General features: G+C 62.8%; 65 protein-coding genes (2 of these 65 running past the window's edge). 33 read left to right on the forward strand and 32 right to left on the reverse strand.

Going from position 1 to position 53408, the window contains the following annotated elements:
• A protein-coding gene (locus AC1DX6_RS22705; RefSeq protein ID WP_477317459.1) for an RNB domain-containing ribonuclease crosses the window boundary here: on the reverse strand, positions 1-629 show its start. Its footprint begins 754 nt before the window's first position; 629 of the gene's 1383 nt are visible here — the first part of the coding sequence; its start codon is at positions 627-629; its stop codon lies off the left edge, out of view.
• Positions 630-764: 135 nt separating this feature from the next.
• Between AC1DX6_RS22705 and AC1DX6_RS22710 the strand changes: the two genes are divergently transcribed.
• Positions 765-953 (forward strand): DUF3008 family protein, encoded by a 189-nt coding sequence (locus AC1DX6_RS22710; protein ID WP_477317461.1) that lies wholly within the window; start codon positions 765-767, stop codon positions 951-953.
• Positions 954-1064: 111 nt separating this feature from the next.
• On the opposite strand, the gene AC1DX6_RS22715 is transcribed toward AC1DX6_RS22710, so the two are convergent.
• On the reverse strand, positions 1065-1274 hold the full coding sequence (locus AC1DX6_RS22715) for a hypothetical protein (RefSeq protein ID WP_477317463.1): 210 nt from the start codon (positions 1272-1274) through the stop codon (positions 1065-1067).
• A 387-nt stretch (positions 1275-1661) separates the two neighbouring features.
• Here AC1DX6_RS22715 and rpsD point away from each other — a divergent pair, with 387 nt between their 5' ends.
• From rpsD to AC1DX6_RS22730, 3 genes are all read left to right on the forward strand, one after another.
• The gene (gene rpsD / locus AC1DX6_RS22720) at positions 1662-2279 is read left to right on the forward strand and encodes a 30S ribosomal protein S4 (RefSeq protein WP_006332867.1); all 618 of its coding nucleotides are present in this window, start codon (positions 1662-1664) and stop codon (positions 2277-2279) included.
• A gap of 109 nt (positions 2280-2388) precedes the next feature.
• Positions 2389-3282: a tRNA 2-thiocytidine(32) synthetase TtcA gene (ttcA, locus tag AC1DX6_RS22725; RefSeq protein ID WP_477317465.1), complete on the forward strand. Its 894-nt coding sequence runs from the start codon at positions 2389-2391 to the stop codon at positions 3280-3282.
• Positions 3272-4099 carry an inositol monophosphatase family protein gene (locus AC1DX6_RS22730; protein ID WP_477317467.1) on the forward strand — a complete coding sequence of 276 codons (828 nt, stop codon included), beginning with the start codon at positions 3272-3274 and terminating at the stop codon, positions 4097-4099. The genes ttcA and AC1DX6_RS22730 overlap by 11 nt, the downstream gene beginning before the upstream one ends.
• A 36-nt stretch (positions 4100-4135) precedes the next feature.
• On the opposite strand, the gene AC1DX6_RS22735 is transcribed toward AC1DX6_RS22730, so the two are convergent.
• The gene (locus AC1DX6_RS22735; RefSeq protein ID WP_477317469.1) at positions 4136-5380 is read right to left on the reverse strand and encodes a multidrug effflux MFS transporter; all 1245 of its coding nucleotides are present in this window, start codon (positions 5378-5380) and stop codon (positions 4136-4138) included.
• A 175-nt stretch (positions 5381-5555) separates the two neighbouring features.
• On the reverse strand, positions 5556-5891 hold the full coding sequence (gene grxD / locus AC1DX6_RS22740; RefSeq protein WP_111542518.1) for a Grx4 family monothiol glutaredoxin: 336 nt from the start codon (positions 5889-5891) through the stop codon (positions 5556-5558).
• Between the two features lie 151 nt (positions 5892-6042).
• Here grxD and AC1DX6_RS22745 point away from each other — a divergent pair, with 151 nt between their 5' ends.
• Positions 6043-6840 (forward strand): phosphodiester glycosidase family protein, encoded by a 798-nt coding sequence (locus AC1DX6_RS22745; RefSeq protein WP_477317471.1) that lies wholly within the window; start codon positions 6043-6045, stop codon positions 6838-6840.
• Between the two features lie 24 nt (positions 6841-6864).
• On the opposite strand, the gene AC1DX6_RS22750 is transcribed toward AC1DX6_RS22745, so the two are convergent.
• The 4 genes from AC1DX6_RS22750 to AC1DX6_RS22765 form a co-directional block, all read right to left on the reverse strand.
• Complete coding sequence (locus tag AC1DX6_RS22750) at positions 6865-7098, reverse strand: BolA/IbaG family iron-sulfur metabolism protein (protein ID WP_023798252.1); 234 nt, start codon at positions 7096-7098, stop codon at positions 6865-6867.
• A gap of 111 nt (positions 7099-7209) precedes the next feature.
• Positions 7210-7734: a hypothetical protein gene (locus AC1DX6_RS22755; RefSeq protein WP_477317473.1), complete on the reverse strand. Its 525-nt coding sequence runs from the start codon at positions 7732-7734 to the stop codon at positions 7210-7212.
• Positions 7731-9962, reverse strand: coding sequence for a phosphoribosylformylglycinamidine synthase subunit PurL (gene purL, locus AC1DX6_RS22760; RefSeq protein WP_477317475.1), 2232 nt, complete (start codon positions 9960-9962; stop codon positions 7731-7733). The genes AC1DX6_RS22755 and purL overlap by 4 nt, the downstream gene beginning before the upstream one ends.
• A 141-nt stretch (positions 9963-10103) precedes the next feature.
• Positions 10104-11516 (reverse strand): aminotransferase-like domain-containing protein, encoded by a 1413-nt coding sequence (locus AC1DX6_RS22765; RefSeq protein WP_477317477.1) that lies wholly within the window; start codon positions 11514-11516, stop codon positions 10104-10106.
• Positions 11517-11607: 91 nt separating this feature from the next.
• On the opposite strand from AC1DX6_RS22765, the gene AC1DX6_RS22770 reads away from it, so the two are divergent.
• A complete protein-coding gene (locus AC1DX6_RS22770; protein ID WP_477317479.1) occupies positions 11608-11844 on the forward strand; it encodes a DUF1127 domain-containing protein in 237 nt (78 codons plus the stop codon).
• Positions 11845-11929: 85 nt separating this feature from the next.
• Here the strand turns inward: AC1DX6_RS22770 and AC1DX6_RS22775 are convergent, their stop codons facing one another.
• From AC1DX6_RS22775 to purC, 6 genes are all read right to left on the reverse strand, one after another.
• Entirely contained in the window at positions 11930-12571 is a 642-nt protein-coding gene (locus AC1DX6_RS22775) for a Pr6Pr family membrane protein (protein WP_477317481.1), read from the reverse strand.
• A gap of 4 nt (positions 12572-12575) precedes the next feature.
• On the reverse strand, positions 12576-12986 hold the full coding sequence (locus AC1DX6_RS22780) for a hypothetical protein (protein WP_477317483.1): 411 nt from the start codon (positions 12984-12986) through the stop codon (positions 12576-12578).
• A 2-nt stretch (positions 12987-12988) separates the two neighbouring features.
• On the reverse strand, positions 12989-13654 hold the full coding sequence (locus AC1DX6_RS22785; protein WP_477317485.1) for a glutathione S-transferase family protein: 666 nt from the start codon (positions 13652-13654) through the stop codon (positions 12989-12991).
• Positions 13655-13715: 61 nt separating this feature from the next.
• Complete coding sequence (gene purQ, locus AC1DX6_RS22790; protein ID WP_477317487.1) at positions 13716-14384, reverse strand: phosphoribosylformylglycinamidine synthase subunit PurQ; 669 nt, start codon at positions 14382-14384, stop codon at positions 13716-13718.
• 1 nt (position 14385) lies between these two features.
• Positions 14386-14628 carry a phosphoribosylformylglycinamidine synthase subunit PurS gene (gene purS / locus AC1DX6_RS22795; protein ID WP_477317745.1) on the reverse strand — a complete coding sequence of 81 codons (243 nt, stop codon included), beginning with the start codon at positions 14626-14628 and terminating at the stop codon, positions 14386-14388.
• Between the two features lie 39 nt (positions 14629-14667).
• Positions 14668-15462 (reverse strand): phosphoribosylaminoimidazolesuccinocarboxamide synthase, encoded by a 795-nt coding sequence (gene purC / locus AC1DX6_RS22800; protein WP_477317489.1) that lies wholly within the window; start codon positions 15460-15462, stop codon positions 14668-14670.
• 272 nt (positions 15463-15734) lie between these two features.
• On the opposite strand from purC, the gene AC1DX6_RS22805 reads away from it, so the two are divergent.
• Both AC1DX6_RS22805 and AC1DX6_RS22810 read left to right on the forward strand, forming a co-directional pair.
• On the forward strand, positions 15735-16055 hold the full coding sequence (locus tag AC1DX6_RS22805; RefSeq protein WP_477317491.1) for a DUF1476 domain-containing protein: 321 nt from the start codon (positions 15735-15737) through the stop codon (positions 16053-16055).
• Between the two features lie 167 nt (positions 16056-16222).
• Positions 16223-16996 carry an HpcH/HpaI aldolase family protein gene (locus tag AC1DX6_RS22810; protein WP_477317493.1) on the forward strand — a complete coding sequence of 258 codons (774 nt, stop codon included), beginning with the start codon at positions 16223-16225 and terminating at the stop codon, positions 16994-16996.
• Positions 16997-17022: 26 nt separating this feature from the next.
• Here the strand turns inward: AC1DX6_RS22810 and AC1DX6_RS22815 are convergent, their stop codons facing one another.
• Positions 17023-17577 carry an RBBP9/YdeN family alpha/beta hydrolase gene (locus AC1DX6_RS22815; protein ID WP_477317495.1) on the reverse strand — a complete coding sequence of 185 codons (555 nt, stop codon included), beginning with the start codon at positions 17575-17577 and terminating at the stop codon, positions 17023-17025.
• A gap of 213 nt (positions 17578-17790) precedes the next feature.
• Here AC1DX6_RS22815 and AC1DX6_RS22820 point away from each other — a divergent pair, with 213 nt between their 5' ends.
• On the forward strand, positions 17791-18603 hold the full coding sequence (locus AC1DX6_RS22820; protein ID WP_477317497.1) for a VOC family protein: 813 nt from the start codon (positions 17791-17793) through the stop codon (positions 18601-18603).
• Between the two features lie 183 nt (positions 18604-18786).
• Here AC1DX6_RS22820 and purB read toward each other — a convergent pair whose 3' ends face one another.
• The 3 genes from purB to AC1DX6_RS22835 form a co-directional block, all read right to left on the reverse strand.
• Entirely contained in the window at positions 18787-20088 is a 1302-nt protein-coding gene (purB, locus tag AC1DX6_RS22825; RefSeq protein ID WP_477317499.1) for an adenylosuccinate lyase, read from the reverse strand.
• 60 nt (positions 20089-20148) lie between these two features.
• Positions 20149-20562, reverse strand: a complete 414-nt coding sequence (locus tag AC1DX6_RS22830; protein WP_477317501.1) for a hypothetical protein — start codon at positions 20560-20562, stop codon at positions 20149-20151.
• Positions 20563-20657: 95 nt separating this feature from the next.
• Positions 20658-21383 (reverse strand): DUF2259 domain-containing protein, encoded by a 726-nt coding sequence (locus AC1DX6_RS22835; RefSeq protein WP_477317503.1) that lies wholly within the window; start codon positions 21381-21383, stop codon positions 20658-20660.
• A 133-nt stretch (positions 21384-21516) separates the two neighbouring features.
• Here AC1DX6_RS22835 and AC1DX6_RS22840 point away from each other — a divergent pair, with 133 nt between their 5' ends.
• Positions 21517-21771: a DUF2171 domain-containing protein gene (locus AC1DX6_RS22840; RefSeq protein ID WP_477317505.1), complete on the forward strand. Its 255-nt coding sequence runs from the start codon at positions 21517-21519 to the stop codon at positions 21769-21771.
• A 17-nt stretch (positions 21772-21788) separates the two neighbouring features.
• Here the strand turns inward: AC1DX6_RS22840 and AC1DX6_RS22845 are convergent, their stop codons facing one another.
• On the reverse strand, positions 21789-22802 hold the full coding sequence (locus AC1DX6_RS22845; RefSeq protein ID WP_477317507.1) for a P1 family peptidase: 1014 nt from the start codon (positions 22800-22802) through the stop codon (positions 21789-21791).
• Positions 22802-23875, reverse strand: a complete 1074-nt coding sequence (locus AC1DX6_RS22850; RefSeq protein ID WP_477317509.1) for a branched-chain amino acid ABC transporter substrate-binding protein — start codon at positions 23873-23875, stop codon at positions 22802-22804. Before AC1DX6_RS22850 ends, AC1DX6_RS22845 begins: the two co-directional genes overlap by 1 nt.
• A 181-nt stretch (positions 23876-24056) precedes the next feature.
• Here AC1DX6_RS22850 and AC1DX6_RS22855 point away from each other — a divergent pair, with 181 nt between their 5' ends.
• The 8 genes from AC1DX6_RS22855 to AC1DX6_RS22890 all read left to right on the forward strand — a co-directional run bounded on the left by AC1DX6_RS22855 (position 24057) and on the right by AC1DX6_RS22890 (position 30868).
• Positions 24057-24551: a flavin reductase gene (locus AC1DX6_RS22855; protein ID WP_477317511.1), complete on the forward strand. Its 495-nt coding sequence runs from the start codon at positions 24057-24059 to the stop codon at positions 24549-24551.
• 29 nt (positions 24552-24580) lie between these two features.
• Positions 24581-25510, forward strand: coding sequence for an AAA family ATPase (locus tag AC1DX6_RS22860; protein ID WP_477242965.1), 930 nt, complete (start codon positions 24581-24583; stop codon positions 25508-25510).
• A gap of 5 nt (positions 25511-25515) precedes the next feature.
• The gene (locus AC1DX6_RS22865; protein WP_477317513.1) at positions 25516-26760 is read left to right on the forward strand and encodes a vWA domain-containing protein; all 1245 of its coding nucleotides are present in this window, start codon (positions 25516-25518) and stop codon (positions 26758-26760) included.
• 69 nt (positions 26761-26829) lie between these two features.
• A complete protein-coding gene (locus tag AC1DX6_RS22870; protein ID WP_477317515.1) occupies positions 26830-27225 on the forward strand; it encodes a RidA family protein in 396 nt (131 codons plus the stop codon).
• Between the two features lie 64 nt (positions 27226-27289).
• Complete coding sequence (locus AC1DX6_RS22875; protein ID WP_287205644.1) at positions 27290-27628, forward strand: XdhC family protein; 339 nt, start codon at positions 27290-27292, stop codon at positions 27626-27628.
• A gap of 2 nt (positions 27629-27630) precedes the next feature.
• Complete coding sequence (locus AC1DX6_RS22880) at positions 27631-28335, forward strand: XdhC family protein (RefSeq protein WP_477317517.1); 705 nt, start codon at positions 27631-27633, stop codon at positions 28333-28335.
• Positions 28332-29942 (forward strand): NTP transferase domain-containing protein, encoded by a 1611-nt coding sequence (locus AC1DX6_RS22885; protein ID WP_477317519.1) that lies wholly within the window; start codon positions 28332-28334, stop codon positions 29940-29942. Before AC1DX6_RS22880 ends, AC1DX6_RS22885 begins: the two co-directional genes overlap by 4 nt.
• Before the next feature lie 32 nt (positions 29943-29974).
• On the forward strand, positions 29975-30868 hold the full coding sequence (locus AC1DX6_RS22890; protein ID WP_477317521.1) for an alpha/beta hydrolase family protein: 894 nt from the start codon (positions 29975-29977) through the stop codon (positions 30866-30868).
• Positions 30869-30877: 9 nt separating this feature from the next.
• Here the strand turns inward: AC1DX6_RS22890 and AC1DX6_RS22895 are convergent, their stop codons facing one another.
• On the reverse strand, positions 30878-31918 hold the full coding sequence (locus AC1DX6_RS22895; protein ID WP_477317523.1) for a DUF1176 domain-containing protein: 1041 nt from the start codon (positions 31916-31918) through the stop codon (positions 30878-30880).
• Positions 31919-32042: 124 nt separating this feature from the next.
• Here AC1DX6_RS22895 and AC1DX6_RS22900 point away from each other — a divergent pair, with 124 nt between their 5' ends.
• Positions 32043-32546, forward strand: coding sequence for a DUF1993 domain-containing protein (locus AC1DX6_RS22900; RefSeq protein WP_477317525.1), 504 nt, complete (start codon positions 32043-32045; stop codon positions 32544-32546).
• A gap of 50 nt (positions 32547-32596) precedes the next feature.
• On the opposite strand, the gene AC1DX6_RS22905 is transcribed toward AC1DX6_RS22900, so the two are convergent.
• Positions 32597-32950: a hypothetical protein gene (locus AC1DX6_RS22905; protein WP_477317755.1), complete on the reverse strand. Its 354-nt coding sequence runs from the start codon at positions 32948-32950 to the stop codon at positions 32597-32599.
• Positions 32951-33139: 189 nt separating this feature from the next.
• On the opposite strand from AC1DX6_RS22905, the gene AC1DX6_RS22910 reads away from it, so the two are divergent.
• The 3 genes from AC1DX6_RS22910 (at position 33140) to AC1DX6_RS22920 (ending at position 36093) form a co-directional block, all read left to right on the forward strand.
• Complete coding sequence (locus AC1DX6_RS22910; protein WP_477317527.1) at positions 33140-33595, forward strand: hypothetical protein; 456 nt, start codon at positions 33140-33142, stop codon at positions 33593-33595.
• A gap of 121 nt (positions 33596-33716) precedes the next feature.
• Positions 33717-34784 carry an aldo/keto reductase gene (locus AC1DX6_RS22915; RefSeq protein WP_477317529.1) on the forward strand — a complete coding sequence of 356 codons (1068 nt, stop codon included), beginning with the start codon at positions 33717-33719 and terminating at the stop codon, positions 34782-34784.
• Positions 34785-34827: 43 nt separating this feature from the next.
• Positions 34828-36093: a cysteine desulfurase-like protein gene (locus AC1DX6_RS22920; RefSeq protein WP_477317531.1), complete on the forward strand. Its 1266-nt coding sequence runs from the start codon at positions 34828-34830 to the stop codon at positions 36091-36093.
• A gap of 10 nt (positions 36094-36103) precedes the next feature.
• On the opposite strand, the gene AC1DX6_RS22925 is transcribed toward AC1DX6_RS22920, so the two are convergent.
• The 6 genes from AC1DX6_RS22925 to AC1DX6_RS22950 form a co-directional block, all read right to left on the reverse strand.
• On the reverse strand, positions 36104-37132 hold the full coding sequence (locus tag AC1DX6_RS22925) for a histone deacetylase family protein (RefSeq protein WP_477317533.1): 1029 nt from the start codon (positions 37130-37132) through the stop codon (positions 36104-36106).
• A complete protein-coding gene (locus AC1DX6_RS22930) occupies positions 37129-37656 on the reverse strand; it encodes an N-acetyltransferase family protein (protein WP_477317535.1) in 528 nt (175 codons plus the stop codon). The genes AC1DX6_RS22925 and AC1DX6_RS22930 overlap by 4 nt, the downstream gene beginning before the upstream one ends.
• A 2-nt stretch (positions 37657-37658) precedes the next feature.
• Positions 37659-38168, reverse strand: coding sequence for a 2-thiouracil desulfurase family protein (locus AC1DX6_RS22935; RefSeq protein ID WP_477317537.1), 510 nt, complete (start codon positions 38166-38168; stop codon positions 37659-37661).
• 39 nt (positions 38169-38207) lie between these two features.
• Entirely contained in the window at positions 38208-39134 is a 927-nt protein-coding gene (kce, locus tag AC1DX6_RS22940; RefSeq protein ID WP_477317539.1) for a 3,5-dioxohexanoate:acetyl-CoA acetone transferase, read from the reverse strand.
• Positions 39135-39142: 8 nt separating this feature from the next.
• Positions 39143-40438, reverse strand: a complete 1296-nt coding sequence (locus AC1DX6_RS22945) for an aminotransferase family protein (RefSeq protein ID WP_477317540.1) — start codon at positions 40436-40438, stop codon at positions 39143-39145.
• 77 nt (positions 40439-40515) lie between these two features.
• Positions 40516-42186, reverse strand: coding sequence for a N,N-dimethylformamidase beta subunit family domain-containing protein (locus AC1DX6_RS22950; protein WP_477317542.1), 1671 nt, complete (start codon positions 42184-42186; stop codon positions 40516-40518).
• A 127-nt stretch (positions 42187-42313) separates the two neighbouring features.
• On the opposite strand from AC1DX6_RS22950, the gene AC1DX6_RS22955 reads away from it, so the two are divergent.
• From AC1DX6_RS22955 to AC1DX6_RS22965, 3 genes are all read left to right on the forward strand, one after another.
• Positions 42314-42562: a ParB N-terminal domain-containing protein gene (locus AC1DX6_RS22955; protein ID WP_008875526.1), complete on the forward strand. Its 249-nt coding sequence runs from the start codon at positions 42314-42316 to the stop codon at positions 42560-42562.
• A gap of 111 nt (positions 42563-42673) precedes the next feature.
• The gene (locus AC1DX6_RS22960) at positions 42674-43159 is read left to right on the forward strand and encodes an SRPBCC family protein (protein WP_477317544.1); all 486 of its coding nucleotides are present in this window, start codon (positions 42674-42676) and stop codon (positions 43157-43159) included.
• A gap of 26 nt (positions 43160-43185) precedes the next feature.
• On the forward strand, positions 43186-44136 hold the full coding sequence (locus AC1DX6_RS22965; protein WP_477317546.1) for an alpha/beta fold hydrolase: 951 nt from the start codon (positions 43186-43188) through the stop codon (positions 44134-44136).
• A gap of 53 nt (positions 44137-44189) precedes the next feature.
• Here the strand turns inward: AC1DX6_RS22965 and AC1DX6_RS22970 are convergent, their stop codons facing one another.
• On the reverse strand, positions 44190-45227 hold the full coding sequence (locus AC1DX6_RS22970) for an isopenicillin N synthase family dioxygenase (RefSeq protein WP_477317548.1): 1038 nt from the start codon (positions 45225-45227) through the stop codon (positions 44190-44192).
• A 191-nt stretch (positions 45228-45418) separates the two neighbouring features.
• Between AC1DX6_RS22970 and AC1DX6_RS22975 the strand changes: the two genes are divergently transcribed.
• Both AC1DX6_RS22975 and AC1DX6_RS22980 read left to right on the forward strand, forming a co-directional pair.
• Positions 45419-45817 (forward strand): GFA family protein, encoded by a 399-nt coding sequence (locus AC1DX6_RS22975; RefSeq protein WP_477317550.1) that lies wholly within the window; start codon positions 45419-45421, stop codon positions 45815-45817.
• 116 nt (positions 45818-45933) lie between these two features.
• Positions 45934-46131 carry a hypothetical protein gene (locus tag AC1DX6_RS22980; protein ID WP_477317552.1) on the forward strand — a complete coding sequence of 66 codons (198 nt, stop codon included), beginning with the start codon at positions 45934-45936 and terminating at the stop codon, positions 46129-46131.
• Between the two features lies 1 nt (position 46132).
• Here AC1DX6_RS22980 and AC1DX6_RS22985 read toward each other — a convergent pair whose 3' ends face one another.
• Complete coding sequence (locus AC1DX6_RS22985; RefSeq protein ID WP_477317554.1) at positions 46133-47047, reverse strand: hypothetical protein; 915 nt, start codon at positions 47045-47047, stop codon at positions 46133-46135.
• A 309-nt stretch (positions 47048-47356) separates the two neighbouring features.
• On the opposite strand from AC1DX6_RS22985, the gene AC1DX6_RS22990 reads away from it, so the two are divergent.
• Entirely contained in the window at positions 47357-48415 is a 1059-nt protein-coding gene (locus AC1DX6_RS22990) for a glycoside hydrolase family 25 protein (RefSeq protein ID WP_477317556.1), read from the forward strand.
• 156 nt (positions 48416-48571) lie between these two features.
• On the forward strand, positions 48572-49075 hold the full coding sequence (locus AC1DX6_RS22995; RefSeq protein WP_477317558.1) for a DUF2314 domain-containing protein: 504 nt from the start codon (positions 48572-48574) through the stop codon (positions 49073-49075).
• Positions 49076-49100: 25 nt separating this feature from the next.
• Here AC1DX6_RS22995 and AC1DX6_RS23000 read toward each other — a convergent pair whose 3' ends face one another.
• Positions 49101-50015 (reverse strand): LysR substrate-binding domain-containing protein, encoded by a 915-nt coding sequence (locus AC1DX6_RS23000; protein ID WP_477317560.1) that lies wholly within the window; start codon positions 50013-50015, stop codon positions 49101-49103.
• 104 nt (positions 50016-50119) lie between these two features.
• On the opposite strand from AC1DX6_RS23000, the gene AC1DX6_RS23005 reads away from it, so the two are divergent.
• From AC1DX6_RS23005 to AC1DX6_RS23020, 4 genes are all read left to right on the forward strand, one after another.
• Complete coding sequence (locus tag AC1DX6_RS23005) at positions 50120-50290, forward strand: hypothetical protein (RefSeq protein ID WP_477317562.1); 171 nt, start codon at positions 50120-50122, stop codon at positions 50288-50290.
• Between the two features lie 42 nt (positions 50291-50332).
• Positions 50333-50935 (forward strand): class I SAM-dependent methyltransferase, encoded by a 603-nt coding sequence (locus AC1DX6_RS23010; protein WP_477317564.1) that lies wholly within the window; start codon positions 50333-50335, stop codon positions 50933-50935.
• Positions 50936-51040: 105 nt separating this feature from the next.
• Entirely contained in the window at positions 51041-51478 is a 438-nt protein-coding gene (locus AC1DX6_RS23015; RefSeq protein WP_477317747.1) for a VOC family protein, read from the forward strand.
• Positions 51479-51619: 141 nt separating this feature from the next.
• Positions 51620-52585 (forward strand): DUF3592 domain-containing protein, encoded by a 966-nt coding sequence (locus AC1DX6_RS23020; RefSeq protein ID WP_477317566.1) that lies wholly within the window; start codon positions 51620-51622, stop codon positions 52583-52585.
• 287 nt (positions 52586-52872) lie between these two features.
• On the opposite strand, the gene AC1DX6_RS23025 is transcribed toward AC1DX6_RS23020, so the two are convergent.
• On the reverse strand, positions 52873-53408 hold the 3' end of the coding sequence (locus tag AC1DX6_RS23025; RefSeq protein WP_477317568.1) for a vitamin B12-dependent ribonucleotide reductase. Its footprint extends 3283 nt past the window's final position; the window shows 536 of its 3819 coding nt (coding positions 3284-3819); the start codon falls outside the window, past its right edge — the gene reads right to left on this strand; the stop codon is at positions 52873-52875.

Here is a 53408-nt window from a genome sequence, read left to right on the forward strand (position 1 = left end):
AGCTGTTCTACTTCCTGCTCGGGCGGGTCGACGCGGGAAGCGCCGCGGCGCTCTTCGGCTGCCGCCATGCGCCGCGCAATTTCGGCGAAGCCGGTCGGAACGTCGGAGGCTTGGACGCTGTCATAGGCGAGCTTGGCGCGGCTTTGAATGATTGCCCGCTCTGCGCCGTCCAGCTTTACCGCTCCGTCCTCGGCGATCCGAACCGTGAAGATAACGGCCGGGCGCGGTCCGCTGGGCAATAAGCTCGCCGCACCCTCGGCAATCACCGGGGGATAGAGCCCGGCCTTGCCGTCCGGCAAATACAGGGTCTCGCCCCGCGCCCAGGCTTCGATATCCACCGCGTCGCCGTCCTCGACGAACCAGGCCACGTCGGCGATCGCATAGTGCAGCAGAAGGTCGCTGCCGCTGGCCTCAATCGAAAACGCCTGATCAAGATCTGTGGAAGTCGCCGGATCGAGTGTCACGAAGGGCATCGCCGTGCGGTCGGCATGCTGGTCGGGCACGCGCTTGGCCGCAGACTGTGCCAGGGCCATTACATCAGCGGGAAATCCGACCGGCACATGGAACTCGCTGCGGATTTTCGCGAGGCCGGTAGCGAGTGCTTGCGAGGGATCGGTCAACGATTTCATCACGCCGTCCTACACTGGCGTTCCGGACACGGGAAGGCCGCTCTGCTGGCGGGGTAGACACGAAATCGAACCGCTGGCACTGGAACCGTCGCCGAAGCGAGACGTTTCTTCTGGTAGCAAAAGGAGGAGCCGATCATGCCAGCCACATCGAAAGCCCAGCAGATGGCCGCCGGCGCGGCACTGTCCGCCAAACGCGGCGAGACAAAAAAGAGCGAACTCCAAGGCGCGTCGAAGGAAATGTACGAATCCATGAGTGAAAAACAGCTCGAGGATTTTGCGGAGACCAAGCGCAAGGGCCTGCCCGAGAAGAAGTCGAAGCATTGAAGGAAATCAGACAAAAGAACGCCGCGCCCGCGATGTTCCATCAAAAAGCCCGCGGCTAGACCGCGGGCTTCAATTGATGGGGCTGTCAGCCTTCGGAGGCCGAGGCCGGACTTACCAGCGCCACCAGCAGCGCCGCACCGTGTAGCGGATCACGCGCTTGTGGCCATGCCGCCACACCACCTTCTTCTTGACCACGATGCGGCATACCTCATGATGCCGATGGCCATGCCAATGCCGGGCCATTGCCGGCTCCGGCACCGCAACGGACATCGATGCTGCCAGTACCGCCGCACCTGCCAACGAAAGGAAGAATTTCTTCATCAGAATCGGGCTCCTCTAGCTTCAGTCCCTTCCTGATGCCGTTGGCGCAACAACCTCCCGCCACAGCCGGCACCGTATTCAACACGGAAAATGCTATACGGTCGGGACGCCCGGCGCCATTCACAAGCTTGACACCGGTTAAATGTCCGTTTAACCACCGCGCCAACACCGGGCAGCAATGTCCGGTGGTTTCTTTGTATACGCAAGACCTCTTGGGAAACCGGTTGGTAGTCTCCCGGTCTTGTTTGAACTGACGTGTCCCGTGGGTTTTCCGCCGCGTTGCGTGGGAAAACCCTGTCAGGCCTCGAAAACGGAGGCCAGAGGAGGGCGCGTTTCCTTCACCCGGACCATGAGGTTCCGGGTGTGTTTGTTTTGAAAGGGAATGCGATGAGCAAGCGCGAATCCGCAAAGTACAAGATCGACCGCCGTCTCGGCGAAAACATCTGGGGCCGCCCGAAGTCCCCGGTTAACAAGCGTGAATACGGCCCCGGCCAGCACGGCCAGCGCCGCAAGGGCAAGCTTTCCGACTTCGGCCTGCAGCTGCGCGCCAAGCAGAAGCTGAAGGGTCACTATGGCGACGTTTCGGAAAAGCAGTTCCGCAAGGTCTATGAAGAGGCCGATCGCCGCAAGGGCGACACCTCGGAGAACCTGATCGGCCTGCTCGAGTCGCGTCTCGACGCGGTCGTCTACCGCGCCAAGTTCGTGCCGACCATTTTCGCCGCCCGTCAGTTCGTCAACCACGGCCACGTCAATGTGAACGGCAAGCGCGTCAACATCGGCTCGTACCGCTGCAAGCCGGGCGACGTCGTCGAAGTGCGCGAGAAGTCGAAGCAGCTGGTCATCGTCCTGGAATCGGTCGGTCTCGCAGAACGCGACGTGCCGGATTACATCGATGCCGATCACAACAAGATGGTCGCCACCTTCGCGCGTATCCCCGGCCTGGCCGACGTTCCCTTCGCCGTGCAGATGGAACCGAACCTGGTCGTCGAATTCTATTCGCGCTGATCGACTCCATTTTACGACACCATCGAAGGCCGCCCGTCGAGGCGGCCTTTTCTTTGTCCGCCACCTCCGCTAATCCGGACGGCAACAGAGACTTCGAGGCCGACGCGCCATGAACATGCTGCCAGACGTCGAATCATTGTCGCCGATCGCCAACATCGAAGGCGGCTTTCATCCGTTGTTTGCCGATGTGCCGTCTTCCGTCGAGTTCAACAAGCTGCGCAAGCGGCTGCTGCGTCTTACCCGTCAGGCAATCGAGGATTTCGCGATGGTGAGGCCCGGCGACCGCTGGCTGGTGGCCTTGTCCGGCGGCAAGGATTCTTACGCCCTGCTCGCCGTGCTGCTCGATCTCAAATGGCGCGGTCTGCTGCCGGTCGAATTGCTGGCCTGCAATCTCGACCAGGGCCAGCCGAACTTTCCAAAGCACATCCTGCCCGACTATCTCGACAGATATGGCATTGCCCACCGCATCGAGTACCAGGACACCTATTCGGTGGTCACCGACAAGCTGCCGCAGGGCAGCACCTATTGTTCGCTGTGCTCGCGGCTGAGGCGCGGCCATCTCTACCGTATTGCGCGCGAGGAAGGCTGTTCGGCGCTGGTGCTCGGCCACCATCGCGAGGACATTCTGGAAACCTTCTTCATGAACCTGTTCCATGGCGGCCGGCTTGCCGCCATGCCGCCAAAACTGCTCAACGACGAAGGCGACGTCATGGTGCTCAGGCCGCTCAGCTTTTGCGCTGAGCCCGATCTCGAAAAATTCGCCGGCGCCATGAAGTTTCCGATCATCCCGTGCGACCTCTGCGGCAGCCAGGAGGGCTTGCAGCGCAATGCCATGAAGGCGATGCTCGACGACATGGAAAAGCGCATGCCCGGCCGCAAGGACACGATGCTTCGCGCGCTGTCCAACACCAGGCCGTCACATCTGCTCGACCGCAAACTGTTCGACTTTGCCGCGCTCAATGGCGACCTCAGCACAGGACCAGACCTTTCCGATGACATTTGACGACCATGCAATCGATTGGCTTGCTGAGCTTCTCGCCGATGCAGCCAGCGCCGAGATCATGCCGCGCTTTCGCCGGCTGGGTGAGGGCGACATCCGCCAGAAGACTTCGGCCGCCGATCTGGTGACCGAGGCCGACGTCAATGCCGAGCGGCTGATCACCGCCAGGCTGCGTCAGCGCTATCCCCAGGCGATGATCGTTGGCGAGGAAGCCTGCTCGGACGATCCGGCGCTGCTGCACGGCCTTGGCGATGCCGAACTCGCCTTCGTCATCGATCCGGTCGACGGCACCTTCAACTTCGCTTCCGGCGTGCCGCTGTTCGGCGTCATGCTGGGCGTCGTGGTCAAGGGCGAGACGGTCGCCGGCATCATTCACGATCCCGTCGGCAAGGACTGGCTGATCGGCGCCAAGGGAGCTGGCAGCCACATCAGGCACGCGCATGGCAGCCTGGAGAAGGTGCGTGTCACCGGGCCGGTGCCGATATCGGAAATGACCGGCGCAGTCTCCTGGCAGTATATGCCGGAGCCGGAGCGCTCGCGGCTGGCGCGCAACCAGACCAAGACCTTGTCGCAAATCGGCTATCGCTGCGCGGCGCACGAATACCGCCTGCTGGCCTGCGGCCACGCCCATTTCGTCGTCTACAACAAGCTGATGCCGTGGGACCATCTGGCCGGCATGCTGATCCATGCCGAGGCCGGCGGTTATACGCGGCGCTTCGACGGCAGCGCCTATCTGCCGTCGCATGTCGACGGCGGCATTCTCGTTGCGCCGGACGAGGAAAGCTGGCGCGAAATCCGCCGCGAACTCTGGGCGCAATAGCCGGCTTCCTCGCTTCACCGCAGCGAGTGAGGCGCATTAAACCGGTTTGTTGTGCGGTTGGAACATCTTGCCGCGCTCGGCGATGAAGATCATCAGCAATGCCGCAACCGACACGCTGCAGAAGCCGGCGGCCAGCGGCGTCACCGTGCCATTGAAAGCCTGACCGATCAGCGTGCCGAGGATGCCGCCCAAGAAGGTCTGCATAAAGCCGAGGATCGACGACGCCGTGCCGGCCAGCTGCCCGAGCGGTTCCATGGCGAGGGCGTTGAAATTGGCGCCGAGCGCGCCGAACGGCACCATGGCGCAAGCGAAGAAGGTGACGAACAGCCAGAGCGGCATCTTCATCTCCAGTGAGACGACCAGCCAGGCAAGGCTGATGACCAGAAACAACAGCAGCGCGCCTTGCGACAGGCGGCGCATGCCGATGCGGCCGACCAGGCGTGAGTTCAAATAGTTAGAGAAGGCGAGCACGCCCGCCACCCCGGCGAAGATGACAGGGAACAGTTCGCCGACATTGAACACGTCAACATAGATCTGCTGCGCCGACGCGATGAAGCCGAACATCGCCCCGAAGACGAAGGTGCTGGCGAAGGCATAGCAGAGCGCGATGCGGTTGGTGAGCACGATGCGGAAACCGCCGATGACGGACGAGACCGTCAGCGGCCGGCGATATTCGGGATGCAGCGTCTCGGGCAGGCGCAGCAGCGACCACGCCGACACGATCAGCGCACCGACCGCCATAGTGACGAAGATCCAGTGCCAGGTGGCAAACAGCATGATGAACTGGCCGATCCCGGGGGCAACGACCGGGATGGCCATGAACACCATGAAGATCAGCGACATGACCTCGGCCATGCGCCGGCCGTCAAAGGTGTCGCGCACGATCGACACGGCGATGACGCGTGTCGCGGCCGCGCCAAGGCCTTGCACGGCCCGGCATAAGAGAAGCGTTTCAAAGCTTGGTGCAATCGCGGCCGCGGCAGCCGCCGCCACATAGATGATCAGGCCGGCGACAAGCGGCGCACGGCGGCCAAAACGATCCGAGATCGGCCCGAAGAAAAGCTGGCCGCCGCCAAAACCGAGAATATAGGCGGTGATCACATACTGGCGGTGGTTTTCATTTTCGACGCCCAGCGACGCGCCGATCTGCTGGAGCGCCGGCAACATGATGTCGATGGCAAGCGAGTTCAGCGCCATCAGCGCCGCGCACAACGCGATAAATTCCCAGCGCGGAATGGGCAGCTTGAATGCCCGTTGCGGCGCGTCGGTCTGGTTGTCCACGGCAAGTCCGATCTTTCAAACGAATATGCGCCGGAAGGCCGGCGCATGAATTCGTCTTTTGCCCCGCTAACGGGGAGCGACAGTCTGCCGAGGTGGGGGCACCCCCGACGTTTTCAGTGCATGTCGCCCAAAAGTGTACAGCGGTTTTGGGACAACGACATGCACAAAACGGAAGTCAGGCGGCGCCTTTGACGCTGACGCCCTTTTCGACGAGGAACGTCTGCAGTTCGCCCGCCTGAAACATTTCGCGGATGATGTCGCAGCCGCCGACGAACTCACCCTTGACGTAGAGCTGCGGGATCGTTGGCCAGTTGGAATATTCCTTGATGCCCTGCCGCAACTCGGCCGAGGTCAGCACGTCGACGCCCTTGTAGTCGGCGCCGATGTAATCGAGGATCTGCACGACCTGGCCGGAAAATCCGCATTGCGGGAAACCGGGCGTGCCCTTCATGAAAAGGACGACGTCGTTGCCCTTCACTTCGTTGTCGATGTAGTCGTTGATACCGCTCATGGACGATCCTTTCACGCCTGTGGGAGTCAGGCTGGAAACATAGCCATCAAATAAACCCATAGGTTGCCCGAAACAAGATGTTTGCCGCACCGCCATGCAAATGGCGCAAAACATCGCGTGATGTTGGGCCAAACGCATCGGCCCCCAGGACGTGATGAAAAGACGGTATTTTGCGGCAATCCCGATCGGTGTTCTGGTCGCCGCGCTGGCCTCGATCTGGTGGTTCAGGCAGCCGGAGCGCCCGCCCATCGTCGTCGGCGGCGAACTGCCGGCGCCATGCCGGGATTTCAGTTTCGAAGCGGTTCCCTACATCGTCTGCGAGATCGATCTTCGCAGCTATGACATCGCCGTCGTCCACGCCGGTGCCGACGGCAAACCCTTCGGCTCGCTGGATAAATTCGACAAGGCGATGACAGGCGAGGGCAGGCCGGTGCTGCTTGCCATGAACGCCGGCATGTATCATGAGGATCTGACGCCGGTTGGCCTTCTGGTCGAGGCCGGGCGCGAAAAGGCGCCGCTCAACCTTGCCGACGCCGAAGGCAATTTCTTCCTCAAGCCGAACGGCGTGTTCCTGATCGGCAAGGACGGCAAGGCGGCGATCATCGAGACGAATGCATTTGCCGCGGCAAAGCCGGACGTGGCGTACGCCACCCAGTCGGGGCCGATGCTGGTGATCGATGGCCGGCTGCATCCTCGATTCGAGGCGAACGGCAGCTCGCGCTACATCCGCAACGGCGTTGGCGTGCGTGACGATAATATGGTGGTGCTGGCGATCTCGCGTTCGGAGGTCAGCTTGGGCAGCTTCGCGCGCCTGTTCCGCGACGCGCTCAACTGCCCCAACGCGCTGTTTTTCGACGGCGCGGTTTCGGCATTGTCGAATGGCGAGAGGATGATCGTCGGTGGGAATTATCCGGCAGGGCCGATCGTTGCGGTGACGGCAAAGCGATGAAGCTGCTTTAGCGCCGGCGCAAGCTCACTCCGGCACGCTGGTCTGCAGCGCGAGTGCGTGCAGCACACCGCCCATATTGCCCTTCAGCGCATCGTAAACCATCTGGTGCTGCTGGACCCGACTTTTGCCGCGAAAGCTTTCGGCCACCACTTCGGCCGCATAGTGGTCGCCGTCGCCGGCGAGGTCGCGAATCGTCACCTTGGCGTCCGGAATGCCTTCCTTGATCAGCCGTTCGATGTCGTGCGCGTCCATTGCCATGGCAAAATCCTGTTTCAAGCGGGGGAGCGGTGCAACCCGCGTCATGAGAGTCGGGGTGAGCCTAAAGCCTTTCGGGTTCAGATTGAAGCAGTTCCGACCACGATTGGAGGCTCAAGAGACATCTTGGTTTGTTTGGGAAGCATTGTCCTCGGCAACATCCTCGCGTGTCGAGAAGGCGCGGCCAAGGCTGAAGGTCAGCACATAAAGTGGAACGTTGATCATCACGCTGACGATGGGGAGGTAACTCGTCCACTGCCAGAGGGGCGAGAAGAACGCCTGGCCGTAGCCGTCGCAGACGAGCGAGGAACCATACGCCCACAGCACGCCAATGACGACGGTAGCGGCAAAGAGCTTGACGCAGGTGACGATGTGCCGTGCCCGCGCCGGCTCCGGAGAAAGCCGGTCCCAAAGGACCAGGCACAGGATCGGCACCGCATAGACGAGGCTCTGGACGGCCAACATCAACAAGGTGCTGTTGGCCGCGGCAAGAAACTCCGCCCGTGTTTCCAGCCGGGGACAAACCTCGCTTCCTGTCGTCGATAGCAGGAAAAAGACGAACGGGCCGAGAAACCAGAAGAAGAACAGCGACGGCCAGAAAACGACTGCAAGCAGCGCCCGGGCAGCCAGCTTTGTCAAATGGCCTGATCCATGAAGCGTGGGAACCAGCCCTCATGGACGGCGGTCAGCTCGCTGACCGGGATCGCCCTGGCGTCGCCGAGTTTCAATTCGCGCCCGCCGGTCGAGCCGATCCACGGCGCGAAGATGCCGAGCTTGCTTTGCTGCTCGCGAATGGCGTCCCATTCGTCGCTCTGCGGATCGATCGACAGCGTCAGCAAATAACGGCCCTGATCCTCGCCGAACCAGACCGGGATCGGATCCGTGCCGGCAAGGCCGGGCACAGTTGCGCCGATGCCGGAGGCCATCGCCATTTCGGCCAACGCCACCGCGATGCCGCCATCGGAGACATCATGCGCCGATGTGACGATGCCGGAGGCAATCAGCGCGCGCACATGGTCGCCGACGCGCTTTTCATGGACGAGATCGACCGGCGGCGGCGGGCCATCGGTGCGGGCATGGATATCGCGCAAATAGACCGACTGACCGAGATGCGTGCCCCACATGCGTGGCGCGCCGACCAGCAGGATCATCTGGCCTTGCGCTGCAAAGCCGATCCGCACCATCTTCGACCAGTCGGCGATCAGTCCGACGCCGCCAATGGTCGGCGTCGGCAAGATGCCTTGGCCGTTGGTCTCGTTGTAGAGCGAGACGTTGCCGGAGACGATCGGGAAGCCGAGCGCACGGCAGGCATCGCCGATGCCTTTTACGGCGCCAACCAGCTGGCCCATGATCTCGGGCCGTTCCGGGTTGCCGAAATTGAGGTTGTCGGTGGCGGCCAGCGGCAGCGCGCCGGTGGCGGTCAGGTTGCGCCAGCATTCGGCAACCGCCTGCTTGCCGCCTTCGTAAGGGTCGGCCTCGCAATAGCGCGGCGTCACGTCGGAGGAGAAGGCCAGCGCCTTGGTCGGATGACCTTCGACGCGCACCACCCCGGCATCGCCACCGGGAAGCTGCAGCGAATTACCCTGGATCAGCGTGTCATACTGCTCCCAGACCCAGCGGCGCGAGGACTGGTCCGGCCCGCCAAGCAGTTTCAGCAGAGCCTCGGCGACGTCCGACTGCGGAACGTCGCTAGCCGCGAGCGCCGCCGGCTTCTTCGGCTCGGTCCACGGACGGTCATATTCCGGTGCCTTGTCGCCAAGGTCCTTGATCGGCAGATCGGCGACCTGGTCGCCCTGATGCAGCACGCGAAAGCGCAGATCGTCGGTGGTCCTGCCGACGATGGCGAAGTCGAGCCCCCATTTGTGGAAGATCGCCTCGGCTTCCTTCTCTTTCTCGGGGCGCAGCACCATCAACATGCGCTCCTGGCTTTCCGACAGCATCATCTCATAGGCGCTCATGCGCTCCTCGCGCACCGGCACCTTGTCGAGATCGAGCTCGATGCCGAGGTCGCCCTTGGCGCCCATCTCGACCGCCGAGCAGGTGAGGCCTGCGGCACCCATGTCCTGGATGGCGATGACGGCGCCGGACGCCATCAGTTCTAGGCAGGCCTCGAGCAGGCATTTTTCGGTGAAGGGATCGCCGACCTGGACGGTCGGGCGCTTCTCGTCGATCTTGTCGTCGAACTCGGCCGACGCCATGGTGGCGCCGCCGACGCCGTCGCGGCCGGTCTTGGCGCCGAGATAGACGACCGGCAGGCCGACGCCCTTGGCTTCCGACAGGAAGATCGCATCGGTCTTGGCAAGGCCTGCTGCGAAAGCATTGACCAGGATGTTGCCGTTGTAGCGGGCGTCGAAATTGACCTCGCCGCCAACCGTCGGCACGCCAAAGGCATTGCCGTAGCCGCCAACGCCGGACACGACGCCTGAGACCAGGTGCCTGGTCTTGGGATGATCCGGCGCGCCGAAGCGCAGCGCGTTCATGGCCGCGATCGGCCGTGCGCCCATGGTGAAGACGTCACGCAATATGCCGCCGACGCCGGTTGCCGCACCCTGATAGGGTTCGATGTAGGAGGGGTGGTTGTGGCTCTCCATCTTGAAGACGACGCAGTCGCCATCGCCGATATCGACCACGCCGGCATTTTCGCCTGGACCCTGGATGACCTGCGGCCCGGTGGTCGGCAGCGTGCGCAGCCACTTTTTCGAGGACTTGTACGAGCAATGCTCGTTCCACATTGCCGAGAAGATGCCGAGCTCGGTAAAACTCGGCTCGCGTCCGACCAGGTCGAGGATGCGCTGGTATTCGTCGGGCTTCAGCCCGTGCGCGGCAATGAGTTCCGGGGTGATCGGCACGGAATTGGAAATGGTCATGGGCAGCGATTGGTATCCGTGGGAGAGGGGGATTTCTGAGTCCCCTCTTATCGCAAGCTTTGGCGCGATACACCCCATCGGATGAGGAAAAACGCCGGAAAACGGCAGTGCGTCGCCTGTCAGGCCCGGCGGAAAGCGAACTCAGGAAAAACTGTCGTAGCCGGCGCGGCCTTCGTCGAGCAGCCGCCGGATCGCCTCGACGCCAGCGGCAATGTCTTCGCGCCGCCTTGGCTGCGAAACGCCGAAACGAACGCCGTGGAAAACCTGCTCGGAGCGCCCCGCCTTGAACTCGTCCTCGTCGTCGAGAAGCACGCCATGTTCGAGGCAGGCGCTCCTGAAGGTGCCGGACAGCCAGGGGTCGGGCAGCGTCAGCCAGACGAAGGGCACGCTCTCATGCGACTTGAACGCAAAGCCGGCCAGCGTCTCGCGCACGATCGCGATGCGGGCGCCGATTTCGGCGATGCTGCGCTTGCGGATATCGCCGGCTTGGCCCGACAGGACCAGCCGGGCATTCACCTCTGCCAGCAGGAAGGGCATGCCGCCGGTCATCATCTTGTGGGCGACGCGGATGCGATGGCGATAGGCCGGCGGGCAGGAGAGCCAGCCGCCGCGAACGCCAGCGGCGACCGATTTCGACAGGCCGCCGGCAACGATGGTGCGCTCAGGCGCATATTCTGCGAGCAATGGCGTCGGATCCGAGGTCAAGCCGCCATAGAGGTCGTCCTCGATCAGGATGACATTGTACTCACGCGCCACGCGCGCAATCGCCTGGCGGCGCGCTGCCGAGAGGATCGCCAGCGTCGGATTCTGCACCGTCGGCATCAGGAAGATCATTTTCGGGTGCTTTTGCGCGCAGACGCGTTCGAAATCCTCGGGATCGAGGCCTTCCTCGTCCGATGCCACCAGCGCCGTGCGCCGGCCGATCAGCCCGGCACTGCGCGAGATCTGCGAATAGGTGAGATGTTCGAAGGCGACATAATCGCCGGGCGTGGTCAACGCCGCGATCGCCGCCATCACCGCGGCATGGGTGCCGAGCGTGGGAACGATGGTCTCTGCGGCCGGGCGGAACGAATTGCGCGACAGCCAGCGCGCGCCGGCCTCGAACCAGCGCTCCGGAAAATCCCTGGTGTAGCTGGAAATCTCGTGCGGATGATCCTGCACCGTGCGCGACAGCATGTCGGCGACAATGGCGCCCTGACCGATCTCGGGGGCAGCGGTGCTGTCGAAGCGCAGTTTGCCGGGCGGCGCATCGACATAGCGCGTGCCCTGCACGGCGGTCTCGACGAATTCGGGGCTTGCCGCTTCGGATTGCTGCGCCAGAACATAGGTTCCGCGCCCGACCTCGCCGCTCACCAGTCCACGCTCGCGCAACAACTGGTAGGCCCTGCCGACGGTGCCGACAGTGGTGCCGATGTCGTAGGCGAGGTCGCGTTGCGGCGGCAGTTTTGCCCCGGCATCGATCACGCCCCGGTCGATATCTGACTCAATGCTGTCAGCAAGACGCTGATAGAGAGGGCCGGTGCCGGCGGTGAGGTCTGGGAGCCAATTTGTCATGGTGACAATTTTCTATATTGCACCGAATTGGGAGTCAATACATATCAACCGCGTACCAAAAAGGGTACAATTCGGATTTGGTAGAAAGACAATGGCTACAATCGAGACAATTCCCTATGCATCGCTCGGGTCCCGTGCGTCGGTCCGGCGAACCTATGTCAGCCGCCTTGTGCGCATGGTGACATCGTTCGAGCGCTGGATTGGCAACCTGCTGGAGCGACGGCGCAGCCGTCTGGCGTTGCTGGAGATGACCGACGAGCAGCTCAAGGATATCGGCGTCTCGCGCTGCGATGCCCACCGCGAAGCGATCAGGCCGTTCTGGGACTGACCATGATCCCAAAAAGTGGGAACCGGTTTTTGGAAAAGATCATGGTCAAACAAGAATCATGATCTGGACCGGAGGTCCGGATGACCTAGCGGACGCTCGACGTCCTGAGGCGCGAGACGCCGCGGTCCACAACGACCGCGATGATGCACAGCACGAGAAAAAGCCCGGTAATGGCCAGCGCCGCGATGGCGACGCTGGCCGCGCCGTTTTTGGCGACATCGAGGAACGGGTAGGGCACTTCGCCTGCTATCGGCGCCCGCACCAGTGCATAGACCAGATAGGCGATCGGATAGAGCATCCACCACGAGATGTCGCGCCACCGCGTCGAGCCGTCGGCGCCGGCCACCAGCCACCACAGCACGAACAGCACCGGCGTCACATAGTGCAGCAACACGTCGCAGAGCAGAAACAGCCCTTGCGGCTGCCAAAGCTGCGCCAGAACCGTGGCATAGACGATGAAGACCAGCGCGATCGAAACCGCAACGCCTGCACGCATTCGGGGTCCGGCAAAGGCCGGCAGCCAGGCATAGCCGCTGGGAGAGAGCAAGGAGACATGAACCAGCACCGCGCCGATGTTGGTCAGGATGGTGAAGAAGCTGAACAGGAAGACGATCGAGGCGAGCAGGCTGCGGCCGGCTTCCATTGACGCCGGAATGGTGATGCAGAACTGCAGCACAAGCCCGGCCAGACCGATGACCAGACCCGCGATTTGCAGGAACCGGCCCATTGCTCTACGCGGCCGCGTTGCAAGCCGGATTGCCGGCCTGCCAGCGGGCAATGTCCGAGCCGATGCGGGCGCCGAGCGGATCGGCCATCAGCGGGCCGAACGCATCGACATGGCTTGAATTGCCTTGCGCCTGCACGACCAGCAACGGTTTGCCGCCATAATGCTTGGCCGGGACCAGCAGGAAGCGCGGCGTGCCGCTAAACGAATTCAACTCATTGGCCATCTGATACGACTTGAAAGCCGGATCCTTGCTGGCGATCCAGCATTTGTGGGCAGCGATCGCCACCTGTTCCATGGCGAGCAGCGAAGCGCTCTTGCCCATGGGCACCGGCGCGCTCTTCGGCGTCGACTGGCAGGAGGCGAGCACAAAGCCGGCGGTGGCGAGCAGAGCGAGGCGGGCGACCAGCAGTCTCATGCTCAGGCCGCACCCATCTCGAGCTCGGAAAGGAAGATTTTCAGCCCGTCCGTCATCTCGCCCCAGACCCGCGACAGCGCCGGGTGCTGCAAGGCGATCTGCTCATAGGCATCGAATTTCGGGTAGGCGTCGAGCAGGTCGTGGTGCCCGGTCGTGATCCGGAAATTGTTGAAGATGAAGCGGGTCGGGGTCAGCCAGGCATCGGCGAAACTGATGTCGTCGCCGAGCGCAAACGGCCCTTGCGCCATGCGGGCCTCGATCGCCGCCAGTCCGTGATGCAAGCGCGCGAATTGCGCGGCGATTTCCGCGTCGTTGCGCTTCGGCACGAAATACAGCTCGAACAGCTTCATCATCGGGGCGAGAACGTCGAGGTCGGTGATGCGGGCGAACATGCGCACCAGCGCCCGGTCTTTCGAATCTTGCGGCAGCAGCGCCGGCTCGGGAAACCGCTCTTCCAGATATTCGGCGATGACCACCGATTCGACGATGGTTTCGCCGGAGCCGGTGATCAGCACCGGAATCCGGTTGAGTGGTGAAATGGCGCGAAACTCTTCCGGGATCGGGAAACCCGACGGCGGCGCGATCACCTTGAGCGGCACGTTCTTGATATAGGCCAGTGCCCGCACGATCGACGAGTAGGGCGACAACGGCCGCGAATAGAGTTTCATGACCGTCTCTCCCTAATGTGTTGGATTTGCCCGCTTTTTGCGGTGCTCGCGTCGAGGAAATTCAAGCGGCGATGCCAAGCGCACCTTCGAACAAAGCCCGGCCGTCGCTGCCGCCATGGGCTGCTTCGATCAGGTTTTCAGGGTGCGGCATCAGGCCCAGTACATTGCCTTGGCTGTTGATGATGCCGGCGATGTCGTTGATCGAGCCGTTGGGATTGGTGCCTTCGGCATAACGGAACACCACTTGGCCTTCGCCTTCGAGCCTACCAAGCGTCTCGGCGTCGGCAAAGTAATTGCCGTCGTGATGCGCCACCGGCGTGCGAATGATCTGGCCCGGCTGATAGCGCCGGGTGAACATCGTGTTGGCATTGGCGATCTGCAGCTTCACCTCACGGCAGACGAATTTCAGCGAGCTGTTGCGCATCAAGGCGCCCGGCAGCAGGCCGGCCTCGACCAGGATCTGGAAACCGTTGCAGACGCCGATGACCATGACGCCCTTGGCCGCCTTCTCGGCGACCGCCCGCATCACCGGCATCCGTGCGGCGATTGCGCCGCAGCGCAGGTAGTCGCCGAAGGAGAAACCGCCCGGAATGGCGATCAGGTCGACATCGGGGATTTCAGTGTCGGTCTGCCAGACGGTAACCGGTGGCGTCCCGGAAATCTTGGTCAGCGCCGCGATCATGTCGCGGTCGCGGTTGAGGCCGGGCAGAAGGACGACTGCTGATTTCACCTTAGGCGATCTCCACCGCGTAATTCTCAATCACCGTATTCGCCAGCAGCTTGTCGCACATGGCTTTCAGGTCAGCCTCGGCCTTGGCCTTGTCGCTTTCCGAAAGCTCGACATCGAAGACTTTGCCCTGGCGCACCGTGCCGACGCCATCAAAACCGAGCCCGGATAGAGCATGTTCGATCGCCTTGCCTTGCGGGTCGAGCACGCCGGTCTTGAGGGTGACGGTAATGCGGGCCTTGATCACGCTGGACATGCTCCTGTTCTGTGTTGAGCGGTAGGATTATTAGTGCGGCTTGCCTTTGATGCCATCGGTCGAGGCGACTAGCACCGGTCCGGTGGGGCGCGGCGGCTCGTTCTCGTTCATGATGCCGAGGCGGCGGGCAACTTCCTGATAGGCTTCGACCAGCCCGCCCATATCGCGGCGGAAACGGTCCTTGTCGAGCTTGTCCTGCGTCGCCACGTCCCACAACCGGCAGGAGTCCGGCGAAATCTCGTCGGCAACGACGATGCGCATCATGTCGCCCTCGAACAGGCGGCCGCATTCGATCTTGAAGTCGACAAGCTGGATGCCGACACCCATGAACAGGCCGGAGAGGAAGTCGTTGACGCGAATGGCCAGCGCCATGACGTCGTCGATCTCCTGCGGGCTTGCCCAGCCGAAAGCGGTGATGTGCTCTTCCGACACCATCGGGTCGTCGAGCGCGTCGGCCTTGTAATAGAATTCGATGATCGAGCGCGGCAAAACGGTGCCTTCCTCGATGCCCAGGCGCTTGGCCAGCGAGCCGGCGGCAACATTGCGCACCACCACTTCGAGCGGGATGATCTCGACTTCCTTGATCAGCTGCTCGCGCATGTTGAGCCGGCGGATGAAGTGGGTCGGAATGCCCATCCGGTTGAGATGGTTGAAGATATGCTCGGAAATGCGGTTGTTGAGCACGCCCTTGCCGTCGATGACTTCATGCTTTTTCTTGTTGAAGGCGGTCGCATCGTCCTTGAAGAACTGGATCAGCGTTCCCGGCTCAGGTCCCTCATAGAGGATCTTGGCCTTGCCTTCATAAATGCGGCGGCGATTTTTCATCTGATTTTTCTCTGGATTTCCGGGCAGGCGGCTAGCGACCAGTTCCTGTCCGTTAGCCTGAAATAGTGCGGCTACGATAGGGTTCAATGCCGGGTCTATCCCAATCACATCGTTTGCTCAATCGGCAAATCCTTCCAATCAACCGCTTTCGGGAATGAAATGCCGCAGCGCAGCAAGCGATGTAGCATATTGACCGACCGGCGGCCTTTTGGTTTGTGCTTCGACAACACATATTCACCATCAAACGAATCGGATTGTACCGGAGGGATGCCATGAGCAGCATGAAAGACCGCGAAGAGGGCTTCGAGCGCAAATTCGCATTCGACGAGGAACTTCGGTTCAAGGCTGCGGCGCGCCGCAACAAGGCGCTGGGCCTGTGGGCTGCCGAAAAGCTTGGCAAATCCGGCGCCGATGCCGAAGCCTATGCCAAGGAAGTTGTTGTGGCCGACATCGAGGAAGCCGGCGATCACGACATTTTCCGCAAGATTCGCGCCGATTTCGATGCGGCCGGCGTTGCCCAGTCCGATCATCAGATCCGCCGCACCATGGACGAGCTGATGGCTCAGGCGATCGACCAGATCAAGAACACCTGATCTCGCCGAAGCAGGTTCCGCAAAAGTGTCCTGCGGTTTTGCGACAGAGCCTGCGACAAATAAAGAATGACTGGACCAATCGACCGCCCGGCCCATCTGGGCGGTTTTTCTTTGCCTTTGCCGCTGTTTCAGGCTGAAACTGCGCCAGCCAACAAGGAAAATCGCCAATGTCCCTGAAATCGCGCCTGGCGGCGGATGAAACGCTGTTCACCGCATGGTCCGGGGTGCCGGATGCCTTGACGGTGGAAATCATCGCCAATCAGGGGTTCGACGCCGTCACGCTCGACATGCAGCACGGCGGCCATCACGAAGACAGCGTGCTGCGCGGCCTCGTGCCGGTGCTGGCCGCCAACAAGCCGGCGCTGGTGCGCATTCCGGTCGGCCGCTTCGATATGGCCAGCCGCGCGCTGGATTTTGGCGCCGAGGCTGTCATTGCACCGATGGTCAATTCCGTCGCGGACGCAAAACTGTTTGCCGCGGCCATGAAATATCCACCGCTCGGCGAGCGCTCCTGGGGCCCGACCTATGCCTTTCCTAGGCATGGCAAGGGCGACCAGGCCGAATGGCTGCGCGATACCAATGCGCGCACCTTGGCCTTCGCCATGGTCGAGACGCGCGCCGCACTCGATGCGCTGGACGGCATCCTCGACACGCCGGGCATCGACGGCATTTTCCTCGGGCCCTCGGATTTCTCGATCGCCTGGTCGAACGGCGCTACCATCAATTCGACGCTGGAAAGCATGATGGACACTGTCGCCTCGATTGCCGAGCGGACACGCAAGGCGGGCAAGCATGCGGCGATCTATGTCATCGAGCCGGCAATTGCCGGCCGCGTCGTGGCAATGGGCTACCGGTTGCTGGCCATGGGCTCGGATCACACGCTGATTGCGCTCGGGGCCAAAACTCTGCTGAAGAGCATGAACGATTCGATCAAGGGCTGAGGCCTGGCGCCTTGGCCCGAAATGGGTCAAGCCTTGAGATCAGTCAGGAACTTGGCGAAGGTCATCGATCCCTCGGGCCATGGGCCAAAACCGGAATCCGAGTTGAGGTGACCGGCCTCGCCGGCATCGATGAACAGTGAGCCCCAGGCGCCGGCAATGTCCTCGGCGACGTCGAAGGCGCAAAACGGGTCGTTGCGGCTGGCGATCACCACCGAGGGAAAGCCCAGCGGCTCGCGCGGGTAGGGGCCGAAGGTCATCAGGTGCCTGGGCTTTAGCTTCGGATTGGCGACATCGGGCGGCGCCACGAAGAAGGCGCCGGCAACCGGCCGCTGGAATTGTGGCATGGCCTGAATGGCCGCGGCGACACCGAGCGAATGCGCGACGAGAACGACCGGCCGCTCGGCCTCGTTGACCGCCTTGGCCACGCTCGCCGTCCAGTCCTCTCGCACCGGCTTCGACCACTCCGCCTGCTCGACACGGCGCGCCGTCGACAGTTTTGACTGCCAGCGGGTCTGCCAATGCTCGGGGCCGGAATTGGTGTAGCCCGGCACGATGAGAATATCTGCTTCCCTGACTTTCATGGCGCTGAAATAGCGAGCACTGCTGCGTCATGCAACCGCGATGAGCCGCCAAACTGATCAGAATAGTGAACACCATGTTCGCTTCTTGCCATCTTGTGTGAACGATGCCGATCGACGATCTGTCGTCAGGAAGAGAAACACGACGTACAGTGATCGCTGGCGCCGGGCCCTTGGCTTTGGGGCTCGTCGGACGCCGGCCGAATGGAGCATCAGATGAGTGAACTGCCCTTTGCCGCCACGACTCCCGTCAGCGTTGCCCGTGTCGGGTTGAAGGCGCGCGACTCCGAAAATCTCGCCGCTTACTACCGCAAGGTCGTCGGCTTGCAGGAATTGAGCCGCGCCGACGGCGCGATCACGCTCGGCGCCGCCAACCGTCCGCTCCTCGTCATCGAGGCGGATGCAGCGGCAAAGCCCGACGATCCGCGCAGCGCCGGCCTGTTCCACACCGCTTTCCTGTTGCCCAGCCGCGCCGATCTCGGCCGCTGGATCAACCACGCCATATCAGGCAAGATCGCCATCGAGGGCGCATCCGACCACCTGGTCAGTGAAGCGCTCTATCTGACCGACCCCGAGGGAAACGGCATCGAGATCTATGCCGATCGCCTGCCGAAGGACTGGAAGTGGAACGGCGACAAGATCGCCATGGCGACCGAGCGGCTGAACATCCCGTCCGTCGTCGCCGATGTGCCGGCGGGCGACGCCGGCTGGCAGGGCGCGCCGGAAAACAGCATTGTCGGCCACGTGCATCTGCGCGTCGGCCGGCCGGAAGACGCAGAAGCCTGGTGGAACCAGGAATTCGGCTTCGACACGGTGGCGAAATATGGTGGCCAGGCGGTGTTCCTGTCATCCGGCGGCTATCACCACCACATCGGCGCCAATGCTTGGCAGAGTTCCGGCGCCGGCCGCCGCGATCCGTCTCGCACGGGCTTGGCCTGGGTCGAGATGCGCTCGGACAATGTGACCAGCGCAACCACGCGCGAAGATCCGTGGGGCACGGTGATTAGGACTGTGCCTGGCAAGGCATGATTTTGAGGGCACAGCTTTTTTCTCCCCGTCACTATACGGGGAGAAATGTCCGGCAAGGCAATGAGGGGCAGCGCAACCCAATGAGATTTTTGGCCGGGTGCGATCATTGCCGAGCTTGGCGCTGCCCCTCATCCGCCTGCCGGCACCTTCTCCCCGTATAGTGACGGGGAGAAGGAAGCTTACCTATCCAAAAACCCGCTTGAAGATCGTGTCGACATGCTTGGTGTGATAGCCAAGGTCGAATTTCTCGCGGATTTCGGGTTCCGGCAGGGCTGCGATGACTTCCTTGTCGGCAAGCAGTTCCTCAAGAAAATCAGCGCCTTGCTCCCACACCTTCATGGCGTTGCGCTGCACCAGCCGGTAGGAATCCTCGCGCGACAGGCCGGCCTGGGTCAGCGCCAGCATGACGCGCTGCGAATGTACCAGGCCGCGGAACTTGTTCATGTTCTTCAGCATGTTGTCGGGGTAGACGAGCAGTTTGTCGACGACGCTGGTTAGCCGCGACAGCGCGAAATCGAGCGTCACCGTCGCATCCGGTCCGATCATGCGCTCGACCGACGAATGCGAAATGTCGCGCTCGTGCCAGAGCGCCACATTCTCCATCGCCGGCAGCGCGAAGGAGCGCACCATGCGGGCAAGGCCCGTTAGGTTTTCGGTCAGCACCGGGTTACGCTTGTGCGGCATTGCCGACGAACCCTTCTGGCCCGGCGAAAAATACTCTTCGGCCTCCAGCACTTCGGTGCGCTGCAGATGGCGGATTTCGATCGACAGCCGCTCGATCGACGAGGCGATGACGCCGAGCGTGGCAAAGAACATGGCGTGGCGATCGCGCGGGATGACCTGCGTCGACACCGGCTCCGGCTTCAGCCCGAGCTTCTTGGCCACATGTTCTTCGACATAGGGGTCGATATTGGCGAAGGTGCCGACGGCGCCCGAAATGGCGCAGGTGGCGATATCCTCGCGCGCGTGCACCAGCCGCTCGCGGCAGCGCGAGAATTCGGCATAGGCCTGCGCCAGCTTGATGCCGAAAGTCGTCGGCTCCGCATGGATGCCGTGGCTGCGGCCGATGGTGACGGTGTCCTTGTGCTCGAAGGCGCGGCGCTTGAGCGCGGCGAGAAGGCCGTCAATGTCGGCGAGCAGGATGTCGCTGGCGCGTGTCAACTGCACCGCAAAACAGGTGTCGAGAACGTCCGACGAGGTCATGCCCTGGTGGATGAAGCGGGCATCCGGTCCGACGAATTCGCCAAGATGAGTCAGGAAAGCGATGACGTCATGCTTGGTGACGCGTTCGATCTCGTCGATCGCCTCGACGTCGAATTTCGCCGCGCTGCCCTTTTCCCAGATGGTCTTCGCCGCTTCCTTGGGGATGACGCCGAGCTCGGCCAGTGCATCACAGGCATAGGCTTCGATCTCGAACCAGATGCGGAACCGGGTTTCCGGCGACCAGATGGCGACCATTTCCGGCCGGGAATAGCGAGGGATCATCGGTCAGTCCTGACGTGTCGAGAGCTTTTGCCCGCGTCCTAACAGAGGCAGACAAAATGCTCAACGCTGCTGGCGGGCAAACCAGACGCTGGCTGCAGCCAGTGCGATGAAACCGAGCGGAAAATAGAGCCGAATGCCCAGGACGACGAACTGGTAGAGCGCCGTCAACATGGTGAAGACGAACTGGAAGGCCCAGGTGAGGGTGAAGGCGGGCGAATGCCATTCCGAATAGTAAGAACGGTATTGTAGCGCAAACAGGCCGCCGGTAACGGCGATCGTCGCCGCGAGAAGGCAGACAAAGGTAGCCGCCAGGGCGACCTCCCAGTGCCGCCCAAGCGAGACCAGCCGGGCGGCGAACAGGCCGATCGGAAAGGCCAGTGCGCCGCCGGCGGCAAACAGCATGGCGACGAAGCGGATTTTTGCCGGGGTTTCCCAATCGTCCAGCCACAGATTGACCAGCGCGCTGGCGCCCATCGCCGCAGCCCACAGCAAGGCGCCGACAAGGGCCGTCCCCGGCGATGGCAAAGCGCGGCGGAAACGGCTTCGTGGGGTGGGGCGAGGAAGCGGTGTCACAGGCGGCCGGTCACCGCTATCCAGCGAAAGTCCGGCCCCTCGAAGCCGTACTGGCGCACCGTGATCATCACCGCAAAAGCGCTGAGGCTGTCCATCGAAAACGTCTGCACCGCGCCGATCCGATAGCCATTCGGGCAACCCCGGCTCTTGGGGATCGATTTGTCCTCATGCAGCAGATGCGTCGTGCCACCATCGTCGGCCTCGATGCGCAGCAGGCGAAAGCCGTTGATCTCGCCCTGACTCTCGCAGCCCTGGGTATTGTTCATGCCGAGCTCGTCGAGCCGGAACTCGAGCGGCCGGTCGACCGGCGAAAAGATCGGCCGCGGATTGACCACCATGCGGTACGGATCGGCCGAAAGCTCGGTCACCGGGTTGATGCCGGCGGTGATGCCCTTGTTCGCGCTCAGTTCTGCCTGGCTGACGATCGCCTCGCCCTTTTGTCGCGCCTGGAGGCGCGCAGCTTCGAGCGTCGCATTCTCATCTTCGATCTGGACCCGGATCGGCGTCCCCGGCAGGAAACTGTCGTTGCTGGTGTCGACGTAGTAGCGGTTGGCATAGGGAAAGCCCGACCCGTCATAGACACCGTATTCCTCGAAGGCGAAGACGCCGCCATCTCTCGTGAAGCCGAGGATTTCAAATTCGGCGACATCGCCGGCATGGGCGGCGAGCAAGGCAGCAAACTGGGCAAGCAGGGAAACGGCAAACAGGGCCAGTCTTCGCATCGGGTTTCGCTCCAACAGCCAAAGTCGACCATCCCCTATCACGACGCGGTCATGAAAGTCGTGCTGTCTGAAGCCCGATGCATCCAATCGCGCCGTCATTAGTTAATGTCGGCAGCTTCAACGGAGACCCACCATGACAGACGCCAGCAAAATTCGCGAACATATGGAAGTCATCGGCGCCGACGGCGTCCATGTCGGCACGGTCGACAAGGTCGAGGGGGACCGCATCAAGTTGACCAAGGCCGACAGCGGCATGGGCACGCATAAGGGCCATCACCATTACATTCCGCTCAGTCTTGTCGCCGAGATAGACGGGAAGAAGGTCTGGCTGTCGGCGAATTCGGATGTCGCCGTCACCTTTGAGGAAGAAAAGTCCGATCCCACCTGATCCCAGGCCATCAGCCTTCAGCGCGACGACCAGACCGGAAACAGGTCGCCATCGGCTGGTGTCGCGGCATGGACGCCACGGCTGATGGCGCGCGCCATGGTGGCGCCGGCAGCGGCGTAGAGGTCGATTGCCGCTTCGGCGGTGAGTTCAATGCCGCTCTTGCCCGTCGCCAGCGCGAACACCAGATCGCCATCGGCCGGCGTGTGGACTGGCCAGATGGCGCGTACGAAACCGTCATGCGCCGATATCGCCAAACGTTTGGCCGCCGCCTTGGTGAGAACGGCGTCGGTGGCGATCACAGCGATGGTGGTGTTGCCGCCGGCCTGTCCCGTGACGTGCTTGTCGCGGTATTTCAGCAGGATTCTTTTCGCATCGTCCGGCATCGGCGACGGGTATCCGAGCCCACCAAATTCATTGCCGATCTCGAACGGTGCCGCCCAGAAATGCCTGGTGCGGGCGACGGTGACCGAGCCGGTCGGGTTGACGGCGGCGAGCGCGCCGATGGTGACACCACTGTCCAACAGCGTCGAGGCCGAGCCAAGTCCGCCCTTGAGGCCAGAACTTAGCGCGCCGGTGCCGGCGCCGGCCGTGCCGAGCGTAAAGTCGATTGCCGCAGCCTGCACCGTTTCGTAGCCGAGATCGCGATAGGGCGGATAGCGGCCCCAATCCTTGTCGCCGCCATTGCCCAAGTCAAACAGGATCGCCGCCGGCACGATCGGCACGCGAAAGCCGCGGACCTCAACGCCGATGCCCTTTTCGCGCAATGCCGCCTGCACGCCCGACGCGGCGTCCAGGCCGAAAGCTGAGCCGCCCGAAAGCACCACGGCATGGATGGCCTCTATGGAATTGTGCGGTTCGAGCAGATCGGTTTCGCGGGTGCCCGGCGCACCGCCCAGTATCTGCACGCCGGCGACCGCCGGTTCATCGCACAAAACAGTGGTTACCCCCGACTTCAGCCTGGCATCGGATGCGTTGCCGACACGCAGGCCGGCGACATCGGTGATCAGGTTGCGCGGACCCGTGCGGAACATCAGTTGGTCTCCGCCGGCACGAAATGGACACCGTCGTAGCTGTAGGCACGGAAGGGATTCTGGCTGAGGTCGCCCTTTTCATCGAAGCGGATCGGCCCGATCGCCGTGGTGAAATCATGCGCGGTGAGCGCCTCGGCGAGCGACTTGCCGGCGGTTTCCGCCAAAGCCGAGGCGGCCTTGGCGATCTCCACCGCCGCATAGGCCGGCAGCGTGTAGCCGTCGGGCGCGATGTTTTGTGCGGCAAACGCTTCCAGCACCTTGGGATCGGCGCCGTCGGCCCATTCGGGCGGCGCAATCATCAGCGTGCCCGCGGCATAAGGCACGTCGCCGGGCGGCGCGCGCATGTTCTCGCCGCCGGCAAAGACGATGCCGGCATCGAGCTGGCTGGCGTCGCGACCCATGATGGCGATGTCGTCGCCGTCGCCGCCGGCGAAGACACGCGTCGCGCCGGCCTTCTTCAGCCGCCCGATCAGGCCGATCTGGTTGTCGAGCTGCGGCCGGAACGTATCGACGAACACCGGCTTCAGCGCCGCTTGCTCCGCCGCCGCGCGAAATGTCTCGGCCATTTCGCGGCCGTAGATGGTGCCGTCATCGACGATGGCGAACAGTTCGTTCTGCCACAGCCGGGTGAGAATGGCGGCAACGGCGTTGCGTTCGTCGTCGCCGCGCGGGCCAAGACGATAGACCGGCCAGCCGGTTTTGGCGCGCCGGTCGGTCAGGCTTTCGGTGCGCACGCCAACGGTGATGACCGGTATGTTGGCGTCTTTCAGGATCGGCAGCGCCGCCTCGATCGCGTCGGTGCAGAGAAAGCCGACGACCACGTTGACTTTCGCCGCAACGAAATCCCGGGCGGCGGCAGCGCCGCCATCGGCCGTGCAGGCATCATCGACAGTCCGGAGCTCGACGCCGTTCGCCGCGGCCGACAGGCCGGCGCCCGTCTCGATTTGCTTGCCCAGCAGCGCCGACGGCCCCGACAAGGGCGCGGCGACGCCGACCAGCAGCGTCTGCGCGCTCGCGCCGCCGGCCACAGACAGCCAGACCAGCGCCGCTATTGTTCTTGTCCAGGGTCGCATTCGAGCGATGGATTCCTCCGTGCCGGCTTTACGCTTCTGGCACTATTTGCCGCCAAGACCTAAAGGCTGCCCGGCCTTGGTGCAACACGCTAATTCCGGGAATGCAGGTCAACCACTTCGCTTGTGGCATATCGTATGCCGCCATATATAACGCTTGGGTTCTGACTGTGGAAAATCATCCGTGCTGAAGAAGAACGACATCGGGCCGCAGGCCTATCGCGACGCGATGGCCCATTTTGCCGGTCACGTCCATGTGGTCACCACCGACGGTCCCGCCGGCAGGCGCGGCGCAACCGTCATCGCCGCCTGTTCGGTATCGGACACGCCGCCGACCATTCTGGTCTGCCTCAATCGCGAAAATCCCAAGAACGAGCCGTTCGTCAAGAACGGCAAATTCGCCCTCAACACGCTGGCTTCGGACCAGGAGCCGCTGTCGATCGGCTTTTCCGGCATCACCGGCCTGCCGGTCGAGGAGCGTTTTGCGCTCGGCGAATGGGACGTGATCTCGACCGGCGCGCCGACGCTGAAGGGCGCGCTTGCCGTGTTCGACTGCGAACTGCTCGACACCAAGGATCTGGCCACCCATCGTGTGCTTTTTGGCAAGGTGACAGGGTTGCGCATGGGCGATAATTTGCGGCCGCTGATCTACCACAACCGCGGCTACCACGTTCTGTGAAACGGACCGGCGGCGACGATGGAGAGAGAATGACCGAGCTGAAGCCGCGCCCCGCACCGCGGACGATCGACGAGACACTCGATCTCCTGACCGGTGCGGACTATGTCGCGGACCGGTCGCTGGCCACCGTGCTGTTTCTGTCGCTGCGCATGAAGCGGCCGCTGTTTCTCGAAGGTGAGGCCGGTGTCGGCAAGACCGAGATCGCCAAGGTGCTGGCGCAGGCGCTCGGCCGCCGGCTGATCCGCCTGCAATGCTATGAAGGCCTTGATGTCTCATCAGCCGTCTACGAGTGGAACTACGCCGCCCAGATGATCGAGATCCGCATGGAGGAGGCGGCCGGCAAGGTCGACCGCTCCGACATGGAGCGCAATGTCTTCTCCGAAAAATACCTGATCCGCCGCCCGGTGCTCGATGCGTTGACCGGCAAGGCGGGTGCAGCACCCGTCTTCCTGATCGACGAGCTCGACCGCACCGACGAGGCCTTCGAAGCCTTCCTGCTCGAAATTCTCTCCGATTTCCAGGTGACGGTGCCCGAGCTCGGCACCATCAAGGCGGAGGAGCCGCCGATCGTCATCATCACCACCAACCGAACCCGTGAAATCCACGACGCGCTAAAGCGGCGCTGCCTCTATCACTGGGTCGACTATCCCAATGCCGAGCGCGAGTTGGAGATCGTGCGCCGCAAGGTGCCGCAGGCCAACCAGCGGCTTTCGGCGGAAGTGGTGTCGTTCATCCAGAAGCTGCGCCAGATCGAACTGTTCAAGGTCCCGGGCGTTGCCGAGACCATCGACTGGGCCGGCGCGCTGACCGAACTCGACAAGGTAGCGCTCGACCCGGAGACGGTTTCCGACACGATCGGCGTGCTGCTGAAGTACCAGGACGACATCGCCCGCATCGAACAGGGCGAAGGCCGGCGCATCCTCAACGAGGTGAAGGCCGAGCTTGCGGCGGCGGAGTAGGGACGATGCTGCGTCCCGAACCGAAAGAAGCCACTGCCGACGGGCGCATCGCCGACAACATCGTCTATTTCGCCCGCACCTTGCGCAAGGCCGGCATGCGGGTCGGGCCGGCCTCGGTCAAGGACGCCATCGAGGCAGTGCTGGCCGCCGGCATCGGTTCGCGCGACGATTTCTACTGGACGCTGCACGCCGTGCTGGTGTCGCGGCACGAGGATCACGCAACCTTCGACGAAGCCTTCCGGCTGTTCTGGAAATCGCGCGAGCTGATCGAAAAGATGCTGGCGATGTTTTCGCCCGTGGCGCCGGACGCAAGGGAAAAGCAAAAACCCCGCGCGGCCGAGAACCGCGTCAGCCAGGCGATGTTCGAGGGTCACCAGAAAAAACAGCCGGTGCAGGAAATCCCTGAAATCGAGGTCGATGCCCGCTTCACCTTCTCCGGCAACGAAGTGCTGCGGGCTAAGGACTTTGCCCAGATGAACGCCGCCGAGATGGCGGATGCCAAGAAGGCGATCGCTGATTTGCGGCTACCCTTCGACATGGTCAGGACGCGGCGCTTCAAGGCCGATGCGCATGGCCGCCGCATCGATCCGCGCGCCATGATGCGCTCGGCCGCGCGCACCGGCGGCGAATTGATCCTGCCGAAGTTCCGGTCGCCGCGCGAGGTTCGTCCGCCGCTGGTGGTGCTGGCCGATATCTCCGGTTCGATGAGCCAATACACGCGTATCTTCCTGCATTTCCTGCATGTGCTGACCGAAAAGCGCCGGCGCGTGCATGCCTTCGTCTTCGGTACCAGGCTGACCAATCTGACGCGACAGATGCGCCATCGCGACCCTGATGCCGCCCTTGCCGAGAGTTCGGCTGCGGTCAAGGACTGGTCGGGCGGTACCCGCATCGGCGACACGCTGGCCGAGTTCAACAAGCTATGGTCGCGCCGCGTGCTGGGGCAGGGCGCGGTGGTGCTTTTGATCACCGACGGGCTCGAGCGCGACGATGTCGCCGGCCTGTCGGAGGAGATGGAGCGGCTGCACAAATCCTGCCGGCGGCTGATCTGGCTGAACCCCTTGCTGCGCTTCGACGGTTTTGAAGCCCGCGCCCGCGGCGTCAAGGCGATGCTGCCGCATGTCGACGAGTTCCGCTCGGTGCACAATCTCGACGCGCTGGCCGATCTCTGCGCCTCGCTTGACAAGAAGTCGGCCGCTTCGGTCGATCCGCGTCGTTGGTTGGATGCTGGCGCCAGGCACGCCGCATAGCCATATGTCTATCCAGCGGAAAACAGACTCCCGGAAAAAATTGAAATCACCGCACCGGAGACCCGATAAATGACGCACCAAAGCATCAATCCCAAGGACCTGCCGATTCCGCAGACCTACAGCCAGGTCGTCGTTGCGACAGGCAGCAAGTTGGTGTTCATCTCGGGCCAGGAGCCTGAGGACCTGAATGGCAAGCTGGTTGGCCAGGGTGATCTTGCGGTTCAGGCGCGCCAGGTGTTTGCCAATCTCGGCCGGGCACTTGCCGCAGCCGGCGCGGCGCCTGCGCAGGTCACCAGGATCACGATCTATGTCGTCAACTACGATCGCGATGAATGCCTGCCGATCATCGAAAAGGCTCGAGTAGAGCTTTTCGGAGATCACAAACCGGCTGACGTGGTGCTTGGTGTGGCGAGCCTGTCGCCCGGCTATCTGATCGAAGTTGACGCATTCGCGGTGATCGATTGACCATGCATTTGCTTGCGCGACCTGGCAGTACCCAGATCAAAAACAGACTCTGAGAGAAGCGACGATGGACAACAGCATTTATCTCGACGAGGCCCGCGATCCGCTGATCATCGCGGAAGGCTGGATGAAGGACGGCAAGGATGTCGCCATTGCTACAGTTGTCGAGACCTGGGGCTCGGCGCCGCGCCCGGTCGGCAGCCATCTGGTCATCGACGCGGAGGGTAATTTCCACGGCTCGGTCTCGGGCGGCTGCGTCGAGGGTGCTGTCGTGACCGAGGCCATCGACGTCATCGACTCAGGCAAGGCCAAGATGCTGGAGTTCGGCGTTGCCGACGAGACAGCCTGGCAGGTCGGCCTGTCCTGCGGCGGCCGCATTAAGGTCTATGTCGAGCGGTTGGGCTGACAATGGATCCGTACGCCTTAAAGACACTGAATGCCGAACGCCGCGCTCGCCGGGCGGCGATCCTGGTCACCGATCTTGGTGACGGCCGCGACCGCATCGTGCGCGAGGGCGATCCCGTTGCCGGCGATTTGGGTGCTGCCATCGCCAAGGCGTTTCGCACCGGCACTTCCGGTTCGGTCGAGGCGGAGGGAAGAACCTTTTTCCTCAATGCGCATCTGCCGCAGCCGCGCCTGGTGGTGATCGGCGCCGTCCATATCAGCCAGGCGCTGGCGCCGATGGCGAAGATCGCCGGCTATCCCGTCGAGATCATCGATCCGCGCACAGCCTTTGCCACGCCTGACCGTTTTCCCGATGTCGCTTTGCATGCCGAATGGCCCGAAGATGTGCTGAACCGCCAGCCGCTCGACAGCTATACGGCGCTGGCCGCCGTCACCCACGACCCGAAGATCGACGATTTTGCGCTGAAGGCGGCACTCGACGCCAACTGCTTCTATGTCGGTGCGCTTGGCAGCCGCAAAACCCACGCCAAACGCGTTGAGCGGCTGCTGGCCCTGGGCGCCACAGCCGACCAGATCGCCCGCATCCACGCGCCGATCGGCCTCGACATCGGTGCGGCAAGCCCGGCCGAGATCGCTGTCGCGGTGCTGGCGCAGGCGATCCACGCCTTCCGGTCGCGCGGCCTCGAAGCCAAGGGCGCTGCAGCGTGAAATTCGGCCCGATCCCGATCGAGGCGGCCGAAGGTGCTGTGCTGGCGCACGCCACCACGGCCGGAGATCGACGTTTTCGCAAAGCGCACCGGCTTAGCGCTGACGATGTATCGCTGCTGAAGGCTTCAGGTATTTCGGAGGTGGTCGCGGCAGTGCTGGCTGAAGACGATCTGAGCGAGGACGCAGCCGCCGAAAAGATCGCCGTAAGCATGGCCCACAGGAACATCGAGGCCAAGCCGGCTGCGACCGGCCGCGTCAATCTGCATGCCGACGCCGCCGGCATCTTCACCGTCGATGCGGCTGTCATCAACGCCATCAATGCTGTCGACCCGACCATCACCATCGCCACGCTGGCTCAGTACGCTCCGGTCGAAAAAGGCCAGATGGTGGCGACGGTGAAGATCATTCCTTTCGCGGTCGCCTCGGCTTTGGTCGATACGGTGGCAAAGATCTGCGCCGGTGGCGAGATCTTTGCCGTCAACGCCTATCAGCCGGTACGCGTCGGCGTCATCCAGACGGTTCTGCCGGGAATCAAGCCAAGCGTGCTCGACAAGACGCTGCGTGTCACCGAAGCGCGGCTGGCGCGTTCGGGCGGCAGGCTAACGGCGGAACGCCGTACGCCGCATGAGATCATCGCTGTCGCGGAGGCGGCAGCCTCGTTGGCGCGCGACAATGACATGGTGGTGATTTTTGGCGCCTCGGCGATGAGCGACTTTGGCGATGTCGTTCCGGCGGCCATCGAGCGCGCAGGCGGCACCGTCGTCCGCGCGGGCATGCCGGTCGATCCCGGCAATCTGCTGGTGCTCGGCATGCTCGACGGCAAGCGCGTCATCGGTGCGCCAGGTTGCGCCCGCAGCCCCAAGGAGAACGGCTTCGACTGGGTTCTCGACCGGCTGATCGCCGGCCTCGACGTGACCGCCAAGGACATTGCCGGCATGGGCGTCGGCGGGCTTTTGATGGAAATCCCGACGCGGCCGCAGCCGCGCGAACCGCTGCCGGCCAAGGCGCAGCTGGCAGTCGATATCGTGCTTTTGGCTGCCGGCCGCTCCAGCCGCATGGGCGGGCCAAACAAGCTTCTGGCATTGTTCGACGGCAAGCCGCTGGTGCGCCGCACCGCCGAGCGTGCGCTCGCCTCGAAAGCCTCTCGAGCAATCGTCGTCACCGGCCATCAGCGCGAGCGGGTCCGGGCAGCCTTGTCTGGCCTCGACGTGACCTTTGCCGACAATCCGGATTTTGCCGAAGGCCTGTCCTCGTCGCTGAAAGCCGGTATTTCTAGGGTTGCCGAGGACGCCGCCGGCGCCATGATTGTTCTCGGCGACATGCCAGGCGTCTCTTCGGTCGACCTCGACAGGCTGATCGACGCTTTCCGCAAGGCCGAAGGCCGCTCGGTCGTGCGCGCCTCGCATGACGGCCGCCGCGGCAACCCGGTGCTGTTGCCACGCGCGTTGTTTCCCGCGATCGCCCATCTCGAAGGCGATACCGGCGCGCGGCACCTGGTCGAGGCCGAGGGGCTGGACGTCGTCGATGTCGAGATCGGCGAGGGCGCAGCCGTCGATGTCGACACACGCGAAGCGCTGGAAGGCGCCGGTGGCGTGCTGCAGGATTGACAAACCGAAGCTGAAAAACGCATGGCTTGGGCATGGCTTTCAGATTCCGCTACGCACTTTTTGCCTCAGCGCTTGTATTGTTCCCTGGCAGCATCGCTGCTCGCGCCGACGAGCTAAAACCCTTCAAGGACGATCTGTTCGCCTACCCGGCCACGCTGTCGTCCGCGGACAACGGCGCCTACACGGTCATCGACTACCAGGAACTGCGCGACATCAACGCCCGTGACGAAGTGCCCGAGCGTCGGGTGCACGCCCAGTACACCGACACTGGCGTGCGCAAGGTGCAGCAGGATCTGCTGCTGAAAACCGATGCCGGCGATGTCAGGCATGTCGCTGTCGGCAAGACGGAGAGCGCCAGCATCATCGTGCTCTACCTGCACGGGCAGGGCGGCAGCCGCAAACAAGGCGTCGACGACTTCACTTTCGGCGGCAATTTCAACCGCATCAAGAACCTGATGGCCGCCAATGGCGGCCTCTATCTCTCTCCGGATTTCACCGATTTCGGTGACAAGGGCACAGCCCAGGTCGCGGCGCTGATCGACCACTATGCGGAAAAGTCGCCGGGCGCGAAAATCTTCGTCGCTTGCGGCTCGATGGGCGGATCGCTGTGCTGGCAACTCGCCTCTCGAAACGACACCGGCCGGCGCATAAGCGGGCTGCTGCTGCTTGGCTCGCTCTGGGATGATAGTTTCCTGGCGAGCCCCGCCTTCAGGCGCCATGTGCCGGTTTTCTTCGGCCAGGGCAGCAAGGACCCGGTATTTCCCGTGGAAAAGCAGGAAGCCTTCTTCCGCTCCATCATCGCCAAATCGAAAGCCTATCCCTATCCGACCCACTTCGTCCGCTTCGAAACGGGTACGCACGGTACGCCGATCCGCATGACCGACTGGCGCGGCACGCTCAACTGGATGCTGTCGAAGGCGCCATAAGGCGCCGTGCTAGGGCGCGGTGTTGTAGTCGACGACGGTCTGCGGGTTTTCGTCGCCGTCATAGGACGCATCGACGTCGTACTGGACCAGGGAAAAATCACCGTTGCGGAACAGGTATGTTCCTGAGCTGGAGGCATCACCGACGCCGCGCCATTTGTTGAACGTGGTGAGCGTCTTGGTCTCTTCAGTATATTCGGGATTGGTCGCCCAGCCGCTCGTCTGGAAGCCGATGATGCTCATGCCCAGCAGTTTGCCGTCGCTGTCATTGTTCTCGTAACGGATATCCATCTGAGGCTCGGCGAACTGCAACTGCCTCACCCCCGATACCTCGTCGGTCATGTAGTAGACCGAAGCGGTGTTGTAGGCTGCCGCCTGGCAGTAGAACTCGAAAAGCCGTGTTTCCTTGTCGGGATCGCCGGCAGCCGCGTCCTTGTCCTTGTATTTGATCGAAAAAATGTTCGGCTCCTCGCCGAGAAATTGCTCGTCGCACTGGCTGCCATAGTCGGCGGCAAACAGTTTGTTCACCTGCTCCAGTACGGCGTCTTTCTTGGGCGGCGGCGGTCCGTCGCCGCAGCTTGCCGGCAACGCCTCCTCGAAATCGGCCTTCGATGGTTTCAGCGCGCCCTTGTCGATGAAGATCGGGCGGAACGGCGGTTCCTGGATCTGGGCGTTGACCTGGCGCAACGTGTAGCAGCCGGCAAAGACCGCTTCATTGCCGTCCTTGTCGGTAGCGCGGATGGCGACCGGAACATTGTAGAAAATGCTGCCGGCCGCGCCATCGTCGGAGACGGCGCCAGTGGCGACATCGACCTTGTCGGTGCCGTCATAGCCCTTGACGAATGTATCGAAATCCTTGGCCGGTTTGGTGTCGCCGTAATAGCCCCAGGCGCGCGCGAATTCGTGCCGGTTGATGGCGTTGTAGAGCGAGCGGACGACAGCGGCGGCGTCCGACCGGTCATCGAGATAGGGCGCGTCGTCGTCGGCAAAGGCTGTCTGGCTGATGGTGGCAAGGGAGAAAAAAGCGGTCGCTGCAAAAAGGGCGCTTCTCATCGCGAATCTCCAGTCGATGCGGGAAATCCTAGCACAACGATTACGGCGACGCGGTGACGCTTGAAAAGTCACCCGCGAAGGCGCTACGTGCCCTCGTCGGCGTTCCGCCGTGTGGAGATTTCAAGTGACACTATCGATGTATGAGGCGTCCGTGCCGGTGTTTTCCGCCAGGCTCAAGGCGCTGTCCAATGTTCTGTCTGCAGCCGAACAGAATGCGGCTGATCGCAAGATCGACCCGCAGGTGTTTCTGACAGCGAGGCTGGCGCCCGACATGTTCGCGCTGGTGAGGCAGGTGCAGATCGCCACCGATCATGCCAAGGGTGCGCCGTCACGGCTGGCCGGCCGCGAGGTGCCGAAATACGAGGACAACGAGGTGAGTTTCGCCGACATCCAGGCGCGCATCGCCAAGACCGTCGACCATCTCGCGACCTTCTCGGCGGCCGACCTCGATGGCTCCGACGAGCGGACAATCGAACTCAGGCTGGCGGGACGTGAAGTCTCGATGCCCGGGCTGCAATATCTGTTGCACGCCGCCATGCCCAACTTCTACTTCCACGTGACCACGGCCTACGACATCCTGCGCCACAACGGCGTGCCGCTGGGCAAGGCAACTTTCCTCGGACGTTGAAGGTCAAAAGGTTTCCCGGTCGCTGCCGGGAAACCTCACCTGGCGCCGATTCAGCGCAGCGACATTTCCCGGGCGATGCGCGGGAAATCGGCCGGCTTGATGCCGATGTCAGCGCGGTCGGTGCTGCTCATCGCATGCAGCAGTGCCAGTGCCGAGCGATAGCGCAGATGTTCCTGCGGACGCGGACGGGCGAACATTTCAGTGAAGAACCCCATGATCATGGCCCCTTGTTGATCCTCCACATCCAACAATATAGGCAAATCATGAAGATTGTGCAGTGCAGCATTTGCATGGCAGCCATGCTGCACGAATTTTTTCGTCACAATCGAACAGGCCGGTGAAACTTCCGGCGCGTGCCGACCGTATGCTTCAACGCTGGCACATGGCCGGCTTTTCCTCGCCACTCCTGGCGAATTTTCCGGGCTGCATGAAAATGCAGCCCGGCTTTTTTTGCACGAAGCGAACGGCTAAATTGGTTAAGATCGGTCGCATTCATTTTTAACGAGCCGGTTCTATGTTGGGCGCCGGTATAGCTGCGCTTACGACAGGGGGAGGCTGAGATCGGCACCGGGAGCAAGCGGGATTTCGCTTCGTTGCTCGACGACCTTTTCATCGCCCCCGACAAGGGCGAGGAGGCCGGGGCACGGCCGTCGATTCCGTTCGATTATCTCTCGGTGGCGGATGAACTTCATTCCGGCCGCATAAAGGTTGCCGGCGACACATTTGCCGCCGAGTATCGCGAGGGCGCCGATCTGGCGAGCGAGTTCGCCGCGCTGCTCGATCAGGCGAAGATCGCGCTTGCCGGCGAAGAGCCCAAGCCGGAAGACAAGCTGCCGCCGATCGATCCTGAATCCATCGCCGTCGAACTTGGCCTCAACCAGCCGAAGGATGTCGCCGATTTCGGCCGCATGCGCCGCAGCTTCGCCTTCGCCAACCATCCCGACCGTGTCGCCCCGCATTTGCGCCAGCGCGCCATGATCCGCATGCAGGTGGCCAACATGCTGATCGACGAAGCCAAGCGGCGCGCTTTGGCCGGCGCCCGGCGCTGACTTTTCCGGAGTTCACGCAAAAGTCGGTCCGCTGAGGCTTGGAGAGCGCGTCTGCTTTCCTGTAAGGTGCAACTTCCTTCTCGCGCCGCCGCGCCAGTCTTCCCTCCGGAGCAGAAATTCCATGCACAAACGCCGTCTCGGTCGGACCGATCTTCTTGTTACCCAGATCTGCCTGGGTTCGATGACCTGGGGCCAGCAGAACACGGAAGCCGAAGGCCATGCCCAGATGGACCTGGCCTTTGCGCGCGGTGTCAATTTCATCGACACCGCCGAGCTTTACCCGATCCCGCCCAAGGCGGAGACGCAAGGCCGTACCGAAAAGATCATTGGCAGCTGGATGAAGGCGAAGGGCAACCGCGACCAGGTCATCCTGGCCTCGAAAGTGGTCGGCCGCACCGCCAACACCTGGTTTCGCGGCGACCGTCCCTCGAAGCTGGTGCGCGCCGACATCTTTGACGCGATCGAAAAATCACTGACCAAGCTCGGCACCGATTATCTCGATCTCTATCAGATCCATTGGCCGGAACGCGATATTCCGTGGGGCGCCAATCCGAACCGCATCGGCGCCGTGGCGCCGCGCGCCGATTCTGTCGGGGCGCCGGCCGGCGAGACGCCGATTGCCGAGACGCTTGCCGTGTTCGACGAGTTGGTGAAGGCAGGAAAAATCCGCCATTTCGGCCTCTCGAACGAGAATTCCTGGGGCGCCATGCGCTTCATCGCGGAATCCGACAAGGGCGTCGGCCCGCGCATTGTCTCGATCCAGAACGCCTATAATTTCGTCAACCGCACTTTTGAGGTGAACCTGGCCGAAGTCTGCGAGCGCGAACAGGTGTCGCTACTGGCCTATTCGCCGCTGGCGCAGGGCTATCTCACCGGCAAATACGACCATGGCGCACGGCCGCAAGGCTCGCGCTCGCAACTGTTCAACCGCGGCCAGCGCTATGAGACGCCGAATGCGGCGGAGGCGCAGCTCGAGTACAACGAGCTGGCGCGCTCCTTCGGCCTGGAGCCGGCCTTGTTTGCCAACGCCTATGTGTCGAGCCGGCCCTTCGTCACCTCCAACATCATCGGCGCTACGACGATTGCGCAACTTGAAATGGCGCTGTCGTCGGTCGATGTGGTGTGGACCGAGGAGATGCAGAAGGCGGTCGATTCGATCCACCAGCGCGTCGGCAATCCGGGCCCGTAGACAGGCGATCCGTAGGCCGGTTGAAGTGATTGGGGGGACAAAAATGACATTTCTGATCGACGCCGTGCGGGCAAAATTTCCGGCCCTCGGGCTCACCGACAAGGGTCGCCGCCGCATCTATCTCGACAATCCCGCCGGCACGCAGGTGCCGCAAGCGGTTGCCGACGCGGTGTCGCACTGCCTCTTGACCACCAACGCCAATCTCGGCGGCTTCTTCGAAACCACGATCGCCGCGCAACAGGTCGTCGACGATGCTCACGCCGCGATGGCCGATTTCCTCGGTGCTGCGTCCCCGCAGGAGATCATCATCGGCGCCAACATGACGACGCTGACCTACCACATGTCGCGCACGCTCGGCCGCACGTTCAAGCCTGGCGACGAGATCATCCTCACCCGCATGGACCACGAGGGCAACGTCTCGCCCTGGCTGCAACTGGCCGAAGACCTTGGCCTCGTCGTGCGCTGGCTGGCTTTCGATGAGCAGAGCTGGCAGGTCGAGGAGACGGCTCTGAGCGCATTGCTGACCGACAGGACGCGGCTCGTCGCGCTCAACTACGCCAGCAATCTGACCGGCTCCATCAACCGGGTGAAGGCGCTGACCGGCATCGCCAAACAGGCCGGCGCGCTGGTCTATGTCGACGCCGTGCAGTTCGCGCCGCATGGCCTGGTCGACGTGCAGGACCTCGGCTGCGATTTCCTGATCTGCTCGGCCTACAAATTCTTCGGCCCGCATATGGGCATACTTTGGGGCAGGCTGGATGTCATCGAGGCGCTAAAACCGTACAAATGCCGCTGTTCGTCCAATGGTCTGCCGGAACGTTTCGAGCTTGGCACACCGCAAATCGAACTGATGGCCGGCCTCACCGCCGCGGTCGACTATTTCTCGGAGCTGGGCGCTGCGGCCGGCGAGAAAGGGCCGCGAAGGCGCAAAATTGCCAAGGCGTTCGAAGTGGCGATTGCCTACGAAAACCCCTTGGCGCAACGACTGATCGACGGGCTGTCGGACATCGCAGGCCTGACCATCCGTGGCATTACGGACCCGGCGCGGCTTGCGCATCGCGTGCCGACGGTTTCCTTCACCGTCGACGGCGTCGTGCCGGAAACCATCGTGCGGCAGATGAATGCGGAAAACATCTTCCTGTGGTCGGGCCACAACTACGCCTGGGAGATCGTCCACCAGCTCGGCATTCCCGCCGAGCACGGCGTCGTGCGCATCGGCATTGCCCACTACAACAATGCGGCCGAGATCGACGAGACGCTGGAAAGCGTGCACCGGGTCATCGCCATGCTCAGGCAGCAGCGATCCTGACGCAGCATCCTCACCGGTTCTTGCCGCCGAAGCCGGTAAGGAACGCAGTGAGATTGTCGCCGAGTTCGTCGCAGAGATAGCCGCCTTCCTGGACGATGACCGTCGGCAGGCCAAGGCCGGCAATGGCTTCGCCGATGCGCGAGAAGCCGGGCGTCGTCACTGACAGCCCACCGAACGGATCGCCTTCAAAAGCGTCGAGGCCGAGCGCCACCACAAGCGCGTCGGGTGCAAACGCGCGGATGCGCTGGAATGCCGTCGTCAGTGCTTCGAGGAACTGGGCGTCGCCGGATTTGCGTGGCAGCGGCAGGTTCAGATTGTAACCAAGGCCGGGCCCTTCGCCGCGCTCGTCGGCATGGCCCCAGAAGAACGGATAGAAGCGCACCGGATCGGCATGCAGCGACACCGTCAGCACGTCCGGCCGGGCATAGAAAATGCCTTGCGTGCCGTTGCCGTGATGCAGGTCGACGTCGAGGATCGCCACCCGCGCTGCTTGTTTGCGCAGCACTTGGGCGGCGACCGCCGAATTGTTGATGAAGCAGAAGCCGCCGGCAACATCGGCAAAGGCGTGGTGGCCGGGCGGACGGCACAGCGCATAGGCGGCCGGTGCGCCCGCCATCACCGCTTCGGCAGCTTCGACCGCGCTCCAGGCGCTCCACAGCGCGCTCTGCCAGGTCTCGGCCGAGATCGGGCATGCGGTGTCGGCCATGTGATAGCCGGCCTGCCCGACCGCCGAAGCCGGATAGGCGCCGTCGCGCGCCAGCGGGTGGATGTTGGGGATGACTTCCGCCGAGGCGCCTTCGATGCGCTGCCAGCGCGCAAAAATGTGTTCGAGGAAAGCGAGATATTCGGGCGTGTGCACGGCCGCCACCGGGCCGAGGCCATGATCCCGGGGCCGCTCGACAGTCAATCCGGCAGATCTTGTGCCGGCTAACAATCGCTCGGCGCGCGCCGGCTGCTCGGGGTTGGGCTGCGGTGCGCCGCTGGACAGAAAGGCCTTCGGGTCGTGGCGTTTCTGCTCCTCGGCAAAGAAGGCCTTCATTCCGTTTCCCCATCCTGCACTGCATCGGCAAAGGCGAAAAAGGCCTCACCGACGATTTTTTGCGTCTGCTCGTAATGCGCCCAGCCAATGCCGAGCTTCTCGTAAAAGGCCTTGGCGCCGTCATTGTCGGTGTCGACCGACAGCCTGAGATAGACGCCGCCATCCCTGCGGCAGTCGCGCGCGACGCGGCGCAGCAGTTTTTCACCGATTTTGCGGCCGCGAAACCGGTCTTCGACATAGAGGTCCTGGATATAGACGCCGGGCCGGCCCATCCAGGTCGAGAAGATCGGGAAATGCAGGCACAGCCCGGCGAACTCGCCGTCGACCTCGGCGATCAGGGTGGAGAAGGCGGGTTTGTCGCCAAAGCCATAGCGGCGGAAATCCTCGGCGGTGGAGGTGATCTGCTGATGCCCGCCGGTATGGGCGCCGAAGCGCAACAGCGCGGCGTGGATGGTGTCGACGTCGTCGATGGTGCCGGGGCGGATGGCGGTATCACCGGTCGTGTTCTGGGTCATCTCTGCCATGATCAGGCTGCGGTTCCGGCTGAACCGAGCTTGCTCAGGAGATCGTCAAGCTCATCAATACCGTCTTCCGAAAAGACGCGAATGCCGTTCGCTTCCAGCAGCGCGGTGGTCGTGCCGCGACCGGCAACGCGCTTGCCAGAAAAACTGCCGTCATAGACGAAGCTTGAGCCGCAGGACGGGCTGCCGTCGGTCAAGACCGCATAGCGGCACCCTGTTTCCCTGGCGAGATCGAGCGCAAGCTGCCCGGCTTCGAGATAGAGTGCGGTCACGTCGTTTCCGGTTCGCTCGACCACCTGGCCTTGGCCGTGCAGCACAGCAAGGCCGTCGCCGGTGCCGCGAATTTCCGCTGGCGGACGCGGCGTCGAGAAACCCGCGGCAACCTCGGGGCAGATCTGCACGATCCGCCCTTCCGCCTGCCATCGCGCCAGAGTGGGATGGTCGTTGAGCCGGTAGGAGCCGTTGTAGCGAACCTTGCTGCCGAGCAGGCAGGCTGAGACGAGAACCCTTTCCATATCAGCTCCTCCCTTTGCCACCCGGCCTCCACTATGCGCCTAGAACGCTACCCGGTCGCCACCCTTGAGCGCCAGCATGGCGCGCGCCTCGGCAGGCGTCGCGACCTCCAGCGACAGTCCGTCGAGAATGCCGCGGATGCGGCGCACCTGGTCGGCATTGGATTTTGCCAGCTGGCGGCCGTCGTAAAGACTGTCTTCCAGCCCGACGCGGACATTGCCGCCCATCGCCGCCGCGATCGAGATCAACGGCATTTGGTGGCGGCCGGCGGCCAGCACCGAGAACTGATAGCTGTCGCCAAAGAGTTTGTCGGCGATGCGCTTCATGTGGATGAGATTGTCGGGATCGGCGCCGATGCCGCCCAAAATGCCGAGCACAAACTGGATGAACAGCGGCCCCGACACCAGTCCGCGGTCGCGAAAATGCGCCAGCGAATAGAGATGGCCGACATCGTAGCATTCGAACTCGAAGCGCGTGCCGCAGCCCTTGCCGAGCTTTTCGAGCACGCTCTCCATGTCGGCGAAAGTGTTCTTGAAGATGGTGTCGCGCGTCGCTTCCAGAAGCTTCGGCTCCCACTCGTGCTGCCATTCTCTGGGCTTGTCGAGCATCGGGAACAGCGCGAAATTCATCGAGCCCATGTTGAGCGAGCACATTTCCGGTTCGGCCCGCAGTGGTGCCGCCAACCGCTGGTCGAGCGTCATCAGCGACGAGCCGCCGGTGGTGATGTTGATCACCGCATCAGTCGCCTGCTTGATGCGCGGCAGGAATTGCATGAACACTTCGGGGTCGGCGGTGGGCCGTCCGTCCTTCGGGTCGCGCGCGTGCAAATGCAGGATTGAGGCGCCGGCTTCGGCGGCTGCAATGGCATCTGTCGCGATCTGGTCGGGGGTAACCGGCAGATAGGGCGACATGGACGGCGTGTGCACCGAGCCGGTGACCGCGCAGGTGATGATGACTTTTCGTGCCATTTTGCGCCTCATTGGTTGATCGGCAGGTCGAGTTCGCTGGCAAGCGCTTTCAGTGCGTCGCCAAGGACCGCGATAATCTCGCCGATCTGGTCGCGGGTCGCGATCAGCGGCGGACAGACCATGAAATTGTCGCTCACCGGCCCGCCTCGCACGCGCCGCGAGTAGACGATCAGTCCGCGTTCAAAGGCCAGATCGATCAGCCGCAAATTGGCGTTGAGATTTTGTGGAAGTGGCGTCTTGGCCGAGGGGTCCGCGTAGAGTTCCGCTCCCATGAAAAGGCCCTTGCCTCTCACATCGGCGATGAAAGGAAAGCGGTCCGACAGGGCTTCAAGCTCGGCCCTCAGCACCTCGCCCATGGCGGCGGAATTCTCGATCAAGCCAAGGCGGTCGACCTCGCCAAGAACGGCAACGCCCGCTGCGCAAGCCACAGGGTTGCCGCCGTATGTATGGCCATGCAGGAATCCACCCGCCTCGATAACCGGCCCGACGATCCTCTCGGTCGCTGCGAGTGCGCCAAGGGGTGCATAGCCGGATGAAAGGCCCTTGGACAATGCTACGATATCCGGCCGGCAAGACCAGTGATCACCGCCCAGGAATTTGCCGGTGCGCCCGATGCCGGTCATCACTTCGTCGTGGATGAGCAAGATGCCGTAGTGGTCGCAGATTTCGCGGATACGCTGAAAATAGCTGTCCGGCGGTACCAGCGCCGCGGTCGCTGCACCGCCGATCGGCTCCATGATGAAGGCGAGCACACTTTCCGGTCCTTCCTCCAGGATCTTCTCCTCCAGCATATTCGCGTAGCGGACACCTCGCTGTTCCATTGACAGGTTGTCGTGATCGCGATGAACGAACGGAGCCGGCACCAATGGCATTGGCCGACCGATCGGATCGAAGGTCTTGGTGAGAATATCGTCGCCGGTGACAGCAAGCGTGCCGACTGTGACACCATGATAGGAGGGCATACGTCCGATGGTCTTCCAGCGTTTGTGCTGACCTGTTGCTACAGCCCATTGCCGCGCGAGCTTGAGGCAGGCTTCGATCGCCTCGGAGCCACCGGAAACGAAATAGATGCGGTTGAGCCCGTTGGGCAGCCGATCGGCCAGTTCCCGTGCCAGCCCGATCGCCTGTTCGTTCTCGAATTGAAAGATGTAGGCGAAGCTGACGCGGTCCAGTTGCCGCTTCATCGCGTCGATCACATTGCGGTTGCCATGGCCAACATTAACGTTGACCGCGCCGCTCGATCCATCGATGTAGCGGCGGCCGCTCTTGTCCCACAGGTAGATGCCATCGGCGCGGTCCACCATTGGCCGTTGCAGCCTGGTGAAATGGAAAAGGTTCGGTCGACGGTCGGATTCGACGGACTGCAAAGCGATCAACCCTCTTACTTTCGGCCGAGATAGCGGTCGAGAACATTTCTGGTCACGCGTTCGACCATCGCATCCTGCCTTAGAAGGCCGGCAACCCATTCACAGCTTCCGGCGTGGAAAACCTCGCCCTTGCCGCGCGGGAAATTGACGATCATGCCGTTGCCGCGTTTGACTTTTTCGAGGTTCGTGTCAGTTGCCTCGCCGAACAAAGTCTCGGCGGTGAAGCGGCCGTCTTCGTCGCCGAGGAACTGGTCTTCAAACGGAATGTCTGCGCTTTCCTCGACCTGGCTCGCCATGCCGACGGCCAGCACCTGCAAACCGTCAGGCGCGCCGCTGTCTGGCGTGGGGTAGGGCAGGCCGCCACGTATCTCGAAGTCGAGCCCGTCGACCTCGTAGCCATAGACATGGCTGTCGGCGCCGAGCAGATCGCCATAGTAGATGCCGGTGCCGGCAAAGGCCCAATGCTCGGGTCGGTAGACCGGGAAGCCGCGCACGCCGCGCGGTGCGCAGCCGCCCCAGCCGGCATAGACGCCGCGCGTGGCATTGAGGCCGAAGGTCGCCGCACCCGGCCGGCCGATCTCCGGCGCTTCCCAGGAATTGCTGGCGCGGGTCACGTCGCCGCCTTGGAGATAGGCGGGGTCTTCGGCACGCGCCCGGTATTTGTAGCAGACCTGCCGGCGGCCTTCGTCCTCCAGCCTAGTCTGCCACATGAAATTGCCGGCAAAGCGCGCCGCGTGGCCGCCCCGTTCGACATAGGCGTCGACGGCGTCGCGCATCTCCCAGGTCCAGTATTCGTCATGGCCGACGAAAACGACACAGTCGTAGCCGTCGAGAATCTCCGGCGAAAAATGCAGATCGTGCTGGCTAGCAAGATCGACGCCATACCCGGCGCGCTCGGCAAAGCGGAAGAAGTGGCTGTCATAGCTCGCCCAGCCTGATGAGGCGTATTTCTTCGAGTGGCCGGTGGCGAGCGCCCATTCCATATGGGGATAGCGCGGCACGGTCTTTGGCGGCACCGCGACCTCCAGCGGCACGCGCGGCGCGTCCTTCGGCAGCACGACGAAGCCGCGGCACCATGGCCGCTGCGTCGATACCATCGTCGCGTACTGGTCGCGGTTTGGCCCGGTTATGCCTTGGTAGTGGTTGGAGCCGCCCCAGGTGTTGTAGGCGAGCCAGGTGCCGGTCGCCGCGATTTGCAGCACGCGGCCGGGCCTTTTGCCGGGCGGCGGGGCAACAATAATGACGTGGTGGCTGTGGATCGGCTTGCCATCGTGGCCGTCCGCCGAAAGCCTGACGCGGTAGGCGCCGGACGGCCAGTCGTCGCCGATGCGGAATTCGAACGACGCCTCCCAGCCGCAGCCCTCGACCGAAGACTGGTCCGGTGTTTCCTGCCAGCGCGCCACGATTCCGGCCTGCTCGAAAATCTTGGTTTCGGTTGCGCCGTCGCGGATGATGACGATGCCGAAGCTTGGTGCCGTCGAGCTGACATGCAGCGAAACTGTCTCGCCGGGCCGGTAGGAGAAGCGATCGGAATAGCACCAGATCTCGCCACGCTCGCCATCCATGCCGGGCCATTCGTAATAATGGCCGCGCACCGCCTCGCGGCGCTGCTCGGGCGTCAGCCCGAAATCGGGGAACTCGGTCGGCAGCTGCGTCAATGAACACCTGAGATCAGTGGCCGCCATTGAGACCATCGGCCAGCCAAGCGTCAAATGGAAACGATCGGGCCAGCATTCGTCCACAGCGCCCTTGGCCGAGTTGGCCAAACAGACTATCTCAAGGACAGGCGGCATTTCTGCCGTGGGAGCCAAAATGCTGAGAGTGCAAAAGGTCAAGGTCGACGACATCTACGTGCCGACCGCGCGCAAGAAGACATTGCACCCCGAGACCGTCAGGCATCTGGCCGAGGACATTCTGGAAAACGGCATGAAGACACCGATCCAGGTGCGCCATGACGGCAAGCGCCACATCTTGGTCGAGGGCCTGCATCGGCTGGAAGCGGCCAAGTGGCTCGGCGAAACCGAGATCGACGCCTATCTCGTGCAAGCCAAGCGCCACTAGGCTCGCCGGCCCTCGGTCCACCGCTCCCGTGATTTTTTCGCCAGGTCGTGTCGGCTGGTGCTCCGTCGGCGCGTCCTTGGGGCACAACCCAGATCAACCGAGGAGACCATCATGACCACCAAGCTCGACATCACCCCCGGCAATGACCGCGAACTGGCTCTTGCCCGCATCATCGATGCGCCGCGCGAAAACGTCTATCGTTGCTGGACCGACCCCAAGCTGGTGACGCAATGGTTCGCACCAAAACCGTGGACGACGCCGCGCGCCGAAATGGACGTGCGCACCGGTGGCTCCACCCTGGTCGTCATGGCCGGCCCCGACGGCAACGAATTCCCCAACCCCGGCGTCTTCCTAGAAGTCATCCCGGGCAATAAGATCGTCTTCACCGACGCCTACACCACCGCCTGGGATCCCTCGGAAAAGCCGTTCATGACCGTTGTGCTGACCTTCGAGGATGAGGGCGCCGGCAAGACCCGTTACACGGTGCGGGTCCGGCATTGGAGCGTTGCTGACCGCGAACAACACGAAAAGATGGGTTTTCACGACGGCTGGGGCCAGTGCACCGACCAGCTCGAAGACCTCGCCAAGACGCTTTGATGCCAACGAGACGGGAGGAGATCGATATGTCCAGAACCTTGCTTTTCGCCATTCCTGCCTTGGCGGCAGCGCTTCTTGCCTCGCCGGCCACCACCAATGCAGAGGAACCTGCCATGACGACCGAGACCAAAACCCTGCCGAAGCCGGAAAAGTCCGGCCTGCTGCCGATCGACGGCCTGAACTACTATTACGCCGTCTACGGCAAGGGCGAGCCGCTCCTTCTGCTGCATGGCGGTTTGGGCACGATCGATATGTTCGCGCCGATCCTGCCCAGGCTTGCCGAGCATCGCACGGTGATCGCTGTCGACTTGCAGGGCCATGGCCGGACCGCGCTTGGCGAGCGGCCGTTCGGCCTGGAAGCGATCGGCGACGACATGGCCGCAATCGTCAAGGCACTCGGCTATGACAAGGTCGATGTCATGGGGTATTCGCTGGGTGGCGGCGTCGCCTTCCGCATGGCCGTCCAGCATCCCGAAGCGGTGCGCCGGCTTGTCCTGGTCTCGACCGGCTATGCAGCCGACGGCTTCTATGCCGAGATGCGCGGCCAGCAGGCGCAAGTCAGCGCCGCGGCAGCCGATTTCATGAAGGACACTCCGATGTACAAATCCTACATCGCGGTGGCGCCGCATCCGCAGGATTTCCCAAAACTGCTCGATGCGCTCGGCAACTTCATGCGCAAGGATTACGATTATTCCGCCGACGTTGCCAAGCTGAAGATGCCGGTGATGCTGGTCTATGGCGACAGCGACATGTACCGGCCCGAGCATGAGATCAAGTTTTACCAGATGCTCGGCGGCGGCCTCAAGGATGCCGGCTGGATGCGCGAGAACCTGTCGCAGAACCGTTTGGCCATTCTGCCCAATCGCACCCATTACGACGTCTTCTTTGCCCCGGAACTGACCGCCGCAGCGCTGCCTTTCCTCGATGGCGAAACGAAAGTGAAGAGCTGGGACGAGGTCGTCGGCGAAACCGAATGACCGCTCGACAATGACCCGCCGGCGGTCTCGCGCGAGACGGCCGGCGGTTTTCTCTATGACGCCCTTTTGCCTGTGGAGGCTTGGGCGCGGCGCGGCTGCCTGAGATGCTTGATGCCGCTCATCTCGACGAAATTCGTCGCTGCTTCCCAAAGATAATCGCCATAAAGAAACGGCTCGAAGGGCTCCGCGCCGGTCAGCGGTAGCGGCGCGATTTCGGCATCGACGCGCGGCTCGTAGAAGAACGGGATCGAGAACCGCGCCGTTTTCGGCGCAATCACCCGGTGCCGCGTCGCCCTGACACGGCCGTCGGTCCAGCGTTCCAAAAGCTGGCCGAAATTGACCGCCAGCGTGCCGTCTGCCGGCGGCACGTCGATCCATTCGCCGGCCAGGTTTTTCGCTTGCAGGCCTTCGACACCGTCCTGCGCCAGCAGCGTAACGAAACCGGAATCGGCATGCTCGCGGCCAATGACGGTACGCGTCTCGCCCTTGTGGACGACGGAAAACTCTGGCCCGCTGAGATCGACGCCGGCGTCGCGCAAGGGGTAGCGAATCAAGCGCAGCGTGGAGATGCCGCCGTCAAAATCGCCGTCGAAGATCGTCTCCGTCAGGCCGAGCCCGCGCGCCACCGAGCGCATCAGCGCGTTGCCCACCGCTTCCATCACGCGGTAGTAGCTTGCCGCCGCCTCGCGCCAGCCCGGCAGCATCTTTTCGTCCGGCAGCGGTGTCGGTTCGCAAAGCGGATCATCGGAGGCAGCGGCTCGCCCATGCGCAAGGTCTGGCCCCATATCGATGCCTTCCTTGTAGGAAACAGCAGTCGGCTGCAGCGGGAACCAGCCGCGATAGACGTTCTTCCTCGTCCGGTCGAAATTCCAGCGCAGCAGCTTTTCTTTCTCGGCATCGGGCAGGGCAAAGATGCGCAGCAACTGCGCCCGCTTCATCGGCGTCAGCCAGTCATCGCCGGGAAAATTCTTGATCGCCATGAAGCCGATGCCTGACGCGGCGGCCAGGATCCTGGCATCGGTGAGGTCGCGGGCGGGCGAGGGCGGGCCGAACAAGGCCGCGATGCCTATGGTTTCGATGTCCTGCGCCATGCTCTCGGCTCCAGCCTGCCACCTGCAAACAGGCGCGACGGCCGGCATTCCTGTCAATCCCATGCCGATGCCGGTCGTTGGGCCAATCGCATTCCCATCACGGCAGGTGATACCCCCATCAATGGTTTTCAATTGACCGAGCCATTCCTGCCGTTACCCTCCAGGCTTTCCTCAGGAAACGGAACCGGGCGATGACTGGATATCAGGGCGGGTGTCTGTGCGGCGCGGTGCGCTATCGCGCTGACGCTGCACCGATCAATGAACGCGTTTGCCACTGCCGGCGCTGCCAGAAGGTAATTGGCGCTGCCTTCAATGCGCGCGTGCTGTTTCGCATCGACGACGTGACCGTCGAGGGGGCGGTGGCGACGGTCAACACCTCGCCTGACCTCAAGCGCGGCTTTTGCTCGGCCTGCGGCACGACGATGTTTTCCCGGCGCGAGTCCGCCGGCATCGTCGGCATCACCACCGGCTCGCTCGACGATCCCTCGGTCTTCAAGCCGCAGATGCATATGTGGACAGCTTCGAAGCAGCCGTGGGTGCAACTCGACGACGGCCTGCCGCAGTATGAAGGCGCACCGCCACCGAATTGAATCGCATGACCAAAATTTAATCCAAATAGTCACGACATAGCCGGCAAAGCGTCATTGGCGGGCCATGATTGTCTCCCTATCTATCGGCTGCGGGCCGGCATTCGAGGAGGCGACGGATGAACGACAGCATCAACACCCTGGACGAGCTTTTGAGCGATCCGATGGTCTTGCTGGTGATGGAGCGTGACCGCGTAAAACCCGAACAGGTGCGCATCTTGCTCGAACGCGCACGTCGCCCCGCCGTCTATGGGCCGCTGGTGCCGCCGGCGCATGTTGTCGCCAAGACCTGCCTAAAGCAGTGGTTGGGCAGATAGGTCAGCCCGAGTTTGCCGGCAAATAGCTGTAATGGCTGCGGAAATAGGCCAGCTTGAAACCGAGCCGCGCATAGTTGCGATAGGCCGGACCGTCGCGGTCGGGGTGCGGCGCCTCGATGTCGGCGACAAACAGTTTCGCGCCAGCCGCAAGGCCGTCGCGCACCATCGCTTCGCCGAGCATGGCATCGAGATCGAAGCTTGGCGCCATGATGCCGGGCACCGGCGCGTCGATGCCGCTCCAGGCCGTGCCGTCAGCGCCGATGAACAGCGAACGCACCGCGGCAAGCGCGCCATCCCGCTTCAGCATGTAGTGATGCCAGCCCTGTCGGCCGACCAGCGCATTAAGCCATGGTGAGGTCGGCAGCCGGTACTGGCTGTCGATGAAGCCTGCCCATTCGCTTGCCGTTGCCCGCGTCACGCGTTCCACCGAAACGCCCTCGATCGGGAAAAGCGGTTCAGCCGCCAGAGGGGCTGCCTCGCGAAAAATCCGTTCCCAGCCACTCAGGCGCTGCAGGCCGCGCGCCTCGAGCCAGCATCTGAGCGCAGAAGGCTCAGCGTTCGGATTGGCATAGAACCACGGCCTCGCAATGCCGGCGGTGCGGTAATGCGCCAGGAGCGCGTCAAGCTGGCTCTCGGTGGCCGGGCCATCGACGCCGAAATTCTTCACACAGTTGAAATGGATGAAGGGGATCGTCGTGCAGGTGGTCCAGACCAGATTGCCGTCTTCGGCGATCGACAGTCCGAGCCGCGCGGCAAAGTCGGCGGGAGCGGCGCGATAGAGATCCAGCCAGGCATTGACCTCGGCGCCTTCGATGGCGCGGCTGAAATCGCGGGAGACGTCTTCCATTGCGATGGCGGGTTGATGCGGTTCGGGCAGGGCGACGGGTTGCAATTCGGACAGCGCGGCGGACGACATGGCTTCCTCCCGGTTCGTCACCTTACAATGTAAGGTTAGCGCAGAGTAATATTAACACGGAACTTGTCAAGCGGGATTAGGGGCAGCATCGGCCTTGCTGCCAATGCCACCCCTGGAGATTTGCCGAGATGCGGGTGCCAAGCTCCTCCTTCTCCCCTTGTGGGAGAAGGGAGAGCCGCGACGGGTCGCTGGCTTATGGCTAATATTTGATTCAAACTTTGTTGGTAATTTCTCGTTAGTAATCGAAGCCAGTTTTGTCCGGCGGCGATTGTTGGCTTTCGGTCTGTTGTGTTCTGCGTACAGGTCCAGATGCGGTTATCAGGCGTCGTCATTTTCTCGGTCGCGGCTTTGTGCCTTGCCGGCTGCTCGTCGACGGCAGGCGTCGATGCTTTGCAAATGCCGTCCAACGAGACCACCAGTTCGGTCGTGCGGCCGAGCGCGCTGGTCACGGCGGCTCCGGTAGAGACAGCCATGCTCGCGCCGATGCGGTCCGATGCGGTGGCCGACAATGCGCCACCCTTTTCCATGGTTGAGGAAGAAGAGGCCATGATCGCGCCCTCGTCGGCGCCGCAGGAGAACGCCGAACCGCGGGCCGAGCCGATTGCGCTGGTGTCGCAACCGAAGCGGCTGAGCCGGGCTGCACCGCCGATGCTGGCCGGGCCGATCACGCGCTACGGCTTTCGTGACGCCAAGCCGATGAATTTCGGCAAGGCGTCGCCCCGGCATCTGGCCGTCCACGGCGTCGACATCTCGCGCTGGCAGGGCAACATCAACTGGGAAAAGCTGCGCGGCCAGGGCGCCAATTTCGCCTATATCAAGGCTACTGACGGCGGCGACCATCTCGATCCGATGTTCATGAAGAACTGGCGCAATGCCGATGCCGCCGGACTGAAGCGCGGCGCCTATCATTTCTTCTACTGGTGCCGCACCGCCGGCGAGCAGGCCGACTGGTTCATCCGCAATGTGCCGAGGGTAGAGGGCGCGCTGCCGCCGGTGATCGATGTCGAGTGGAACGGCGAATCCAGCTGCAAGCGGCGCCCGTCGCGCGAAAAAGTGCTGGAGAAGATGCAGGTGTTCATGGACAAGCTGGAGCGCCACTACGGCCAGCGGCCCATCATCTACACTAGCCCCGATTTCTACCGCGACAATCTGCAGGGCGCCTTCCCAGACTATCCGTTCTGGCTGCGTGCGGTGGCGCGGCATCCCTCAAAAGTCTATCCCGGCCGCAAATGGCTGTTCTGGCAGTATTCCGGCTCCGGCCTGTCGCACGGGGTAAGCGGCCGCATCGACCTCAACGTCTTCCATGGCGACGAAAATGCCTGGCGGGCATGGGCGGGCGGGCGGCAGATGGTGGCTAACGCCGACTGAACGCCTCACGACGCAGGCTGGGACGGCCGCGCCTGCGCCGGTGGTCACCTTGGCTTGAATTTTCAGCGTTTCGCTAACGATCCGCTCACTTTGTCCTTTAGCGCTATCGCAACAGCCTTCCGGTAACGTGCCCGTGATCGGGTTTCGGAGGGGTCAATGCGCAATCCAGTTCTGGCAGTCGCTTTGGTGGCCGGCGTCAGCTACGGGTTTTTCAACTCGCTCGGTCACATGCCGGACGCCGGCACCTCGCTGGCGGAGTCGAAGCAAAACGTCGTTTCCTATTCCACCGAGGACAAGGCGATGCAGGCCGCCAAGAAGAACGGCCGCTCGACGCTGCCGCGCTTCCACCAGCTGATCGCCGCCGGCACGCCCGGAACCTACACGGTGAAATTCCCGCTGACGCAGAACGGCGCCACCGAGCATATCTGGTTGCAGCTGGTCGGCTACAGCGACGGCTCGTATATCGGCCTGCTCGCCGACGTCCCGGTCAACGGCAACAAGTACAAGATGGGTGACAGGATGACCGTGGCCGAGGCCGACGTCGAGGACTGGATGGTCAAGGACGGCAAGGTCATCTACGGCGGCTACACCACACGTCAGGCATTTGCGGATATGCCCAAGGAACAGGTCGCAAAGTACGGGCTGACCTTCAAGGATTAAGGCGGCCCGTCACCGCGCTGAAAGCCTATCTGGCCGCGCGCATTTCGCGCTCCCTTATGTCAGCCGTCTGGGCCAGCACCCAATCCCGAAACACCTTGATCTTGGGTGTATTGCGCCGGCTTTCCAGATGCACCAGCCAATAGCCGTCGCCATCGGATCCGACGATCTCAAAGGGCTGTATCAGCTGTCCCTTCGCCAGCAGGGCGCTGTAGAGGTTCTGGGTGAGGATCGCCGCGCCCTGATCGGTGATTGCCGCCATCGCATCATAGGTCTGCCCGCCAAGCGCCGGACGCGCAATGACACGACCGGGATCGAAGGGCACGCCGGCGGCTTCGAACCAGATTTTCCACCAGGGATCGTCGGGGCCGCATAGCGGCACCTTGTAGAGATCCTCGGGGTGGCGGATGCCGCCGACGCTTGCGGCCAGTCTTGGACTGAGCATTGGCGTGTAGTCCGCCTTGAACAGATAGTGGGCTGTCAGGCCGGGCCATTTTCCAATGCCGGTTCGAATGCCGATATCCATGTCCTCGCGCGTGAAATCGACCAGCCGGGACGACGTGTCCACCTTCACGGCGAGATCGGGATGCATCAGTTGGAATGTTCCAAGCCACACGGCCAGCCAGTTCGACGCAAATGTTCCCATCGTCGTGACGGAAAGCACCCCGGTCGCTCCACCCTTGGTGGCGAGCCATGCATCCGCCAAGGCTGAGAACGCGCCGGTTGCCAGCGGCGCCAGCTGTTGCCCGGCCTCCGTCAAGGCTATCTGCCTTGTTTTTCTTATGAAAAGCGGCGTCCCGGCGCGCTCTTCCAACACCTTGATCTGATAGCTGGCCGCTGACTGGGTCATGCCGAGTTCTTCGGCCGCCTTGGTGAAGCTGCCCAGCCGCGCCGCGGCTTCAAACACACGAATGGCGCCCAGCGGCGGTAGCTCCCAACTCATGATGCATCAATCCTCCTGATGCATACTACTCGACGTTCGATTGGAAACCAAGGCCGGAAAACGGCATTCTCTGCCCATCAGATCGAACCCTGGAGGGTACGCCAATGACCACCACCACACTGCGCAATACGTTCCGTCTTCCGATCCTCGGCCTCTTCACCGCGCCCTTCAGGCCCCGTAAGCGCGGCCAGATCGACCACCGCGGCTTGTCGGACCATTTCCTGCGCGATATCGGCATACTCGACGGACACGTTCCCAACGGCAGCATCCGCTGAGGCGCGTCTCTTTGACCGACTTGGATAGAAAGGGAGGGAAGCGTGTCATCGGAGGATCTGGCGAAAAGCCGTCAAACGATCAGCGCCTATGAGGACGATGCGGAACACTACAATGCAATCGTGCGGCATGTTCCCAACGAGAGAGAGCAGGCATCGCTAAAGCGCCTTGTAGCGATCGCCGGCACATCAGGCCAAATTCTGGAAGTCGGCTCGGGGCCGGGATACGATGCCGACTTTCTGGAGAGTTTGGGCGCCAAGGTTCGGCGCACCGACGCAACCAAGCGGTTTCTTGAGCTGCAGGCCGCGCGCGGCAAGCACGGCGAGCTGCTCGATCTCATCACCGATGACCTCGGCGGCCCTTACGACGCAGTCCTGGCCCTGTGCGTCCTGATCCATATTCCGCGCGACCAGACCGACCAGGTCCTTGCCAAGATTGCCGGATCGCTGCGGCCAGGCGGTGCCTTCCTCGTCTCCATGCGCAATGGCGATGGCGAGACATCAGGCGAATATCATACGATCTACTGGCGCAGGGACGACTTCGCGGCCCGCATAGAAGCCGCCGGGCTGGTCCTCATCAGGGACGATTTCAACTTGGGACGCGGCAGCGAAGAATGGAACACGTTCCTGGCTGTCAGGCCGTCATGACACTGTGTGGGCTTTGCTTCTGAGACCGTTTGAAAACGGGGTGGCGGTTTGAGGCGGTCCATGGTTCAAGCTTCTGATGTGGACAGCAGCTTGGAGATTGGCAGCATGGCGCTCAAGCGGATGGACAATGTAGGAATCGTCGTCGAAGACCTCGCGGCGACGATTGATTTCTTTCGCGAACTCGGCCTCGAGCTCGAAGGGCAGGGCACGATCGAAGGAGAATGGGCCGGACGTGTCACTGGACTGGGCGATCAGCATGTCGAGATTGCCATGATGCGCACACCGGACGGCCACAGCCGGCTCGAGCTCTCCCGCTTCCTCAGGCCGCCTGTCATCGCAGATCACCGCAACGCCCCGGTCAACGCCCTGGGCTACCTCCGCGTCATGTTCACCGTGGACGACATCGACGCGACGCTTGAAAGGCTCCGCACGCGCGGCGCGCAGCTCGTAGGCGAAGTCGTCCAGTATAAGGACGTGTATCGCCTCTGCTACATCCGTGGACCCGAGGGGCTTCTGATCGGACTCGCCCAGGAACTCAGCTGAGCGCAATACGAGCGCGTCCGCCCGCCTGTTCGAGGTCTCCACGGTCGGCCGCTCGCCAGGCACGATCAGCTCGCAAATAGACATCGCCGCTGCCTTGATGTCTATTTGCAGGCTCCTGCACCCTTGGGCATCGGAGGCGAGTTGGAGATCAAGTTTCTGCTGGTCGGCTTTGCCTGCGTGGTGGCGGGCGTGTTGTCGCTCATCACCTTCGTGAAATGGCGGGAGGTGCGGGCGCTCAGCCACTGGTTGCCGACGCCGGGAAAGATCATCTCGTCGCGCGTCGAGGCACGCAAGGTGAGAGTCTCGGGCGTTGGCGTGGACAGCAATGATGCCACCGAAATCCGCAATTTTCCGGCGATCACCTTCGAGTACAAGGTGGGCAAAAAGACATTTCGCGGCTCGCGCTACAGCGTGAAGGAGAATCTGGGGAATTTCGAAGTCGCCGAGACGCTTGCGCAGTTTCCCACCGGCGCCGAGGTGACCGTCTTCTACAATCCGGCCGATCCGAGCAAAGCCGTGATCGAGCGCACCTTGCCGGACGGCGCCTTCAAATTCATGGTGAAGCTTTCGGCCGGGCTGGTGATCGGCGCGGTGGTGCTGGTGTTTTTTGTCGGCGGTGCTCTCGACGCGATCGGACCGCATTTGCCCAAGCCGCAGAACCTCGGCGCGGCCGTGCTGCTGCTGTTCATCGGCCTGTTTGTCCTGCTCATGGGCATCGCCCACAAAAAGATCGCTCAGAGGGCAGAAAAATGGCCGGTCGCTATAGGGCGCACCGACGCGTCAGGCCTGGAGGCGCTCCGGGCTTATGGTATCTATCGAGGCTGGCGCACCGTCTTCAGATCGCGCATCGTCTACAGCTATGCCGTCGCCGGCCAAAACTACAGCGCCGATCGCGTCACCTTCGGCGCCGGCGTGACAGCGTCGCTGCCCGGCCTCGTCAGCGGCCAGGCGCGGCGCTATGCCGAAGGCAGCAAGGTCGACGTCCACTATGACCCCGCCAACCCGGCCTCGGCAGTGCTCGAATGCCGGGTGCGCGGGCTCTGGCTGCTGTGGGTGTGTTCGGCGGGCTTTCTTGGCGGCGCTGCCTATCTGGTTGGGCTGGTCTGAGGCAGCTCTTCCCTTCTCCCCTTGTGGGAGAAGGTGGATCGGCGCGTAGCGCCGAGACGGATGAGGGGTGTTGGACGAAACGCAGAGTGAAAAGATGGAAGAATTTGAAGCGCTTATGTCTTCACGGTAGCGATCCTTCCAGCACCCCTCATCCGACCGAGCTTCGCTCGGCCACCTTCTCCCACAAGGGGAGAAGGGAAGACGCACCTGATCGCGACCCTCAAAACATTTCGGCCCGATCTTGCGACCGGGCCGATGATGTTGCGTTTTAGCGCTTCAGATTTTCCTCAGCTGCACCCGCTCGTGGCGCCGCAGGTGTCGCACTTCTCACAAGTCCCGTTGCGCACCATGGTAAAGTTCTGGCATTCGGAGCAGGAATTGCCGGTGTAGCCCTGCAGCAGCGACTTGGCGCGGCGGTCGGCGGCGAGTTTCTTTGCCTCGGCCGCTTCGTTCGCCGCGGCGTCAGTGAACAGCGCCGCGGTGGCGTCGGCTGCGGTATCGGAAGCAGCACCCACCGCTTCCTCGAAGGCGATGTCCTCGGCCAATTCCTTCGCCCGCTCCTCATAGTCGCGCTTGTAGCCGATCGCCTGGTCTGTCTTCAGCGCCGTTGCCGTGGCTGACGACAGCGCCAGTACGTTGGAGCCGGAAAAAGCGGCTGTCGGCGCTGAGCGGGCAGGGTTGCCCGCGGGAGCCGAACCGGCAAAGCCCTTCGGATCGTTGCCGGTCACGCGCGACACCAATTTCACCGGCGAGGCGCCACGGGTCAGGCCCTTGGAGACGGCGTCGGTCTTGCCTTCGCTGATGCCGCGACCAAGTGCGGTGT

The organism is Mesorhizobium sp. P2_C4 (assembly GCF_056404575.1).

Excerpts from the sequence above, each read along its gene's own strand:
- AC1DX6_RS22710 (WP_477317461.1), top strand. The coding sequence starts at position 765 with ATGCCAGCCACATCGAAAGCCCAGCAGATGGCCGCCGGCGCGGCACTG.
- AC1DX6_RS22715 (WP_477317463.1), bottom strand. The coding sequence starts at position 1,274 with ATGAAGAAATTCTTCCTTTCGTTGGCAGGTGCGGCGGTACTGGCAGCA.
- rpsD (WP_006332867.1), top strand. The coding sequence starts at position 1,662 with ATGAGCAAGCGCGAATCCGCAAAGTACAAGATCGACCGCCGTCTCGGC.
- ttcA (WP_477317465.1), top strand. The coding sequence starts at position 2,389 with ATGAACATGCTGCCAGACGTCGAATCATTGTCGCCGATCGCCAACATC.
- AC1DX6_RS22730 (WP_477317467.1), top strand. The coding sequence starts at position 3,272 with ATGACATTTGACGACCATGCAATCGATTGGCTTGCTGAGCTTCTCGCC.
- grxD (WP_111542518.1), bottom strand. The coding sequence starts at position 5,891 with ATGAGCGGTATCAACGACTACATCGACAACGAAGTGAAGGGCAACGAC.
- AC1DX6_RS22750 (WP_023798252.1), bottom strand. The coding sequence starts at position 7,098 with ATGGCAATGGACGCGCACGACATCGAACGGCTGATCAAGGAAGGCATT.
- purL (WP_477317475.1), bottom strand. The coding sequence starts at position 9,962 with ATGACCATTTCCAATTCCGTGCCGATCACCCCGGAACTCATTGCCGCG.
- AC1DX6_RS22765 (WP_477317477.1), bottom strand. The coding sequence starts at position 11,516 with ATGACAAATTGGCTCCCAGACCTCACCGCCGGCACCGGCCCTCTCTAT.
- AC1DX6_RS22770 (WP_477317479.1), top strand. The coding sequence starts at position 11,608 with ATGGCTACAATCGAGACAATTCCCTATGCATCGCTCGGGTCCCGTGCG.
- AC1DX6_RS22775 (WP_477317481.1), bottom strand. The coding sequence starts at position 12,571 with ATGGGCCGGTTCCTGCAAATCGCGGGTCTGGTCATCGGTCTGGCCGGG.
- AC1DX6_RS22780 (WP_477317483.1), bottom strand. The coding sequence starts at position 12,986 with ATGAGACTGCTGGTCGCCCGCCTCGCTCTGCTCGCCACCGCCGGCTTT.
- AC1DX6_RS22785 (WP_477317485.1), bottom strand. The coding sequence starts at position 13,654 with ATGAAACTCTATTCGCGGCCGTTGTCGCCCTACTCGTCGATCGTGCGG.
- purC (WP_477317489.1), bottom strand. The coding sequence starts at position 15,462 with ATGAAAAATCGCCGCCGCATTTATGAAGGCAAGGCCAAGATCCTCTAT.
- AC1DX6_RS22805 (WP_477317491.1), top strand. The coding sequence starts at position 15,735 with ATGAGCAGCATGAAAGACCGCGAAGAGGGCTTCGAGCGCAAATTCGCA.
- AC1DX6_RS22810 (WP_477317493.1), top strand. The coding sequence starts at position 16,223 with ATGTCCCTGAAATCGCGCCTGGCGGCGGATGAAACGCTGTTCACCGCA.
- AC1DX6_RS22815 (WP_477317495.1), bottom strand. The coding sequence starts at position 17,577 with ATGAAAGTCAGGGAAGCAGATATTCTCATCGTGCCGGGCTACACCAAT.
- AC1DX6_RS22820 (WP_477317497.1), top strand. The coding sequence starts at position 17,791 with ATGAGTGAACTGCCCTTTGCCGCCACGACTCCCGTCAGCGTTGCCCGT.
- purB (WP_477317499.1), bottom strand. The coding sequence starts at position 20,088 with ATGATCCCTCGCTATTCCCGGCCGGAAATGGTCGCCATCTGGTCGCCG.
- AC1DX6_RS22830 (WP_477317501.1), bottom strand. The coding sequence starts at position 20,562 with ATGGGCGCCAGCGCGCTGGTCAATCTGTGGCTGGACGATTGGGAAACC.
- AC1DX6_RS22835 (WP_477317503.1), bottom strand. The coding sequence starts at position 21,383 with ATGCGAAGACTGGCCCTGTTTGCCGTTTCCCTGCTTGCCCAGTTTGCT.
- AC1DX6_RS22840 (WP_477317505.1), top strand. The coding sequence starts at position 21,517 with ATGACAGACGCCAGCAAAATTCGCGAACATATGGAAGTCATCGGCGCC.
- AC1DX6_RS22845 (WP_477317507.1), bottom strand. The coding sequence starts at position 22,802 with ATGTTCCGCACGGGTCCGCGCAACCTGATCACCGATGTCGCCGGCCTG.
- AC1DX6_RS22850 (WP_477317509.1), bottom strand. The coding sequence starts at position 23,875 with ATGCGACCCTGGACAAGAACAATAGCGGCGCTGGTCTGGCTGTCTGTG.
- AC1DX6_RS22860 (WP_477242965.1), top strand. The coding sequence starts at position 24,581 with ATGACCGAGCTGAAGCCGCGCCCCGCACCGCGGACGATCGACGAGACA.
- AC1DX6_RS22865 (WP_477317513.1), top strand. The coding sequence starts at position 25,516 with ATGCTGCGTCCCGAACCGAAAGAAGCCACTGCCGACGGGCGCATCGCC.
- AC1DX6_RS22870 (WP_477317515.1), top strand. The coding sequence starts at position 26,830 with ATGACGCACCAAAGCATCAATCCCAAGGACCTGCCGATTCCGCAGACC.
- AC1DX6_RS22875 (WP_287205644.1), top strand. The coding sequence starts at position 27,290 with ATGGACAACAGCATTTATCTCGACGAGGCCCGCGATCCGCTGATCATC.
- AC1DX6_RS22880 (WP_477317517.1), top strand. The coding sequence starts at position 27,631 with ATGGATCCGTACGCCTTAAAGACACTGAATGCCGAACGCCGCGCTCGC.
- AC1DX6_RS22890 (WP_477317521.1), top strand. The coding sequence starts at position 29,975 with ATGGCTTTCAGATTCCGCTACGCACTTTTTGCCTCAGCGCTTGTATTG.
- AC1DX6_RS22895 (WP_477317523.1), bottom strand. The coding sequence starts at position 31,918 with ATGAGAAGCGCCCTTTTTGCAGCGACCGCTTTTTTCTCCCTTGCCACC.
- AC1DX6_RS22915 (WP_477317529.1), top strand. The coding sequence starts at position 33,717 with ATGCACAAACGCCGTCTCGGTCGGACCGATCTTCTTGTTACCCAGATC.
- AC1DX6_RS22920 (WP_477317531.1), top strand. The coding sequence starts at position 34,828 with ATGACATTTCTGATCGACGCCGTGCGGGCAAAATTTCCGGCCCTCGGG.
- AC1DX6_RS22925 (WP_477317533.1), bottom strand. The coding sequence starts at position 37,132 with ATGAAGGCCTTCTTTGCCGAGGAGCAGAAACGCCACGACCCGAAGGCC.
- AC1DX6_RS22930 (WP_477317535.1), bottom strand. The coding sequence starts at position 37,656 with ATGGCAGAGATGACCCAGAACACGACCGGTGATACCGCCATCCGCCCC.
- AC1DX6_RS22935 (WP_477317537.1), bottom strand. The coding sequence starts at position 38,168 with ATGGAAAGGGTTCTCGTCTCAGCCTGCCTGCTCGGCAGCAAGGTTCGC.
- kce (WP_477317539.1), bottom strand. The coding sequence starts at position 39,134 with ATGGCACGAAAAGTCATCATCACCTGCGCGGTCACCGGCTCGGTGCAC.
- AC1DX6_RS22945 (WP_477317540.1), bottom strand. The coding sequence starts at position 40,438 with ATGGTGGACCGCGCCGATGGCATCTACCTGTGGGACAAGAGCGGCCGC.
- AC1DX6_RS22950 (WP_477317542.1), bottom strand. The coding sequence starts at position 42,186 with ATGGCGGCCACTGATCTCAGGTGTTCATTGACGCAGCTGCCGACCGAG.
- AC1DX6_RS22955 (WP_008875526.1), top strand. The coding sequence starts at position 42,314 with ATGCTGAGAGTGCAAAAGGTCAAGGTCGACGACATCTACGTGCCGACC.
- AC1DX6_RS22960 (WP_477317544.1), top strand. The coding sequence starts at position 42,674 with ATGACCACCAAGCTCGACATCACCCCCGGCAATGACCGCGAACTGGCT.
- AC1DX6_RS22965 (WP_477317546.1), top strand. The coding sequence starts at position 43,186 with ATGTCCAGAACCTTGCTTTTCGCCATTCCTGCCTTGGCGGCAGCGCTT.
- AC1DX6_RS22970 (WP_477317548.1), bottom strand. The coding sequence starts at position 45,227 with ATGGCGCAGGACATCGAAACCATAGGCATCGCGGCCTTGTTCGGCCCG.
- AC1DX6_RS22975 (WP_477317550.1), top strand. The coding sequence starts at position 45,419 with ATGACTGGATATCAGGGCGGGTGTCTGTGCGGCGCGGTGCGCTATCGC.
- AC1DX6_RS22980 (WP_477317552.1), top strand. The coding sequence starts at position 45,934 with ATGAACGACAGCATCAACACCCTGGACGAGCTTTTGAGCGATCCGATG.
- AC1DX6_RS22985 (WP_477317554.1), bottom strand. The coding sequence starts at position 47,047 with ATGTCGTCCGCCGCGCTGTCCGAATTGCAACCCGTCGCCCTGCCCGAA.
- AC1DX6_RS22990 (WP_477317556.1), top strand. The coding sequence starts at position 47,357 with ATGCGGTTATCAGGCGTCGTCATTTTCTCGGTCGCGGCTTTGTGCCTT.
- AC1DX6_RS22995 (WP_477317558.1), top strand. The coding sequence starts at position 48,572 with ATGCGCAATCCAGTTCTGGCAGTCGCTTTGGTGGCCGGCGTCAGCTAC.
- AC1DX6_RS23000 (WP_477317560.1), bottom strand. The coding sequence starts at position 50,015 with ATGAGTTGGGAGCTACCGCCGCTGGGCGCCATTCGTGTGTTTGAAGCC.
- AC1DX6_RS23005 (WP_477317562.1), top strand. The coding sequence starts at position 50,120 with ATGACCACCACCACACTGCGCAATACGTTCCGTCTTCCGATCCTCGGC.
- AC1DX6_RS23015 (WP_477317747.1), top strand. The coding sequence starts at position 51,041 with ATGGCGCTCAAGCGGATGGACAATGTAGGAATCGTCGTCGAAGACCTC.